This window comes from Streptomyces angustmyceticus, assembly GCF_040701845.1.
GTDB lineage: Bacteria > Actinomycetota > Actinomycetes > Streptomycetales > Streptomycetaceae > Streptomyces > Streptomyces angustmyceticus_A.
Genome location: NZ_JBFBHQ010000004.1, coordinates 283,385 through 340,757 on the forward strand (window position 1 = coordinate 283,385; position 57,373 = coordinate 340,757).

Here is a 57,373-nt window from a genome sequence, read left to right on the forward strand (position 1 = left end):
GGCGGGGTCGGACAGCGCGGGGGCGGCGGCGTGGGGAGGACAGCCGTGGGCACCGGGGTCCGGCGTGTGGGAGCAGCCGGTGGCGAGCGCGGCGTGCAGGAGGGCCAGCAGCACGACGAACATCAGCACGCGCCGGCGGCCCGCGGCCGCGGAGGCACCGGTGCCGACGGTGTCGCGCATGCGCATCTCCCACCCTTCTCCGAAGGAGGGAATCCCCGGGAAGCGGGCAGGACACTCGCGATACGCCGCAAGAGGCTACAAAACCACTCGTTCCGGCTATGTCATCGCACTCCCGGACCTCGCACCTGCGCTCCTCGGCGGCGCGGCCCGCTTCCGGCCGGTGCGGCCCCGGCCGTCACCGCCCCCAGGACGTGCCGCGCCGCGCGGAACCGCCGTCGGCGGCATCGCTCGCATAGCGTCCGTGGAAGTGCGTGAATCGCTCCAGCGGGTCGCCGTCCATGGTCCACGGCCAGATCGTCGCCACCCCGCCGGTGGCGCGCAGCGCGATCCCCGCCTCGGTCGTCCGGCCGGCCTTGACCAGCGCGTAGGCCAGCAGGTTGAGATCGGCCAGGGCCGCCGCGTGCCGGAGGAACCCCGTGCCCGGCCAGTAGTGCGCGGCCTGGTCGAGAGCCCGGGCGGCGTCGGGGCGCCGCCAGATCTCCCCGGCGCCCAGGGCCGTCATCCCGCCGTCGGCGACCGCGCGCTGGTGGCTGCGGACGAGCGAGGTGAGCTCCAGGCCGACGGCGGGGGCATCGGGCGGCATCAGGGAGCGGACGCCGTCGAGCAGGTCCAGCACCAGGGCGCTGGAGCCGCACTCCTCCGGCGAGAGGTAGCCCAGGGCCTGCAGGTGCGCCTCGCGGTTCCAGGGGTCGCGGGCCTTGATCTCGCGCCAGATCGCCGCCAGTTCCGTGGAGGGGCGCCGCTGGACGCGGAGCGTGGCCAGGTGCAGGGTCCAGGGGGTGGGGTCGTCGGGGAGCAGCTCGGCGGCGAGCCGGCAGGTCTCGCGGGTGGCGTCGAGGTCGACGGAGGAGTCCTGCTGCCGGGCCTGGATCAGGTCGGACCAGGCGTGCAGCAGCAGTGCGCCGTGGTCCTTGGGGCTGTGCTGGCGCCAGATGCCGGGCAGCGAACGCCCCGCGGCGGAGGCCAGCACGCCCAGGCGGTGGGCCTTGCGGTCCCAGTCCTGGCCGGCTTCGTTGATCACGTCCGCCATCAGGGCCATGACGGCGGTGTCCAGCGAGCCGCGGGACCAGCAGGTCTCGACGCGTCGCCGCACCCGCCCCAGGGTCACGTCGTCGAGCTCGGGGACGAGGCGGGGAAGGCTGCCTTTGCGGCGTCTGAACGCGGGCATGTGTGTCGGCGGCCTTCCGGTCGTGGGCGCGTGGGCGGAGAGGAAAGGTGCGGGTGGCTAGCAGGCTAGTGGCACCGCTGTGCCGTACGGACAGCGGGTGCGGAGCACACCGCCGGCCGTACGGCACGGCGTTCGGTGACCGGTCGGCCACCCGGTGACTAGCGGGAGGTGACGGCCGACTTCTCGGCGGCGGCGCGGCCGAGCCGGTCGCGGACCAGGGACACCCCGACCACCACCACGGCCAGGAGCACCGACAGCAGCACCTGGATGCGGCCGCCGCCCTCGCTGTCGTCGGTGAGCATGTAGACCAGCACGAACGAGATCATCGCGATCGTCGCCCAGGTCAGGTACGGGAACAGCCACATCCGGACGACCAGCTTCTCCGGGTTCTCGCGCAGGATGATCCCGCGCATCCGCAGCTGCGAGAAGCAGATGACCAGCCAGACGAACAGCGCGACCGCGCCGGAGGAGTTCAGCAGGAACTGGAACACCGTGGTCGGCCACAGGTAGTTGAAGCCGACCGCGATGAAGCCGAAGAGGACGGAGGCGAGGATCGCGGCCTGCGGGACGCCCCGCGTGTTCGTCCGGGCGAAGGCCTTCGGGGCGTCGCCGCGCTGACCGAGCGAGAAGGCCATCCGGGAGGCGGTGTAGAGGCCCGAGTTGAGGCAGGAGAGCACGGCGGTCAGCACGATCACGTTCATGATCTGGCCGGCGTGCGGGATGCCGATCGAGTCGAGGGCCGCGACGTAGGAGCCCTTCTTGGCGATCGAGGGGTCGTTCCACGGCAGCAGGGAGACGACCACGAGGATCGAGCCGAGGTAGAAGATGCCGACCCGCCAGATCACGCTCTTGGTGGCCTTGGTGACCGCGCGCTGCGGGTCCTCGGACTCGCCGGCGGCGAGGGTGACGATCTCGCTGCCCATGAAGGAGAAGACCACCATCAGCACGCCGGTGAGGATCGCGGTGGGCCCGTGCGGCAGGAAGCCGCCGTGTGCGGTGAGGTTGCTGAAGCCCGTCGCCGCGTTGTCGGAGCCGGGCAGCACGCCGAAGATCGCCAGTCCGCCGAGGGCTATGAAGGCCGCGATGGCGACGACCTTGATGCCCGCGAACCAGAACTCGAACTCACCGAACGAGGCGACCGAGGCGAGGTTGGTGGCGGTGAGGACGATCATCACGATCAGCGCCCAGGCCCACTGCGGGACGGCCGGGACCCAGCTGGTGAGGATCGCCGCGCCGGCGGTCGCCTCCACGGCGAGCACCACGACCCAGAAGAACCAGTACAGCCAGCCGATGGAGAAACCGGCCCAGCGGCCGAGCGCCCGGTCCGCGTAGGCGGAGAAGGAGCCGGAGGTCGGGTTGGCGGCGGCCATCTCACCGAGCATCCGCATCACGAACACGACGAGCGCGCCCACCAGGGCGTACGACAGCAGGATGCCGGGGCCGGCCGCGGCGATGCCGGAGGCGGAGCCCACGAACAGGCCGGCGCCGATGACCCCACCCACTGCGATCATGGACAGATGGCGGTTCTTGAGGCCCGACTGCAGCCCTGACTGTCCTGGATCCTGCCCGTTGCCGGGCGGTACGGGGGGTGCTGCCACGGAGCTGGGGGGAGGTGTAGTCATCTGACATCCATTGAGGGTTGGAGGGTCATCCGTGTGGTGACTGCTGGGTTCGCCTCGGTGGCCGGACGCACGAAAGGACCGGGTGCCGGCAGGCGGTCATGGTCCTGGCGACGTGCGGAGACGCGACGAGCGGGTCGCGGCCTCCGGATGCCCTGCGCGGGTGGGGGAGCGCTGATCGCACCTCCGCGCGGTGGCCCGCCTCCTTGTGGGGGGTGAGCCGCATCACGTCCGGATTGGGATTTGCGTAAGCGTATGTGGCGGTGCGCGGCGGCGTATTTGTGAGAGAGGACAAAGTCCCTCTCAAGCGCTGTACATCAGGCCAATGAAGATTGGCGAAAAAGAGGCTCGCGCTCCGGGGGGCGTGTGGTGGACGTGATGCGCCGGCCCCGGTCCTTCCCTGTGCCGGCAGGGCCCTGGGCGGCCGCTGGTGCGGGCGGACAACGCGGCCGGCGAACCCTTGGCCGCAGGGACAGATGCCCCGGACCACGAGCCCCCTAGCGTGAGTCCGGCCCTGTCACCGGCCGACGAGCAAGGGGACTCCATGGCCACGCTTCCCTCCGCCCGACAGACCCGCACCGCCCCGCCGCACGCCGTGCCCGCCACCCCACCAGGGGCGGACGACGGCAGCGGGTCGGCGGGCACAACGCCGGGTGAACGGCGCGCCGACGCCCCGGCGGGAGAACCGCCGGAGCGCCCGGCGGGACCGGAGGACACGGTCACCGGGGCCGAGGAGCCGGGAGCGATTCCGGCCACGGGCCCGGCCGGCCAGGACGCCGGGACGGTGGTGATCGGCGCCACGACGCTCGCCCGCCGGGTCTGCGCCTCCCTGGGGGAGAGCGGACACCCGGTCGACCACCTCGCCGCACCGGACGACCACGACCTCCGCCGGGCGCTCGCCGCACGGCCGGCCGGGGTGGCCGTGCTCGTGGGCGACGACCTGTCCGCACTGCGCTACGCGCTCGCGGTGCGCCACGTCTGCGACTCCGTCCGGATCGTCGTCACCGTCTTCGACCGCACCGTCGCCCAGCAGCTCCGGCTGCTGCTGCGCGACTGTGTGCCGGTCTCGCCCGCCGACCTGCTGGCGCCCACGCTGGCCGGCCTGTGCGTGGACCCCGGCGCCCTCGCCGTCTGGGACGACGGGCACGGTGCGGTGGCGGTCCGGCGGGACGGGGCGCACCTGGTGGAGACGCCCTGGCGGGCGAGCACGGGCGCCCGGCGGCGCGCGCTGCTCGGGCGGCTGCGGGGGCAGTTGCAGCCGCATGACGCCGATGCCCGGCTGCTGCTCATCGGGCTGCTGGGGATCGCCGCCGTCCTCGCCCTGGACTGGCTGTGGCTGGTCGCCGTCTTCCACCGGCCGGCCAGTACCGCCTTCCTGGAGGCCGCCCGGGTCGTCGCCGGGGTGGGACCCGCCGCACCGCACCCCGGCCATCCCGGCTACGAGGTGGTGTCCGCGGTGGCGATGCTGGTGACGGTGGGGTTCACCGCGCTGCTGACCGCGGGCATCGTCGACCGGCTGATCGGCCCCCGGCTGGTCGGCGTCCTGGGGCCGCGGGTGCTGCCCCGCGCCGGTCACGTCATCGTGGTGGGGCTGGGTCAGGTGGGCCTGCGGCTGTGCCAGACCCTGCGTCAGCTGGGGGTGCCCGTCGTCGGGGTCGAACGCGAGCCCGCCGCCCCGAACCTGCGCCTCGCACGGTCGATGGGGATACCGGTGGTGCTGGCGCACGGCGAGGACCGTGCGGTGCTGGCGCGGCTCGGACTGGGGCGGGCGCGGGCGCTCGCCGCCGTCGGCTCCCACGAACTGGACAACATCGCCGTCGCGGTCGCCGCCCATGGTGTGGCACCGGACGTCCGGGTGGTGCTGCGGGCCGGTGAGGACGAGGCGATCGCCGAGACCCGCTCGCTGCTGCCCCTCGGGCTGACCCGCGACATCACCAGGACCAGCGCGGCCTATGTGACCGCCCATCTCACGGCCTGCCCCGCCGGCGCCCCGCCGCGACGGGTCGTGGCCGACACCGACTGCGACCACGTCGACCTGCCGGGACGCGGTCTCGTCGGCCGGCCCGTCGCGGCGCGCGACGACTGCGGCCACGTGTCCGGCGGGCACGAACGCGACGGTGCCCGCAGCGCGCAGGGAGCGCGATGAAGAACGGCGTGCCGAGGGCGCCGCGGCCGGACCTGCGCCACCCCGGGATCAGTCCGTCCCGTTGCCGGACCCGTCCTCGGACGGCATGCTCTGCTCGGTCCAGATGATCTTGCCGGTCGGGGTGTAGCGGGTGCCCCAGCGCCGGGTGAGCTGCGCGACGATGAACAGCCCGCGCCCGCTCTCGTCGGTGGTGCGGGCATGCCGCAGCCGCGGCGAGGTGCTGCTGCCGTCGGAGACCTCGCAGATCAGGGCGTCCTGCCGGATCAGGCGCAGCGTGATCGGGCCGGCGGCGTGGCGGATCGCGTTGGTGACCAGTTCGCTGACGATCAGTTCCGTGGTGAACAGCAGCTCGTCCAGGCCCCACTCGGACAGCTGCCGGCCGGCGAGGGCGCGGGCGTTGCCGACCACGGCCGGGTCGGTGGGCAGGTCCCAGGAGGCGACCTGGTGGGCGTCCAGGGCGTGGGTCCGGGCCAGCAGCAGCGCGGCGTCGTCCGAGGGCGGCCCGGTCAGCAGCGCCTTGACCGCCCTGCCGCCGATGTCCTTGAGGGTCTGTCCGGGCACCGCGAGGGTGTCGCTCAGCCGGGACAGCCCCACACCGATGTCCCGGTCGCAGGTCTCGATCAGGCCGTCGGTGTAGAGCGCGATCAGGCTGCCCTCGGCCAGTTCGCGTTCGACGGACTCGAAGGGCAGCGTCCCGAGGCCGAGCGGCGGTCCGGCGGGCAGGTCGGCGCAGTCCACGGCCCCGTCCGGGCCGACGATCAACGGCGGCAGATGACCGGCGCGCGCCATGCTGCACCGCCTGCCGACCGGGTCGTAGACGGCGTACAGGCAGGTGGCCCCCATGAACGTCGAGGCCACGCTCGGGTCCTGGGGGTCCGCCGCCGGGTCGCTGCCCTGCGTCGTCACCAGGCCGATGACCAGGTCGTCCAGCCGGGCCAGCAGTTCGTCGGGCGGCAGGTCCAGGTTGGCCAGCGTGCGCACGGCGGTCCGCAGCCGCCCCATCGTGGCCGCGGCGTTGATGCCGTGTCCGACGACGTCGCCCACGACCAGCGCGACCCGCGCCCCGGACAGCGGGATCACATCGAACCAGTCGCCGCCCACACCGCTCGGGGCGTCCGCGGGGAAGTACCACGACGCCACCTCCAGGGCCGAGCCGCCGGTGAGTTCGTGCGGCAGCAGGTTCTGCTGCATCACCCGGGCCGCGGTCCGCTCGCGGGTGAAACGGCGCGCATTGTCGACACACACGGCGGCCCTGGCCACCAGCTCCTCGGCCAGCCGCACGTCGTCCGCCACGAAGGGCCCCAGACGGCGGGACCGGAAGAACGTCGCCGCGCCCAGGGTGATCCCCCGGGCCTGCACCGGCGCCACCATCACCGAGCGGTACCCGAATTCACGGATCACCGCCGCCCGGACCGGGTCCTCGGTCACCCAGGAACTGGTGGCGAAGTCCAGGACCGGTTCGACGAGGGACTCGCCCTTGAGCAGACAGCGGGCGATGGGCGACGACGGGGACCGCTGGACGGCCTCCCCCACGGCCAGCCCGGCCTCCGGGCAGCCCTCGTGGACCGACTGCTGGCCGGAGCGGCGCATGACGGGGGTGCTGTCGACCGGCCCGGGAACCGGCTCGTCGCCCCGCAGGACCGAGTCCAGCAGGTCGACGGCGACGAAGTCGGCGAGCGCCGGCACGGCGACATCGGCCAGCTCCTGTGCGGTCCGGGTGACGTCCAGCGTGCTGCCGATCCGCACGCTGGCGTCGTTCAGCAGCGCCAGGCGTTCCTGGGCCCGCCAGCGTTCCGTGACGTCGATGACCATGTACCACAGGCCGATGCGCCGGCCCTGCGGGTCCTCCAGGCCGAAGAAGGACGCCGAGTAGGCGCGCTCCTGGTGGGGGTCGGCGTAGGTGGGGCTGCGGAACTCGTAGTCCATCACCGGCCGCCCGGTCTTCAGGACCCGCCGCATCCGCTCCTCGAACGCCTCGGCCTCCAGCCGCGGCAGCACCTCCGCCACCGGCTTGCCCAGCCGCCGGTCGAGGGGGATCAGGTGCTCCAGCACCTCGTTCACCCAGACGTACCGCAGGTCGGTGTCGAGGACCGCCATGCCGACCGGTGCCTGCGCCAGGAAGGGTTCCAGCATCAGCTGGTTCACCCCGCCACCCGGCATCCGCCACTCCTCCAGCGCCAGGACCGACCAGCGTTCCCGGCCGGTGCTGTCGAGAAGCGGCGTGACCTGCACCGCCAGCTGCAGATCCCGGCCGTCCCGGTGGCGCGCCGCCACCGAGCCGCCCCAGCCGTCCCCCGCCCGGCACCACCGGGCGACGGCGGCCGCCCGCGCCTCGTCCCCGGGGAGGGCCAGCAGCTCCGCCGCGGGACGGTGCAGGACCTCCTCGGCCGGGTATCCGAGCAGACCCTCCGCCGCCCGGGTCCACGCGACGACCAGCCCCTGTCCGTCCAGCTCGGCCGTGGCCGCCTTCGCCATGTCCCATGCGGGGCCCGACCCGCTCGGCACGGCATTCTCCGAGGTCATCATCGCCAGCCCGTCAGCTCATTGGAGCAATATCGCCCAGTTTAGGAGAATTTTGGACCAACGGCGGGTCGCGCGGTCCGGACCCGTGCGAGGACGGACCGGCCAGCGTGCGCGGCCGCCGCGACGGGCGCGGGGGGACGGGAACGGGCCGTCGCGACCCCGGCCCCGCTCCGGCACCGGGCCGTCTCCAGGTCCCGGACCGCGCCCCGCCTCAGAGCGCGGACGGCAGCCGCAGCTGGAGCATCGCCAGCAGTCGCTGATCCGGACGGCCGAGGTCGAGGCCGGTCAGCTCCTCGGCCCGGCGGATCCGGTAGCGCAGCGTGTTGGGGTGCACATGCAGCTCGGTGGCGGCGGCCCGTACGTCGCCGAAGGCGTTCAGATAGGCGAGGACCGACTCGGCCAACTGCCCCTGGCTCCGGCTGTCGTGGGCGACCAGCGCGGTCAGCCGGGGATCGCGCATCTCCGGATGCCTGGAGAGCAGCCGCAGCACCTCGCTGACCAGCACCTCCGCCTGGATGTCCGGCAGCGCGGCGACCGTGGTGGCGACCCCGGCGCTCACCATCGCATCGAGGATCCGGTCCGCCTCCCGCCGCGACTCGGGAACCTCCCCGAGCCCCGGCACGATGCAGCCGACGGAACCGCGCAGCGACATGCCCAGATGCCGGCGGGCGGCCTCGGTGATCGCCTGTCCCCAGCCGCGCAGCGTGCCGACGTCGATGCTGCGCGGCAGCTGCGGCAGCAGCACGTAGATCCGCGCGTCGACCTGGGTGACCAGGGCGCTGCGGTGCCGGGCGGCGGTGTGCACCGAGATCAGGTTGCTCACCTCCGAGCGGGTCAGCTCCGACGGGCTCGCCCCGGCGTTCCCGTACGAGAAGCCCAGGACGGCGGCCGGGCGGGCGGCGTCCAGCGCCAGGTGGCTGGCGAGGGGCTGGGGGCCGGTGCTGCCCTCCAGCAGTCCGGCCGCGAGGGTGCGGGTCAGCGTCAGGTCCGCGGACAGCTCCCGGCGCCGGCGCACCAGGTGGAGCGCCGCGACCCGGGCCGCGCCCAGCAGCGCCTGGTCCGCGTGCTCGGTCAGCGGCGCCGAGCCCTCCTGCACCCAGATCGTGCCCAGTTGCCGTTCCCCGGACCGGATGGCCACCGCCAGTCGCCGCCGGATGCCCAGCTCGGGGTGGCTGTCGATACAGATCACCTCGTCGGAGGCGCGCAGCCGCTGGAACACGCCCCATTTCCGCAGCCGCGTCAGGTACGCCTCCGGCCCCTGCCAGCCCAGGATGGACAGCCGCCGCAGGTCGTCGACCTCGTCGGAGTCGGTGGAGCGGGAGTAGGCCAGCACGCGGTTGGCGGTGTCCTCGATGCTGACGATGCCGCCGGTCAGGACGGCGGTGGTCTGCGCGAGCGAGAAGAGGTCGCCCTCCTCGGGGCCCTCGCCCGGGCGCCCGTGCGGCACGCTCTCCAGGGCCGCGCGGGCCAGTGCGTCCACCTGCTCCCAGCGCGCCTCGCTCCGTACGGACAGCAGCGCGATGCCGGCCTCGACGGCGGTCGCACTGAGCGCCGCGGCCTGTCCGGGGGTGTCCAGCTTGACCGCGACGGCGGCGGCGCCGTCGCGCCCGCCGGCCCGCAGCGCGGGGAAGGCGGCGCGGCCGCGGGCGCCTATGGCGAGCACCAGCTCGCCGGGCTGGGTGATCGGCGGGTCCTCGGGGTCCAGCAGCGCGACGCTGCGGATTTCGACGTCCAGCCCGGCGGGCGCGGCCTGCAGCTCCACCAGGGGCTCGCCCAGCGACATCAGCAGCTGGCGCAGGCTGATGCCGGCCGGGCTTGGCGAGGCCGCCGCAGCGGGTTCCGGGGCCGGCACCTCTGCCGGATCAGGCTGGCCCGGGCTCCTGGGGCTGCTGGCCATCTCGCAGGCACTTCCGATCACGTCATGTCGGGCTTCGGTCGGCCCAGGGGTGGGCCACCGCCGCACGTATGAGCCACGCCCACAGTACTGATGCTATCCGCCGGGGCCGTCGGAGCCGGGGTGGAAGCGGGGCCCCGCGCCGGGCCCCCGCGCCGTGTCCACGGTGGCGTGGACACGGCGCTCCGGCTCCGGCGGCGCTCCGGCGGCGCGCGCCCGCCGCCTCGTCAGGTGGTACGGCCCCGCTGGGAGCCGAGCGGGGGCTCCTGGCGGAAGGCCCACCGCATCTTCGGCTCCATGGCGAAGCGCAGGGCGCGCTGGACCGGTGGGGTGCACAGCAGCGTCACGATCGCCCCGGCGAGCACGGTGACGGCGACGGCGCCCCACGGGGTGTGGACCCAGGCGGCGTCGTACCAGTCGAACCAGCGCGAGGCCTTGGCCAGGAAGCCGTGCAGCAGGTAGCCGTAGAGCGTCCCGGCGCCCAGTACCGTGCACCACGTCCGGCGGCCGGGCACCCAGGCCAGGAAGCAGGCCGTGAGGACCAACGAGCAGCCGAACATGGCCAGTTGCATCATGATGCCGCACCACCACGGCACGCCCAGCTTCTGCGCGCTGTCGGTGTGGTAGAACCACGCGTCGTTCATCCGCGGCACGGCCCAGTACGCGAAGGCCAGCGCGGCCACGAGGACGGGTACCGCGGCAATCCGCGCGGCCCAGCAGCGCACCAGGTTGAAGTGCTCCGCCTCCAGGCACATGCCGAGGACGAAGAACGGCAGGAACTGCATGACGCGTTGCAGGTCCAGGTCGGTGCCGAGGCTCGGGGAGACGGAGGCCGCCAGGGCGATCGCCAGGGCCAGCGGCACCGGCCACCGCACGATCCGCCACAGCGGGGAGGTGAGCCGCCACAGGAAGAGCGCGACCAGGAACCAGGTGAGGAACCACGGGTCCCACAGGTCGACCGAGAAGCTGGTGAGGTCGCCGGCCCAGTACCGGAAGACCGCATAGGCCGTCTGGAAGAGGAGATACGGGACGACGACGCCGGTGACCAGCCGCTGCAGCCGGTCCCGGCGCATGTCGAAACTACGGGAGAAGTACCCGGATATGACGGTGAACGCGGGCATGTGGAACGCGTAGACGAAGATGTACAGTGCGGCCGCGCTCCGGCTGCCGGCGTAGAGCGGCTCCCAGGCGTGGCCCAGCGCCACCAGCACGATCGCCAGGTATTTGGCGTTGTCGAAGAACGCGTCGCGGTGTTTTCGCGGGGGCGGTGACGCCCGCTCGGCCGGGGCGCCGGCCGGGGAGCGGGTGGCGGCGCCGGGCTGCCGCTCGGCGGGCGCGGGCCGGTCGGTGTCCGGCAGGGCGGAGGTGTGGGGGAGCGGGCTCACGAGACGGCCTCCCAGTGGTCGGTCGGCCGTCGGGTCCTTCTCGCCGTGGTGGTGGGGGCGATCACTGCGACGATCGTGGTGAGCGGCATCCTGGCTCCTCGTGTGGCTGGTGCGGACGGGTGAAGGACCCTACCGGCGCCGGGTGGTGCTCCTGGTGCGATCCGGCCGGGGCCGGTGGACCACAATGCTGCGTGGGCCGTCGCCGACCCCGGTGCGCCGACGGACCGGAGGCAGGCCGGCGCCCCCGGCCGTGGCGCAGCTCCCCCTCCGGTCGTCTACAGTGCTGTAGACCATCTGGGGCACTGTAGACGCCGGGACGCGCGGGACGCATCCCGGCCCATCACGGGAGGGACTGACGCCATGGCCCGGTGCCCGGCCCCCGACCCTCCTGTACGTCGCCGGTCCCGGCCGCCGTTCATCCGACCCGCGTCCCGGTGGTCCGCCGGACCCTTCGCTTCGGTCCGGCGGCCCGCCCCCCAGTACAGTCGCCTCACCGACCTGTGCGCCGGGGCGGACGCGTGGGCGGGCGAGGCCGGAGCCGTCCCCGGGGCCCGCCCCGGCCGGCCTGCCGAGGGCGCCGACGCCCCCGCGCCCGTGCCGTACGCCCCGCCCCAGGACCCGACGCCCACCGCACCGCGGCGCACCCGTGCCGCCCGTCCGCACCCACCCGAGAAATGGATCCCATGAGCGCGATCAGCATCGGCCAAGCCGTCGTCCTCGGAGCCGTCGAGGGGGTGACGGAATTCCTCCCGGTCTCCTCCACCGGGCACCTCAAGATCGCCGAGGGGCTGATGGGAATCCCCGTCAACGACAAGACCGTGGTCGGCTTCTCGGCGGTCATCCAGGTCGGCGCGATCGCCGCGGCGCTCCTCTTCTTCTCCAAGGACATCGTGCGCATCGTGGGCGCGTGGTTCCGCGGGCTGCGCAACCGCGAGGAGCGCTACCACCACGACTACAAGTTCGCCTGGTGGGTGATCTACGCCACCATCCCGATCGTCGTCGTCGGCCTGGCCGCCAAGCCCCTGATCGAGGGCCCGCTCGCGTCCCTGTGGGTGGTGGCCGGGTCGCTGATCATCGGCAGCGGCGTGATGTGGGCGGCGGACCAGATGGGCCGCCACAAGCGCGGGGAGGACGACACCTCCCTCAAGGACGCCATGTGGGTCGGCTGCTCGCAGATCCTCGCCCTCCTCTTCCCGGGCTTCTCCCGCTCCGGCGCGACGATGTCCACCGCCCTCATCCTCGACCTGGAGCGCGTCGCGGCCACCCGCCTCTCCTTCTTCCTCGGCATCCCGGCCCTCACCGGAGCGGGCATCTACGAGCTGAAGGACGCCGTCGGCAGCGGCGCCGCCGTCGCCCCCCTGGCCATCGGCACCGTCGTCTCCTTCGCCGTCGCCTACGCCTCGATCTCCTGGCTGCTGAAGTTCGTGGCCAAGCACTCCTTCAACTCCTTCGTGATCTACCGGATCCTCGTCGGCGCGCTGCTCTTCGGCCTGCTGGGCATGGGCGTCCTGTCCTGACGACCGCAGCGGGCCCCGGCGCCGGCCGCCGGGACCCGCGGGCCGCGGCGGGGAAGGGCGCCCGAACGGGACCCGCATCGCGGCCGGACGCCCGCCGGGCCGCGGCCCGGGCCGCACGGAGACCGGCGCCACGCCGGAGCGGGCCCTGCGGCCGCCCGGGGCCGGTCCGGCGGATCATGGCCGGGGCGCGCAGGAGGCGGGCCCCGGTGCCCCGGGAGGTGGCCTTGTCGCACGAGGATGGCCCGACGGCGGACCGGGACGCCGACCCCGCGCGCCCGACCGCCCTGCTGCGCACGGTGGAAGACGCCGCCGAACGCATCGGCACCACCCTGGACGAGCAGACCACCTGCGCCGAGCTCGCCCGGTTCCTGTGCCGGCACCTGTGCGACGCCGCCGCGGTGGACCTGCGCGACGAGGAGGGCACCGGGGCCCGCTCGCGCTCCCCGGCGGAGCTGCGGCGGGTGGCGACGGCGGGCCTGGTCGGGGTGCTCGAAGCCCGGCTCCCCGACGACGGCCCCGAGCGGCCCGGCGGCCGGTCGCTCGCGCTGCGGGCCCTGGCCGAGGGGCAGTCCGTCACCGCGACCGCAACCCTGCCGGGGGGCCGCTCCGCCGGGGCGCTGTCGGTGCCGCTCCTCGCGCAGGGCCACCGCCACGGCGCACTGCTGGCCCTGCGTGCGGGCGGCAGCTTCACCGCGGACGAGACCGCCACCGTGCGCTTCCTGGCCCGCCTCACCGCGGTCCAGCTCGCCCACGCCCGCCGCTACGCCGTGGTCCAGCGCACCGCCATGGACCTGCAGCGCGCGCTCCTCGCCGAGCCGGGCAAACCGCACCCCAACCTGGAGCTCGCCACCCGCTATCTGCCCTCCGGCAGCAGCGCGCTGGTCGGCGGCGACTGGTTCGAGACGGTGCGCCTCCACTACGGCCGGACCCTGCTCGTGATGGGCGACGTCATGGGGCACGGTCTCGACGCGGCCGTCGACATGAACGCCTACCGCTCCCACCTGCGCTATGTCGCCTCCACCGATCTGCCGCCCCATCGCGTGCTCCGCCAGCTCGACGCCGCCGTCGCCGGGGACGAGTCCCGCCGCCCGGCGACCTGCCTGCTGGCCCAGGTCGATCCGGCGCGCGGCATCGCCGCCTTCGCCAGCGCCGGCCACCTCCCTCCGGTGGTCTTCGGCAGCGAGGGCGCGGCCGACCTCGTCCGGGTCCCGGTCGGCCCGCCCCTGGGCACCGGGGCCGGTGGCTACGAACTCGTCACCCGCACCCTGACCTCCGCCGACACCCTGCTGATGTTCACCGACGGCCTCGTCGAGCGGCGCGGCGAGGACATCGACGCCTCGCTGGCCCGGCTGGCCCGGCTGCGGCTGCCCGCCGGCGCGGGGGTGGCGGACGTGCTGGACGAGGTCCTGCTCCGGCTCGACGGCCCGCACGCCGAGGACGACGTCGCCGTCCTTGCCGCGCGTCCCCGCCACCGCCCGGAGGCGGAGCCCGCCGCGCCCGCCCCGGTCCGTGCCGGGCGCACCCCTCCCGGCTGATCCGGAAAGCCAACTGAACGCGCCCGGGGTGCAGTCCGTACAGAAGGGTGTGCCGCGGGATTTTCCCCGATTCCCGGCCCGGCCCGGCCTTCCTGTGGTCCCGGGCCCCGCGGCCGCTCCGCCGGTGTTTCCCCTGGCACCACGGAGCGGCCGCCTTCACCTCCGCGGGCGCGGCCCGCACCGGTCCGACGACCCGCCACCGCCCCCGATGTGACGGCCCATCAGCTGTGGCGCGTCCCGTCCACGGGGCGTGTGTCCAGGTCAACGGCCTACTCGATACGATTCCTGCTGCTGCCGGACCAGCCGGCCGAGGCCGCTTCACGCCGACGTCATACGGGGGTTTCCACATGTTCGGAATCGTCAGGCCCTGCACCCATCGCCTGTCGCACGGGCTCAAGGCGGAGTGGATGGCCCATCTGTGCGGTCTCTGTCTCGCCCTGCGTGGTGATCACGGGCAGTTCGCCCGGGTGGTCACGAACTACGACGGCCTGATCGTCTCCGTGCTGACGGACGCCCAGTCCGGCCCCGAGCGGAGCCGCCGCCGCACCGCGGGGCCCTGCCCGCTGCGGGGCATGCGGACCGCGTCGGTGGCGCAGGGGGAGGGCGCGCGCCTGGCGGCCTCGGTGTCCCTGGTGCTCGCCTCGGCGAAGATACGCGACCATGTCGCCGACGGGAACGGGGCGTTGCGCCGCCGCCCGGTGGCCGCCGCCGCGCGCAAGGTCGCCGCGGGCTGGGACCGGGCCGGGGCACGCACCGGTGCCGCCCTCGGGTTCGACACCGCCGTCCTCGTCGACGCCGTCGACCGGCAGCTGGGCATCGAGGAACTGGCCGGGCCCGGCACACCGCTGACGGTCGTCACCGAACCGACCGAGACGGCGACCGCCGCGGCCTTCGCGCACACCGCGGTCCTTGCGGGCCGGCCGGGCAACGCCGCGCCGCTGGCCGAGGCCGGCCGGCTCTTCGGACGGCTGGCCCACCTCCTCGACGCGGTGGAGGACCGGGCGGCGGACGCCGCCGAGGGCGCCTGGAACCCGCTCGCCGCCACCGGCGCCACCCTCGCGCAGGCCCGCCGGCTGTGCGACGACGCCCTGCACGGCATCCGCCTCGCGCTGCGCGACGTGGAGTTCGCCGACTCCGCCCTGGTGCACGTACTGCTGGTGCACGAGCTGCGCCGCTCGGTGGACCGCGCGTTCGGCACGGTCTCCTGCTCCCACCAGGGCCATGGCGCGCCGGGGCCGTACGACGGCCAGGGCGGGAACCCGTACCGGAACGGCGGGTCGTACGGTCGGCCTCCCCAGTACGGCCAGGCACCGGCCGGCGGCTCGTACGCCCACGGACAGCAGCTGAACGGGCCGCAGCACCCCTACGGCGGCGGCCCGATGGGACCCGGCGGTCATGGCGGTGGTCACGGGGGCGGATCCGGCGGCGGGGGCGGGTTGCCGCACCTCCCGCAGCAGCCGAAGAAGCCGCGCGGCTTCCTCGCGGGCTGTGCGGTCGCCATCGGGCTGTGCTGCACCTGCAAGCTCTGCTGTGCCGAGGAGTACGAGGGTCCCTGGTCGCGCAAGAAGCGCGAGGGGTGCTGCCACAAGTGCGACTGCGACGGTTGTGATTGCTGCGACTGCTGCAGCTGCTGCGATTGCTGAGCGGAACACGACCGCGGTCGTGCTCCGCCCTGTTCGCCTTGCCGGCCCCGGCCTGCAGGGGGAGCGGGCGGCCATGGTCGTGCCATGGCCGCCCGGTGGGTCAGGCGCCCGGCGGAACCCGCGAGGGGCGGCCGGAGCCGCGGGTGAACTGGTAGCCGGCGATACCGGCCAGGGCCGCGAGCAGTCCGCCCGCCGCGGTCCAGAGCCAGCGGTCGGACCACCCGCCGGAGGACCAGCCGCCGTCCGGCGCGATCAGGTCCGCCGGCTTCCCGGGGGCGGCGCTCGCCTCGTCCTCGGGCGCGGTGCTCTCCTCGTCCTGGGGCGCGGCGGTGGAGACGCCGGGCACCAGCGGGGCGCCGAGGGTGCCGTCCACGGCGCGCGCGCCGCCCATGTCGGCGACGGTGGCGCCGACCTCGGCGTGCACCGGCAGACCGAGGTCGTCCTTGGGCAGGTCGGCGACCGTCAGGCGGACGTAGTAGCCGCCCGGCAGCGGATCGTTCGCCCAGGGTTCCGCCCAGGCGCGGACCGTGCGCAGCGTGCAGGACAGCTCGACGGATCCCGCGTCCGGTGCCGCCGTCCGCGTCCGGGCGCCGTACTGGCAGGCCTGACGGCGGCGCAGCCCGTCGTAGACGTCGAGCTGCCAGGTGGCCGCGCCGTGCCGGGCGCTCCGCGGCAGTTTCACCTCGGCCTTGACGGTGGCCCGCTGGCCCGCGTCGACGGGCAGCACCCAGTAGAGGTAGTCGCCGGTGGACGCGTCGGCCGTGGCCCGCTGATCCGGCTTGATGACGGTCGCCGTACGGAAGGAGGTGCCGGCCTCGGTCGGGGCGGCCGCCGCGCCGTCCGAGCCGGTGCTCGGGCTCGCGGACGGGCTCTCGGCGAGGGCCGTCCCCGCCGTGCCGAAGAGGGCGGCGCCCGCCAGCACGGCCGTCGTCACGATTCGTAGGGTGCGCATCAGTTGGTCCTCCAGACGGTCACGCGCCAACGGGAGATCCAGCCCCACAGCAGGCCGGTGAGCAGCCCGGTGAGCGCCAGCGCGGCCAGCAGCCACCAGCCGTGTCCCAGGCCGAAGAAGGCCGCGTCGGAGGCGTCGTCGGGCCCGTCCACCACGTCGACGGCCAGCTCGACGGGCAGGCCGGGATCGGTCTTGACCGAGGCGGGCGCCGAGAACGAGTTGCTGACCTGCAGGCAGACGGTCTCCGCCGCGGGTGCGTCGTCGTCCGCGGAATCGGACGGCGCCTTCGGATAGCGCAGCCCGGAGGAGATCACATCGGTCCGGCCGTCACCGGCCTCGGCACCGCGGACGATCTCCCGGCCGTGCTCGGTCGAGGCCCGCAGCAGGACCCCGTAGTCGTTGTTGACGGCGCGGTCGGCGGCGATGCTCACAGAGGCGCGCAGCTCCTGGCCGGGGCGGACGTCCACCCGGTACCAGCGGTGCTCGGCGAACTTCTCGCGGTCGCTGTAGAGACCGGGCTTGAGCTTAGGGGCGTCGGCGCACTGCTGTGTCCCCGCGGTCGCCACCGGAGTGGCCACCGGACGGGCGGCCCGGTCCACCAACTGGTGCACCCGGTCGCGCAGTTCCTTGGTGTGCTGCACCGAGGTGTAGGTGCCGCCGGTGGCCTCCGCGATGCAGCTCAGCTGGTTGCGGGTCTTGGCGTCCGGCAGCAGCCCGAGGGTGTCGACGGTGAGGTGGATGCCCTTGGCGGCGATGTCCCGCGCCACCTGGCAGGGGTCGAGCGGGGCGCAGGTGTCCTCGCCGTCCGTGATGAGGACGATCCTGCGGGACGCGTCACCGCCCTTGAGGTCGTCGGCCGCGCCCAGCAGCGCCGGTCCGATGGGCGTCCAGCCGGTGGGGCTGAGCGTGGCCACCGCGGTCTTCGCCTCGGTCCGGTCCAGCGGCCCGACCGGGTAGAGCTGCCGGGTGTCCTTGCAGCCGACTTTCCGGTCCTCGCCGTGGTAGTTGGCGCCGAGGGTGCGTATGCCGAGCTGGACCTCGTCCGGCACGGCGTCCAGCACCTCGTTGAACGCCTGCTTCGCGGCGGCCATCCGGCTCTGCCCGTCGATGTCGCGCGCCCGCATCGAGCCGCTGACATCGAGCGTCAACTCGACTTTGGGGGAGGACTTCGCGTCCGGTTCACCGGCGCTGGCAGGTGTGGGGGCAAGGGCGACGGTCATCGCGGCCAGCAGGCCGCACACCCCGGCCGCCAGCCGTTTTCTTGTGATCATCGCCGGATCGTATGGAGAAACTCCCCGCAATCCAAAAACGGGCCCCAAGTGGGGTGCGGACAACGGCCGGTGGCGGTCCGCCCGGCCGCGCGGGACGGCGGCCGGGCGCCGTACGGCGCGGGTGCCGGGCGGGGGAAGCGGTCCGCCGCCGCGCTCAGTCCAGCGCGGCCGCCATCCGCCGTACGGCCTCCGTCAGCAGCTCGGGCGAGGTCGCCAGGTTGAGCCGGACGTGACCGGCGCCGCCGGTGCCGAAGCCGGGGCCGGGGCTGAGCGCGACCCTGCCGCGGTCCAGGAAGACCGCGGCGGGATCGTCGCCCAGACCGAGCGGACGGCAGTCGAGCCAGGCGAGGTAGGTACCTTCCGCCGGGTGGTAGCGGACCGCGGGGAGGTGCTCGGCCAGCAGGGAGGCGAGCAGCCGGCGGTTGTCGTCGAGGCCGCCGCGCACCGCGTCGAGCCAGTCGCCGCCGTCGCGCAGGGCGGCGGTGTGGGCGATGATGCCCAGGTGGCTGGGGCCGTGGCTGACCTCTTCCGGCATGCGGGCCAGGTCGTCGGCCGCTGCGGGTCCGGCGAGGGCGAGCGCCGCCTTGAGGCCGGCCAGGTTCCACGCCTTGGACGCCGACATCAGCGACAGACCGCTCTCCGCCCCGGGCACGCTCAGGTAGGGCACGAAGCGGGCGTCGAGGGCCACCACGGGGGCGTGGATCTCGTCGGCGACGACCCGGACGCCGTACCGGTCCGCCAGCGCCGCGACCGCGGCCAGCTCCTCGGCGCCGTGCACGGTGCCGGTGGGGTTGTGCGGGCTGCACAGCAGGTACGCGGCCCGGCCGCCGTCCGCGGCGGCGTGCCGGAACGCCTCCTCCAGCGCGGCGAAGTCGATCCGCAGGTCCGCGCCCAGCGGTGCCTCCACCACCCGCCGGTCCATATGCGTCACGAACTGGTAGAACGGCGGATACACGGGGCAGTTGACGACCACCGGGTCTCCCGGGCCGGTGACCAGCTTGAGCACCTCGACGATGCCCAGCATCACATCGGGCACGATCGCCGTGCGCTCGACGGCGAGCCCGTCCCAGTCCCAGCGCTCCCGCGCGAAGCCGGCCAGCGCACCGGCGTACGCCGTGCCCGCCGGGTAGCCGGTGTCGCCGCGCGCGACCGCGTCCGTGATCGCCGTGACGACGGGTGCGGGCAGCGGCACATCCATCTCCGCGACCCACAGCGGCAGCACGTCGTCCGGGTAGGTGCGCCACTTCATGCTCGTCCGCCGTCGCAGTTCGCCGAGGGAGAGCCGGCGCAGCGGGTTGGTGTCGTCCGGGGTGGCACGCGGCACGGGGTCCATGGAGCCAAAATAGGCACGTTGCCCGGCGAAGGGCAGAGGGCGAGCGGTCGCCGCCCCGACCGGGGAGCGGTCAGCGGGCCGCGAACCGGGCCGGCCGGGCGGCGCACGGGCCCGGCGCCTTGATCCGAACGACACCCCCTAGGTGGCGGTGATCACCAGAGCGGCCTGGTCATCGGGGGTGGACCGGCCGGCGAAGCCGGTCACGGCGGCATGGACGGCCTCGATGAGACCGGCCGCGCCGCCCGCCGCGCCCGGAAGACCGTGGAGGGCGTCGGCCAGACGGTGTTCGTCGAAGAACTCGCCGTCGGCGGAGCGGGCCTCGGTGATGCCGTCGGTGACCAGCACGAGGCTGTCGCCCGGCGCCAGCTCGAGCCGGCACGCGGTGCCGTCGAACTCCGGCCCGACCCCCAGGAGCAGGCCGGACTGGACGAGCTGTTCGACCGTGCCGTCGGTGCGGCGCACGAACGGCGGCACATGGCCGGCCCGGATCAGCTCCAGTGCGAGGTGCGAGCCGGTGTGCCGCAGTGCGCCGTAGACGAGCGAGACGAAGTAGTCCGCGTCGAGCGCGCCGCCGGCCAGGGCGTCGTTGATGGCGATGACCACGTCCGCCGGGTCGTGCAGCAGACGCGCGGCGGCGCGGGCGGTGTGGCGGACCATGCCGGTGATGGTGGCGGCCGGCGCGCCGCGCCCGCACACATCGCCGATCATGAACGCCCAGCGGTCGTCGGGGAGCGGGAAGACGTCGTAGAAGTCGCCGCCGACCTCCAGCCCCTCTCCGGCGGGGTAGTAGGAAGCCGCCAGTTCGGCGCCCGGGATGCGGGGCAGTTCCGGAGGCAGCAGCCCGGCCTGCAGTTCGCGGGCCAGCTGGGCACGGTTGCTGAACTGGTGGGCGTTGTCGGCACTGGAAGCGGCCCGGCGGGCCAGCTCCTCGGCGAGGGCGATGACATGGCCGTCCAGGGGCTGGCCGGTGGCCAGCAGGGTCAGGACGCCGAAGGTGCGGCCGCGGACGCGCAGCGGGACACAGACGTAACCGGTGACGCCGGGCGGCACGGGGCGGCCGCCGGGCGGGACACCGGCCTGGTCCGTCCACGTGGTGCCGGAGGCCAGAACCCGCGCCACGGCCCCGTCGATGCGGTCGCGGAGGGCGGGGGAGGCGAAGAGGTCCTCCTCGGCAGGGGTGGCGGCGGCCATGGCGATCAGCCGGATCCGGCCGTCGTCCTCCCGCGCATGGACGCTGCACAGCGGCGCCAGGGTCGGCACGGCCAGCCGGGCCAGGCACTGCAGGCAGTCGGCGAAGTGCGGCTCGCGGGTGATGGCCGTGCTGGCCTCCAGGACGAAGGCCAGGTCCTCACGGGCCTCCTGCTCCCGTTCCTGCGCCGCGCGCCCCGCCTCCATGGCGTGGTGGCGTTCGATGGCCAGCGCGGCGATCCGGGCGAACGCGGCACTGAGGGCCAGGTCCTTCTCCTCGGGGGCCTTGGGGTTCCGGTGGTACATGGCGAAGGTGCCCAGCAGCCGGTCGTCCGTCCCGATGATCGGGGTGGACCAGCACGCCGCGACCCCGGCCCGCGCCGCGAGCTCCCGATAGCGCTCCCACCGGTGGTCGGTGGCGATATCGGTGACGATCACCGGCACCCGCAGATGCGCGGCCGTGCCGCACGAACCCTCGTCCGCCCCGATGGGTATCCCGTCGATCGCCTCGTTGTAGAAGTCGGGCAGGTCCGGTCCGGTGCCGTGCCGCAGATGCCCGCCGTCGGCGTCGGCCAGCAGCACCGAGACGATCAGCTCCGGCGACAACTCCTCGATGGCGCGGGCCATTCCGGTCAGGATGTCGTCCAGCGGAGCCTCGCGCGCGATCTGCTCCAGCAGGATGCGCTGTTCGGCCGCGAGGAGCTGGGCGTGGTGGTACACGGTGGTCTCCACCGCGATCACGATCACCCCGTCGACCTCGCCCACCCGGTCCCGCCGCGGCTCGTAGGTGAAGTCGAAGAACTCCTCCCGCTCCGTCCCCGGCCCGCCGAGCACCAGCCGCGCGCCGCGGGCGCGGAGGGCGGTGCCGGTGCGGTACACCGCATCGAGCCGGTCGAGGACGCCCTGCGACGCCAGCTCGGGAATGAGCTCGCCGATCGGCGTGCCGGCATCCGTACGGCCGCCGCCGAACACCTCGAAGAACGCCGGATTCGCCGCCTCCAGCAGGTGGGCGGGGCCGCCCAGCGCAACGAAGATCACCGGAGCCTGGTCGAACAGGTCTTCGTACTCCTCGGTCCGCCGGGACGGGGACCGGGGAGAAGTGGTGACCGCGCCGAGGCGATCCGGCTGTAGGGACATGACAGGCCGCCCTCTCTGGCACGCACCGACCGCGTCGCTGTCCACCTCCACTCTGGCACACCGGCCGGAGGATTCCAGGCCGCGGCGGGAGCGGTCACCGAGCGGATCCGCGCGGCGACACGCTGGGCTCCCCGGCTCCTCCTCCGCTGCCGTGCGCCCGGGCCGTGACGGGGCCGTTCGGCGTACGCGCCCCCCTTCCCGGGAACGACCGCACCCGGCATGCCCCATTCCTCCCCTATGGTCCTGATGGCCGGTGCCGCCTCCGCCGACGCCCCGGCCGCCCGGCGGCCCGCCGAGCACGGCACCACCGTCTCCGCGCACGGCCGCACCGGCGCGGGCCGCGACCACCCGAGGAACCCCGTGATCGAACTCGCCCCGGACCAACTCCCGCCGCTCACCGGCTGGTTCACCGCCGGATCCCCCGGAGCGGCCGCGCTGCCCGAACACGTCCGGGTCGTGGGCACCGGCCGCTGGTGGGCCGACCGGGCCGCCGCTCCCCGCGCCCTGGCCGTGTCCTGCGCGGACCATGTCCTGCTCAGCGGCGACCCGGGCGTCCTGGCCCCGGACGCCCTCGCCGCCTTCGGCGGGCACTATGTGCAGGCCCCGGCCCGCTTCCTGCCGGCACTGGGCAGCGCCTTCGACCGGGTCGTGCCCTGGGAGCGGATGCTGCACCTGCACCGGGTGCCCGTCCCGGTGCCGCGCCTCCCGGCCGGGGTGACGGTGCGTCGGCTGGCCCCCGGGGACGCCACGGCGCTGGCCGCCGTCACCCGGGACGCGGCATGGGTGCACGCCAGCTGGGGCGGCCCGGCCGCGCTCGCCGCCGCCGGCCTCGGCTGGGCCGCCGTCCGCAAGGAGGCCGTCCTCGCCGTCGCGTGTACGTACTTCCGCGGCACCCGGTACGAGGACATCGCCTGTTTCACCGCCCCCGCACACCGCCGCCGGCGCCTGGCCCTGGCCTGCGCGACCGCCCTGTGCCGGGACATCGCCGCCCGCGGCCGCACCCCCAGCTGGACCTGCTCCCGCGACCACCGCCCCAGCCGCCTCCTCGCCTGGACCGCGGGCTTCCGCCTGGAGCGGGAGTACGTGCACCACCTCACCGGACAGCCGGTCCGCCGGGACGCCGCGCTCCCGGCCTGAACCGCCCGCCCGCCGCCGTCCCGGGGACACGAACGCGCCGCGGCGCCGAACACCACGGCGACGCGGTCCGCACTCCGTACGCTGACGTGCGTCTCGTCGATGGCCGGACGCATTCGCGGTACGACAGGAGCACACCATGGCCGCCTCCGCCGGTTCTCCTCCCGGGGCCGCAGCCCGGCATCGCCTGCGCGCATGGATGCTGGAGGGCCTGGCCGACATGGCCAAGCACCACCCCGGGCCGCACGCGGGGCCGCAGAGCGCCCACCGCGGACAGCGGTGGTGGCGGGTGATGTGCCTGACCGGAGTCGACTACTTCTCGACCCTCGGCTACCAACCGGGCATCGCGGCCCTCGCCGCGGGCGCGCTGTCGCCGATCGCCACCCTCGTCCTGGTCCTGGTGACACTGGCCGGCGCGCTGCCCGTGTACCGGCGGGTGGCCAGGGAGAGCCCGCACGGCCAGGGCTCCATCGCCATGCTGGAGCGTCTGCTGTCCTTCTGGCAGGGCAAGTTGTTCGTGCTGACGCTGCTGGGGTTCGCCGCCACCGACTTCCTCATCACCATCACCCTGTCGGCGGCCGACGCCGCCACCCACCTGGTGGAGAACCCGCACCTCACCAGCGCCCTCCACCACAGCCAGCTGGTCATCACGCTGATCATGGTCGCGCTGCTGGGCGCGGTGTTCCTCAAGGGCTTCCTGGAAGCGATCGGGGTGGCGATCGTCCTGGTGGGCCTCTACCTGGGGCTCAATGTGGTCGTGGTCGTGGCCGGACTGTGGCACGTGGCCACCGCCGCGCATGTCGTCGCCGACTGGTCCCATGCGCTGACCACCGAGCACGGCAGCGTGCTGGCGATGATCGGCGTGGCCCTCCTGGTCTTCCCGAAGCTGGCGCTGGGCCTGTCCGGATTCGAGACCGGCGTGGCCGTCATGCCCCATATCGAGGGCGAACCCGGCGACACCGAGGAACGCCCCACCGGCCGGATCCGGGGTGCGAAGAAGCTGCTCACCACCGCCGCCGTGATCATGAGCGTGTTCCTCATCATCACCAGCTTCATCACGACCCTGCTCATCCCCGCGGAAGCGTTCCAGCCCGGCGGACCGGCCAACGGGCGTGCCCTGGCCTACCTGGCCCATGTCTATCTGGGCTCCGCCTTCGGCACGGTCTACGACATCTCCACCATCACCATCCTCTGGTTCGCCGGGGCCTCGGCCATGGCCGGCCTGCTGAACCTGATGCCGCAGTACCTGCCGCGCTACGGGATGGCGCCCCACTGGGCGCGGGCGGTCCGCCCGATGGTGCTGGTCTTCACCCTGGTCGCCTTCCTCGTGACCTGGCTCTTCGACGCCGATGTGGACGCCCAGGGCGGCGCCTATGCCACCGGCGTCCTGGTCCTGATCAGCTCCGCCGCGATCGCCGTGACCATCACCGCACGGCGCGCCCGCGAGCACGGCTGGACGATCGGCTTCGCCGTGATCTCCGTGGTGTTCCTCTACACCACCGTGGCGAACGTGGTCGAGCGTCCCGACGGGGTGAAGATCGGTGCCTGCTTCATCGCCGGGATCATCCTGCTGTCGTTCCTCTCCCGCCTCGCCCGTGCCTTCGAGCTGCGGGTGACCAGCGTCGTACTCGACGAGAAGGCCGAGCGGTTCATCCGCGACGCCGCCCATCGCAAGATCCGCTTCATCGCCAACGAGCCCGACCAGCGCGACGTGGCGGAGTACCGCGACAAACTCCAGCAGATCCGGACCGACAACGACCTCCCGGCCGACGACGACCTCATCTTCGTCGAGGTCACCGTCGGCGACCCGTCCGAGTTCGAGAGCGAACTACGCGTGCGCGGCGAGGTCATGCACGGCCGCTTCCGGGTGCTCGCCCTCGAAAGCTCCACCATCTCCAACGCGCTGGCCGCGCTGCTGCTGTACGTACGGGACGCCACCGGCGAGCGGCCGCACATCTACTTCGAGTGGACCGAGGGCAACCCCTTCGCCCAGTTCCTGCGCTTCTTCCTCTTCGGACAGGGTGAAGTCGCCCCCGTCACCCGTGAGGTACTGCGCGAGGCCGAACCCGACCGGGACCGCCGCCCCCGCGTCCACGTCGGCTGAACGAGCCCGGCCGTGGCGTGCGCAGGGGCGGCGGCGTGGTGGGTCAGACCCGGTCGGCGGCGATCAGCAGGTACTGGAAGCTGCCGTTGCGGTAGGCGTTCAGGAACGTCTCCTCGATGCCCGTGACCAGGTGGTCGGCCTGCCGGCGCAGTTCCCAGTACGGCAGCGCGGCCTCCGTCAGGTCCTGGACGTGCACGGGGACGAGCCGGTTGCGGGCCATGGCGCTGAAGTACGCCGAACGGGGGTGGATGTCGCAGATGTAGTGCGCGTTGATCAGGGACACCTCGCGGGAGGCGCGCCCGTAGGCGTCGTTGTAGCAGCCGGTGATCGTGACGTAGCGGCCGCCTCGCCGCAGCAGCCGCGCGTGCTCCGCGAACAGCAGGTCCAGCTCGACGTACATGGTCGACTCGTTGTTCCAGGACGCCGCGTAGGCACCGGAGGTGAACCCCGTGTCGAGCATGTTGCGGTGGTGGTAGCGCACCTTGTCGTCGATGCCGCGCTTGCGGGCCTGTTCGTTGGCGAAGTCGGCCTGCTTGGCGGAGATCGTGGCCCCGTCGGTGTGACAGCCGTGGCGCAGATGCGCGACCACGCTGCCACCGCCGCGCCCGCAGCCGGCGTCGAAGACCCGGTCGGTGGGGGAGAGGTCGCCGAGGTGCGAGGCGAGCAGCTCGGCCTGGGCGTGTTCGAGGCGGTGCAGTTCGCCGGTGACCCGCTCGCGGCGGCGGTCGGCGTCCGGCTCGTCCAGCACCGACCAGTCGGCGTCCCCGAGGCCGTAGTGGTGGTGGTACAGGTCGTCGATCTTACCGAGTTCGAGGTTGACCGGGTTTTCCTCGGCGTTCCAGTAGTCCGCGACGCGGGACTGGTACGTGGACTGGGTCGGCACCGGCGTGCGGGCGGTGTCGGCGTGAGCGATGGTCAACGGTGACTCCTTGCGATGGTGCGGGGATCGGTCTACCAGTAGTCGGGAAGCTGGTAGCGGTCGGTGTTGGTGGCGTGCCACTCGTGGTTGCCGGAGACCCAGTCGGACAGGCCCCGGACGTACTTCTCCAGCAGCGGCGAGAGGGCGGACAGCGGAGCCGACTCCGTCTCGAACGCCTCCATGATCTGGTTGTGGATCTCGACGCTCTTCAGGTAGGCGGCCTTCAGCCCCCGTTTGTCGTGGGCGGCCACCACCTGCGGCAGGTTCAGGTGGGTCGGGTCGCTCGCCAGCTCCTTGGTGAAGGAGTACAGGTCGTTGACGAGGGTCGTGGCGTTGCAGGCCAGAGCCGTGACCCGCTGGACCTCGGGCCGGGCGTAGAGCGCTTCGGGCAGTTCGTAGCCGTCCACGGCGTCGACGATCGACAGACAGGGACGGAAGTTGTTGAACTGCCGCATGACCAGGTACTCCCAGACCTGCGGGACGTGCCGGGTCTCCGCCCAGGAGGCCTCGGCCAGATAGCCGAGGTGCAGCCGGGCGATGTCCTGGACGAACCGGTCCGTCTGACTGGGGGTGGCGAGGGCCGCGTAGTCCTTCAGGGCCCAGTGGTACGAGCGCAGGGGCCCGTCGGCCTGGACGCCCCGGCGCCACTCCTCCTCCAGTCCGGGGGTGCCGTGGAAGGGGTCGAGGGCCGACTGGGCGATGATCAGCCGGCCGCCCAGGCCGCTCCGTGCGGCGCCGCGGCCTTCGTCCTCCTCGCAGTAGCAGCTGTCGACGATGTTCTCGGCCAGCAGCAACTTGCCCGCGACGGTGAGTCGTTCGAGATCGGCGGCACCGGGATGCTGCAGGACGACGGCCCGGCCGACCTGGAACTGTGCGAAGTCCCCGGACCACTGCGCGGGGAAGAGGTCCAGCCCGCGGGCCCAGGCCTCCAGCCTGCGGTCGATCTCCGCGGCCTTCTCCGGGTCGGCGGGGGCGGCGGGCCGGTACCGCAGCCCGGGAACGGCCCCGCCGCGTCGGGCCCGCAGGGAGCGGACGAGGCTGGGCGGGCCGGGCAGCGCATGCCCGGCGTCGGTGTGGGACGGCGTGCTCATGGTGCGTACTCCACCCGGTCAGTCGGCGCTCCGGCCGATCTGGACGTTCTCCAGGACCCCGACGGCGTCGGGCACGAGGATGGCCATCGAGTAGTAGGCGGTGACCAGGTATTTGATGATGGCGGCCGAGTCGATGCCCATGAAGCGGACGTTCAGCCCGGGCTGGAACTCCTCGGGGATGCCGGTCTGGTAGAGGCCGACGACTCCCTGGTCCGCCTCGCCGGTGCGCAGCGCGAGGATGCTGCTGGTGTGCGCGTCGCTGATCGGGATCTTGCCGCACGGAAAGATCGGGACGCCGCGCCAGGCGGGGACCTCGTGCCCGTCGACGTTCGCCGTGCCCGGCACCAGGCCGCGCTTGTTGCACTGCCGGAAGAAGGCGGCGATCGCCTTCGGATGGGCCAGGAACAGCCGCGTCTTGCGGCGCATGGACAACAGCTCGTCCATGTCGTCGGGGGTGGGCGGGCCGGTGTAGGTGCTGATGCGCTGGCCGTAGTCGGCGTTGTGCAGCAGCCCGAACTCGCGGTTGTTGACCAGCTCCCACTCCTGACGCTCGCGGATCTCCTCGACGGTGAGCCGGAGTTGCTGCTGCGTCTGGTCCATGGGCTCGTTGTAGAGATCGGCGACCCGGCTGTGCACCCGGAGCACGGTCTGGGTCAGGGAGAGCTCGTACTCCCGCGGGGCGAGGTCGTAGTCGACGAAGCCGCCGGACAGCGTCGGCTCGCCGACGTGCCCCGCCTGTACCGGGACCTCCGCCTCGCCCTTGCGGTTCATGGGGCGCTGCTGCTGTTCCGCGTACGCCGCGAAGTGTGCGGCCAGGGACGGCACCCGGTCGGTGAACTCCTGGATCACGTCCCAGGGCAGCACCATCAGTACGCCGGCCGTTTCGGCCCGGACCGAGCTCTGCCACAGCGGGTCCGAGCGGCCGACCGCCTCGTCCCCCATCTGGTCGCCGTCCGTGACGACGCCGATGACCTCCTCGTCGCCGTACTTGCCGACCGTGTAGCGGGCGAACCGGCCGTGGACGACGAGGTACGCCTCGGTGGCGGGCTGCCCCGCCTCGAAGAGGACCTGGCCGGCCCGGACCTCCCGGACGCGGAAGCGGCCGGCGAGCTCGTCGAGCACCTCGATGTCGTCGTAACCGCGCAGCACCGGCAGCTCGGTGAGCGTCTGCGGGATCACCCTGATGTCGTCCGCGCCGTTCTGCTCGAACTGGACCCGTCCCCGGCCGACCCGGAGCTGCAGGCGCCTGTTGACCCGGTATGTGCCGCCCTTGACGTCCACCCACGGCAGCATCTTCACCAGCCATCGCGAGGTGATGGCCTGCATCTGGGGCTCGGACTTGGTGGTGGTCGCCAGCTGGCGCGCGGCCCGGGTGCTGAGACTGGTGAGCGCACCGTCTCCGGGTGGTTCGAGAGCGGGCTCTTCGGCAGCGGAACCGGTGACGCTGTCCGGTACGGACACATTCCCTCCCGGGACGTGAACAGAAGTGAGCAAAGCGGCTGGTGGTGAACAAAGTGGCCTGCGGCACCAAGCCAAACAGAACGGAGATCACGTGGGTACAGCGCGAAAGGGGGCGGCCTCGCATTCAGAAGGCACAAACCCCGGACGGAAGCGCACGGAGCGTGATCGTGCAACCGCGCGCCCGCTGGCCGCTGCATGATCCGGGAATATCCGGGTCGGGATCGCCGGCGGCGTCCCCGGGAGAGTGACGGCAGGCGCCGGCTACGGCCGTACCAGGACGCAGTCGCCGCAGGTGGCCCCCGCGGCATCCGGAGCGGCCCGGTAGATCAAGCAACAACTCCGGCGCCGGAAGCGGCCGTTGTACGAGCCCGGGGCGTCGTCCAGGGTGTGGGCGTCCCGGAGCTGCGGGCGGTGCAGGAACAGCAGGGCCGCGGTGCGGGCGGGCCGCGCCAGGGCCGGTGCCGCGGACGCGATGCCGGCGGCCGCGCCGTTCACGGCAGAGGCCACATTGCCCCACAGAATGCGCCGGGACACCGAGAACGCCGCGACGGCGTCGGCCAGTTCACGGACCGGGCCGTTCAGCAGCTCCTCTGCGGCGCGGGCGTCATCGGCTCCGGAGCCGGCACCGTCACCGGCTGCGGCACGGGCGTCGGCGTCGCTCCCGGCTCCGGAGTTCTGACGGGTGCGGCTCGCGGCGTCCCCGGCCACCGTCTCCCGCGGCAGCGACAGGGCGAAGGCGCCGCCGAGGCCGGAGTGCCACCGCAGCTCGTCCAGGGTGGGCGGCTGCGGCGGCAGGCCGTGCAGAGCGGCCAGGCCGAGCATCGGCGAGAGGACCCGCGCCACCAGGCCCAGATGCGCCACCGACGCCGCCACACGCAGTTCGACGGCCTCGGCCGGTCTGCCGCTGCGGGCGGCAAGAGAGGCACGCACCGCGGCGATCCGCTCCCGCAGGACGCCGCTCTCCTCCCGCGCCACCTCGCCCAACGTCCGCCAGGGAGCGGTGAGGTGTGAGGCGCCGGCGTGCGTGTCGAAGGCGAAGAAGGGGCCGAGAGCCGCCACCCGTTCCTGCCGCGCGGCAAGGGGTTCCGTCATGGCCTGCCCGTCCGGTAGAGGTCGGTCAGCAGGGCGACGGCGGCGTGGGTCGCCGGATGCGGGTCGTGGCGCCGCCAGATGAGGTGCACCGCGACGGGCGCGGCGTCGCGCAGCCGCCGGAAGACGATGCCGTCGCGCCGGTACTGGTTGACGGTGCTCTCGGGGGTGATGCCGACGCGGCGGCCGGTCGCGATCAGGGTGAGCCAGTCGTCGATGTCCTGGGTGTGTTCGACGCTCGGACGGGCCGATTCGGGCCAGAGGTCGGCCGTGGTGGTGCCGGTGCGCCGGTCGATGAGGAGGGTGCGTTCGCGGATGTCGGCCAGGGGGATGGCCCGGCGGGTGGCCCAGGGATCGTCGGCCGCCATGGCGCAGTAGCGGCGTTCCCGGCCGACGACGGCGCTGGCGAAGCGCGCGTCGTCGAAGGAGGTGCGGACCACGGCGAGGTCGCACAGGCCCTCCGCCAGGCCGCCGGTCGCGGAGTTGGTGCGGATCAGATGCAGTTCGACGTCGGGGTGCCGGGCGGCCCAACGCCGCTGGTACTCGGCGGTGTGCCGGCCCATGGCCGACCAGGCATGGCCGATCCGCAGCCGGGTGTGACCGGTGGTGGCCTCGCGGACGAGGTTGTCGGCCTCGGCGAGCACCTTCCGGGCGCGCGCCAGCACCTGGACGCCGGCGGTGGTGGGGATGACGCTCCTGCTCGTACGGTGCAACAGCCTTACGCCCAGGGAGTCTTCGAGGGAACCGAGCGTGCGGGACACCGCGGCCTGCGAGATGCCGAGCTCGATGGCGGCGTCGGTGAAGCCCCCGGCGTCGACGATCGCCACCAGGCAGCGCAGATGTCGTAGTTCCATGTCCCGATCCATAACCGCAGCGCATCGACGAGTACGTGCATGCATTTTACGTATGGATGCGCCGGGGCCGATGCTGCGGTGCATGAGACGGAGCAGTCACGGCATGGGATACCCCGCGGCCCCGCGCGGGGGAAGGCCTGCGGGCCCGGGGCGCGCGGCGGGTGTGGCGATGATGTTCGGCAGCGGGCTCTCCAACCAGGTCGGCGCCGCCACCGGAGCACTGGCGTTCCCGGTGATCGGTCCGGCGGGTGTGGTGGCCGTGCGGCAGTGGGTGGCCGGGCTCGTCCTGCTGGCGGTGGGCCGGCCGCGGCTGCGCTCGTTCACCTGGCGGCAGTGGTGGCCGGTGCTGTGCCTGGCGGCGGTGTTCGCCACGATGAACCTGTCCCTCTACACCGCGATCGACCGCATCGGCCTGGGCCTGGCGGTGACCCTGGAGTTCCTCGGGCCGCTCGCCGTGGCCCTGGCGGCCTCCCGCCGCCTGGCGGACCTGCTGTGCGCCCTGGTCGCCGGGGCGGCGGTCCTCCTGCTGACCCGCCCGCAGCCGAGCACCGACTACCCGGGCATCGCGCTGGGCCTGCTCGCCGCCGTGTGCTGGGCGTCCTACATCCTGCTCAACCGCCTCGTCGGCGCCCGCCTGCCGGGTGCCGAAGGCTCGGCCGCGGCGGCCGGGGTCTCCGCCCTGCTGTACGTCCCCGTCGGGCTCACCGTGCTCGCCCACCGGCCGCCGAGCGCGAGCGCCGTGGGGTACGCGGCGGCCGCGGGCATCCTCTCCTCGGCCGTACCCTTCCTGGCCGATCTGCTCGCCCTGCGCCGGGTACCCGCCCGCTTCTTCGGGATCTTCATGAGCGTCAACCCCGTCCTCGCGGCGCTGGTCGGCCTCGTCGTCCTGCACCAGACCCTGCAGGGGATCGACTGGCTGGCCATCACCGTCATCGTGGCGGCCAACACCGTCAGCATCCTGGCCGCCGGTCCGCGTCCTTCGGCCCCGCCCGTCGCCCGCGGGGGCCCGGCGCTTCCGGGTGCGGTCGTCGCCGGCTCCGGGACGGACCGCCCGGTGGGGGCCGATCCCGCCCTGGTGAGCGATCCCGCGCTGGCGACCGGCTCCGCCTCGGTGAGCGATCCCACCGTCGCGCACGGCCCGCGGAACGGACCGATACCGCCCCGCGAGGCCCGCTGACCGGCCACCCGCGCTCCCCCTGCCCCGTCCCGCCCCTTGTCCCCGTTTGCGCAGCTCAGAGGCGCGGAGGGGCCGGCCGTCGCCCCCTCGTCCTAACCTGGGGGAATGGGCGGTGACTTGCTCACCCTGTTCCTCTGCGGCGATGTCATGCTCGGCCGTGGCATCGACCAGATCCTGCCGCACCCCGGAGATCCGGTGCTGCGGGAGTGCTACGCCACGGACGCCCGGGACTATGTCGAGCTGGCGGAGGCGGCGCACGGCCCCATTCCCCGGCCCGTCGGCTTCTCCTGGCCATGGGGGGAGGCGCTGGGGGTGCTGGACGACGCCGGGCCCGCCGCCCGGGTGCTCAATCTGGAGACCGGTGTCACGGGCGATGGCACGTTCGACGGCACCAAGGACATCCACTACCGGATGCACCCGGCGAACCTTCCGTGCCTGACCGCCGCCCGCCCCGATGTCTGCGTCCTGGCCAACAACCATGTCCTGGACTTCGGCCGCCAGGGCCTGGCGGACACCCTCGACGCGCTGGCCGGGGCCGGGCTGCGGACGGCGGGGGCGGGCGCGGACGCCGACGCGGCGGCCCGGCCGGCGACCGTCCCCCTGGAAGACGGCCGCCGGCTCCTGGTCTTCTCCTGCGCGATGCCGTCCAGCGGCGTTCCCCCGTCCTGGGCGGCGACCCGGGAGCGCTCGGGGGTGGACTTCGTGGCCGGGCCGTCGACCGACGCCGCGAGCGCGCTCGTCGACCGCGTACGGGAACGGAGGCGGCCGGGCGATATCGCGGTGGTTTCCGTCCACTGGGGTGCCAACTGGGGCTACTACGTCTCCCGTGCCGAGGCCGCCTTCGCGCATGCCCTGCTCGACGGTGGCGTGGATGTCGTCCACGGACACTCCTCGCACCATCCGCGGGCCCTGGAGGCGTACCGGGGAAAGCTCGTGATCCACGGGTGCGGCGACTTCATCGATGACTACGAGGGCATCACCGGCTACGAGCAGTACCGGGACGACCTGCGGCTGCTCTTCCTCGTCGTGCTGGACCCGGACACCGGCGCACTCCACGAGGTGCGGATCACCCCGCTGCAGGCCCGGCGCATGCGGCTGTGGCCCGCCTCGCACGAGGACTCCCGGTGGCTGTGCGCGCTCCTGGACAAGATCAGCTCCGGATTCCGCCCCTGCGCCCCCGCCGCCCCGGAGGGCACGCTCACCCTGCGTCCCGCCCGGGCCGCTCAGGGCCGGTGCCAGACCAGCGTGTAGCGCCAGAACAGCCGCCGTCGCAGCCGCGCACCGGGGAGGATCTCTTCGGCTGCCCGGGCGATCTCGTCGAAGGTCATCTCCGCTGAGCGGGTGCGGGCCGTCATGGAGACGGGGCGGGGCGAGGGGCGGCCCCTGTTCTTCAGCCAGCCCGTCGCGGCGTTGGCCGGTACGGCGACCATCCCGAGCAGGCGGTCCACCGGAGTGTGAGCGCGGGACAGGCCGACGACGATCAGGGTTCCCTTTGGTGCCAGGTGACGGCGGATACGGGTGAGCGCCTTTGCGAAGGGCAGGTGGTGGAGCGTGGCGACGCAGGTGATGACGTCGTAGGACTCGGCGGGGAACTCGGCCGGTGCGTCCGCGACGGTGAAGGTCACGGGAAGCGCCGGCGGAGTCAGCCGCCGGGCCTGCGCGGTGATCGCCGGATCGGCATCGATGCCGTCCACGGCGGTGGCCCGCCCGGCCAGGAGTCGTGCCAGGTCGCCGCTGCCGGACCCGATGTCCAGGGCGCGGGCGACGCGTCCGGGCACCTGCCGCAGGATCCAGCGGTGGTAGTGGGCGTTGTGATCCCAGGGGTATGTGGCATTGAACCGTTCGAGGGCCCGCAGGACACGGGGCGAAAGGATCGTCATCAGCCCAGTCCACCAAGCCCCGGCGGTGTGTGCACCCCGATTCGGCGCAAGGAACGACCGCCGGGGCCGAGATCGCCAGGACCGACTGCCGAAGACCGACCGCCCCTTGGACCGCCGGACGCGCGGTTCCGCCGTCCCGCGGCCCCGTGGGCCAAGGGAGCGAGTCGAGCACCGGTCAGGGCAGCAGCGTGTCGAGGAAGGTGTTGGAGAACACCCGTGCCGGGTCGTAGGAGTTGAGGGTGTCGCGGGCCGTGCGCCAGCCCTCGAAGGCGGCCGGGACGGTGCCGCCCACCGTGGCGGGGTCCGTCCACGGCCCGCTGTCCGTATAGGCCCAGCCCTTGGACCACTCGGGACGTACGGCGGCATAGGAACCGGTGTAGTGCTGCCAGATCCACTGCTCCAGCTCGCGGAAGAACGGCCCCGCGCCGGGCGTGCCGGGATAGGTCGCGAAGTCGAGCCACACCACGGTGTCCCACTCGGGATGGTCCGCACGGGCCCGTGCCGGGGACAGCAAGGGGCCGTCCAGGGGGTCCGTACCGGTGACGCGCAGCTCGATCGGGCCGTTGACCGGGAAGGAACCGCGGCTTTGATGGGCCGACAGTACGCTCTGGTAGCGGGTGTGGAAGTCCCCCACCACGCGCTGCACGTTCGCCCGGGAGGTCAGTACCGCCCACCCCGCTTCGACGATCCGCAGCGTCGTCGGCTCGACGTACAGCAGGCTGTTCTTCGACCAGCCCCAGACGTCCCAGGTGCCGGTGACGATCAGCCCGGATCCGACGATGGACATGGCGAGCTTGGTGAAGGCGGGCGTCTTGTCGCCCCCGCCCGAGGCGATCTGCCCCAGCAGCCCCGACATCTCCTCGGTGACACGGTTGGCGAAGCTGTAGGCGTAGGGGGAGTCGAGCTGCTTGGCGAACGGCGGCTTGGTGGGCGCGAGGCTCCACACCTTCAGCCACGGCACATCGGTGAACGGGAACCAGATCGCCTCGATGCGTCCGGTGCGGTCCAGGTAGGAGCCGAGGGTGCGGCCGCCGGTACCGGGCGGGCCGAAGACGGTTCCCACGTTCACATCGAACCAGTTCTGGCAGCGCAGCCGGGTGTTGGCGGCCGCCGTCATCGTCACCTCGGTGACGAAGGCGCGGCCCAGATGGACGAGGAAGGCACGGATGTCGGGGTCGGAGCGGGTGAACGTCCTGAGCACATAGCGGCCCTCCGCCGCGCTCCACACGACGGCGGTGAGGGAGGTGACCAGGGAGCTCAGTGTGCCGAACCCGGAGCCCGCGGGCGGGTTTTCGGTGGCGGTGGGCAGGCCCGTGCCGTGGCCGCCGATGGCGAGCACCCCGCCGATGGTGAGGTCGCCGGGTGCGGTGGTGGTGGCGAGGCCGAGTCCGGCCTCCTCCAGGCGGGCGAGGATGGTGTCGAGCGTCGCGCCGGTCTGGGCGGTGACGCTCCCCGGGCCGCCGCCGCGCACGCTGACCGCGGTGAGGTGGGAGGTGGTGTCGACGATGACCGTACGGTTGGTGTCGGCCCCGGCGGGTAACACCAGCGGCGACCAGGTGTGGCCCTTGCCCCGGGCCCGTAGCCGGTAGCCGTGTTCATGGGCCCAGTTGGCGAGGGCGACCACGTCGTCGGGGGTGCGCGCCGAGGCCGTCCATACGCCCTCGATGACGATCTCCAACGACCAGTTGCGGAAGGCCTGTTGGGAGAGCGGGATGCCGGCCGGAAAGCCGGGCGGCGGGGTGAGGGTGGCCGCGGCACTGCCCGCGGGGATGCGATGAGCGGGCTGCAGTCCGGCCGCTGCGGCGAGTCCCGCGGCGGCTCCGGTCAGCAGCGTGCGGCGGGTGAAGGAAGCTCTTCGAGCGCTGTCGTCGGACATGGTTGTCCCTCCGGCACGCGGCGCGCCGGCCCCGCTGCACCGCGCACAGGTCGTAGGGGTGGACCGTACGAGCGCCCCGGTGCGGTGGGGGTGTGCCGGAAGGGTAGGGTGACGGACCGTCAGTTGCAATGCCCGGTGGGCAATACCGTTCCCCGGCGGGCCGCAGGGGAACGGCCCGCCGGGGCGGTCGGGGGATCGGGGTCCGGTCTACCAGCGGTACCAGCGGCCGCGGTGGCCGCCGGCGCCGGTCGACCGCATCAGGAAGCCGAGCAGCCAGAACGCCAGCACGACCACGGCGACGATCCACAGCGCCTTCAACGCGAATCCTGCGCCGAAGAGCAGCAGCGCGAGAAGCAGAACCAGAAGCAGCGGAACCATGTCCCTGCACCTCCGAATCGGTAGGACGGGAGGGCGCGCACGGAAGGAACCATGGCGCCGTTGACGAGATGACGAATGGGGACCGGCGGTCCGGCCTGTCCGGCTCCGGCCGGGCATCGACTGGGCGAGGGATGCTCGGTGGCGGTCCGGACGGTGACCGGCCTTCCGCAGCGGCCTGGGCTCGCGCGCTACGGAGTGCCGCGGGGGAGCGGCAGAGGACCCGGTGTGCTCTGCGGCTCTGTTATGCCGTGTTGCCGCTCAACCGGCCTTGAAACATGCGCCGGGAGGTGACGAGGGAGGCGCTCACGCGGCCTCGTTCGGCGGCAGCAGGGAGCCCAGGGGGCCGAGATCGAGATTCAGGTCGGCCATGGTGAGCCCGTACCGCTCGCAGAGTTCCGCCATCCGGTCCTGCAGCACCATGAGCGTCATGCCCACGCGCTCCTCCTGCTCCTCGCTCAGGTCGCCCTGGTCGACGCGGTGCAACGCGGTGCGCTCCATGAGCTGTCGCAGCAGCTCCACGATCGTCAGCACCAAGCGGATGAGATCGCGCTCGACGGTCTCCGGGTCCGTTTGCAGCCGCTGCGCCATACCGCTGCCCTGCGCCCGGCCCTGCCCCTGGCCGTTTTCGTCGGGTCCCGCCGGCACCAGGTCGAATGCGCGGGCCGCCGCCTGCGCCACCTCCGCGAAGTCGGGGTTCGCGCGGCCGTCCGGACCGGCTTCGTCAGCCGTCACGGCGTGTTCCTCGTTCCTGCGGGACATCTCGGACATCTCCTGGGGGCAAGGGGGCGGGGGCGGAACGTGCGGACCGGGGGCGGGGGGCGGGATTCGGTGGTTCGGCCCTCACCACGGCGCCGGGCTGTCGGGTGTGATCGAGCGGATCACCGCACGCAGATTGATGTGGACCAGGTCCACATCGGCGACGGAGAGCACCACATCCCCGGTGAGCACCGCCCCACCGTTCAGCAGCCGGTCCAAGAGATCGATCAGCGCTATCTGCCGCCCGGCGAGCGAGTCCTCCTCGGACAGGTCCGTCGGGTACGTGGCCTCCGCGAAAGCGGCCGGCCGGGCCCCACCACCGTTCACGCACTCCTGCCTTCCACGGGGGGCGGTGTCGCGAAGGAGTACGGGGGCCACGGGCCGGTGATCTCGACACGTACGCCGGGGACGTCCTCGGCCGCCGCCGACACCGCCCGCTGGAAGTCCCGGATGCGGTCCGCGGGGACCAGATAGGCCTCGTTGGCGATGTTCTCGCCCGGGCCGGAGGCCAGTTCACCCTGCTGCGGGCGGTGGACGACCCGGTCCCGCGCCAGGGCGGCCGCCCGGGCCCGCACCTCTTCGGCGACCGCCCCCGCCGCGCGGTAGGCGTCGCGGTGCGTACGCCGCTGGGCACGGCGCCGCTGCAAGTAGGCCCGGCCGGGGCTGGCCGGTGGCGCTGCGGGGTCCGGGGCATCGGGCGGGGGAGGCCCGGCCGCGGCGCGCGCGTCCGCGTACACCTTCACCCCCACTTCGGCGTGGCCTTCGAGCAGGGAGAGCAGTTCGTCGAACTCGGCGCCGCGCTCGTCCAGCATCGACCGCACCCGGGCGTCGTCCAGATACACCGTGGCCAGGCGCATGGGCAACACCGTGGCGCCGCCACCGGCGGCCTCGACGACCGCGTGGTGCGCCCGCGCGATCTCCTCCAGCTCCGCCAGGTTCCCCAGTTGCGCCTTCATCCCCTCCTCGCTGAAGGCGTCGGCCGGGACGGAGGAGACGAGTGCGGCCAGGGACCCGGCGGTGACCGTCCGCAGGGGGCCGCCCCGCACTCCGGTGAGCTGCGCGGCCGCGGCTTCGAGGGCGGCGCCGGCCCGCCCGAGGGCGTAGACGTACGCGACCCCGGGGCCGCCGGACGGCTCCTGCGGTGCCGGGGGCCGCGGGACGGGCCGCAGCGGCGCTCCGGCCTTGTCCCCGGCCTCTGCCGGCGATCCGGACCCCTTCCCGGCCTCTGCCGGCGCTCCGGGCCTCTCCCCGGCTTCCGTGGTGGGGCGGTTCACTGCTGCTCCTCCTCGTGGTCTGCCCGATGTCCCTCCGAGTCCTGGGAGGGGCCGATGGCCGCGCGCAACTCGGCGAGTTCGGCGCGCAGTCGACGGTTCTCCTCGGCCAGCGGATCACTGTCGACGGCCGGCCGGTGCCCGGCGGGGACCTGCTGCGGCGTGCGGGCCCGGGACGACAGCGAGGGGTCGTGTTCCCACCAGTCGATGCCCATCTCCTTGGCCTTGTCGACGGAGGCGACGAGCAGCCGCAGCTTGATGGTCAGCAGCTCGATGTCGAGCAGGTTGATCTGGATGTCGCCCGCGATGACGACGCCCTTGTCGAGCACGCGTTCCAGGATGTCGGCCAGGTTGGCGGAAGAAGCCCCCTGCCGGCCGTACGGGGACGGACCGGAGGAAGGCCCCATACGGCCGGCCAGTGAATCGGACATGAGCAGCCTCGTCTGTGCGGTCGGGACGGGTCAGCGGGCGGCGACGGCACGGCGGCGTCGGCGGGGTGCCTCCTGCTCGTCCTCGTCCTCGTCCTCGTCGTGCGGCTCCGGCTCGTCCGGCAGGTCGTCGTCCTCGTCGAGCGGTTCCCCGTGGTCGTCGTCCTCGTCGACGGGCTCCAGGCGGTCGTCGTCCTCGTCGGCCGGCGCCGCGTGGTCGTCGTCCTCGGCTTCCGTCTCCGCCGCGAGGTCGTCGTCCGGGTCTTCCAGGTCCTCGTCCTCGAAGTCCTCGTCCCCGAAGTCCTCGTCCTCGGCGTCCGCACCCTCGTCGGCCTCGTCCTCGGGGTGCCCGGTGTCGTCGGGACCCGGCTCGGTGTCCTCCTCGTCGCGCTCCTCCTCCGCGACGGCGTCCTCGTGCGCGACCACGACCTCGCCGTCCTGGATCTCGCCGCGCCAGCCGTCGGTGGCCTCGCCGCGCAGCATGATGAATTTGCGGTAGAGCTTGAGGTCCAGCCGGGCCCGCCGTCCCTGGGCGCGCCAGATGTTGCCGGTCTTCTCGAAGAGGCCCTTGGGGAAGTACTCCAGAACCAGCAGCACCCGGGTGAGGTTGTCGGTGAGGCGGTGGAAGGTCACCACGCCCTTGACCGTGCCCTTCGCCCCTTCGGTGGTCCAGCTGATCCGCTCGTCGGGCACCTGCTCGGTGACGTTCGCCCGCCAACTGCGGGTGGACTTGGCGACCTTCACCTTCCAGTTGCTGCTGGTGTCGTCGGACTTGTCGACACTGACGACGCCCTTGGCGAAGGTGCTGAACTCCTGGAACTGCGTCCACTGGTCGTACGCCTCGCGTACGGGCACGCCCACGTCGATGTCCTCGACGATCGTCACGCTCTTGGACTTGCCGCCGCCGCCCTTGCGGCCCTTGCCGAACAGGCTCTTCACCTTGTCCTTGACGGTGTCCTTGAGATGGGAGGCGCCCGCCGTCAGCGCTGCCTGCTGCGGCGACTTGCCCTCGCCGAGGGCCTTGCCGCCCTTCGCCAGGCTGCTCACCAGCCCGCCGGGGCCCTGGCCGGGTTCGGCGAGCTTGCCGACGCTCTCGCCCAGCTTGTGCCCGAGGCTGGTGACCGCGTGTTCCGCGCGGGCCTGGAGGTAGCGCTGCAGCTCCTCCTTGAGCTGGTCGGCCGCCGGGCTGCTGGTCACCTCGTCCTTGATCTTGCTGAAGGTGGACTCAGGCATGGCGGCCTCCCCGGTCGGTGGCCGTGCGCGCCGCGCCGGACGCCTTGCCGGCGGCCTTGTTACGGGCACCGGAGGCGGCCTTGCGCCCCGGGGCGGTGGAGGTGCGTCCGCGGGAGGAAGCGGCCTTGCCGGATGCCTTGGTCGCGCTCGACGCCGTACGCCGTGCCTTGGCGGACCGGTCGGTCGCGGTCGACTTCGTTGCCGACGCCGACTTCGTGGCCGACTTCGTGGCCGAGTCCGCCGACGACTTGGCGGATGTCCTGCGCCGCGGGGCGGGCTTCTCGCTCTCCGCGTCCGGGGAGTCCGCCGCGTCGCCGTCCGCCGCTTCGTCCCGCGGCTCGTCCTCGCTCTCCGCGTCCCGGTCGTCCGCCGCGCGCCCGGTGCCGCCCGTCCCGCCCTCGTCGAGCGCCAGGGTCCGCTCGTGCAGGGAGTCGGCGAGGCCGTTCATCCGCTGGGTGAGCGCGGCGCCGGCGGCCGACTTCGTGGCGTCGACCAGTTCCTTGCGCACCTGGTCGTTGAGGGGCCCGAGGACCGGCGAGTTGGCCACCAGCGTGCCCAGTTGCCGCGGATCCAGGTTCAGCTTCTTGCCGGCCAGGAACAGTCCCAGGCCGATGGCCATCTTGGCTTTCTTGGTGCGCCCCAGGAGGTAGCCCCCTACGAGGGCCACTCCGATCTTGGCGTTGGTCATCATCTTGCGTACACCTCGTTCTCCCGTCAGGAGTCGGTACGTAGTCGTTGCTGGTGGGCCTCCAGCCACTCCAGCCGGTCCAAGAGCTCGTCCTCGCGGGAGTCGAACTCCTCGGGCCCGATGGTTCCGTCCAGCAACTGCTGTTCCAGCGCGGCCAGTTCCTCGCGGACCGGTGCCGGGTCGTAGTACTCGCGCTCCGCGGTGAGCAGCACCTGGTCCAGGACCCAGACCGTGCCCCGCACCGGCGCGACCGGCAGCGTCAGGAGCTGTGTGATGAGGCCCATGGTGGATCTCCGCTCGTGCGTCAGACGAAGCTGTACGGCGGCAACGGGCCGTGCAGCCCGAACGTGTAGGTGTCACCGCGGCGTTCGGCTTCCGCGTGCACCGCCTCGGAGAACGCCGCGGCCTTCTCCCGTTCGACGAGGAACGACACGCTGAGGAAGTGCTGCTTCGTCGGTTCGACGTCCGCGATGCGCACCGCCAACGGGGCGAGCCGGTCCACGATGTCCGTACGGGCGCGGTCCTGCCGGGCCTGGACCTCCTGCGAGATCAGCTCGCCGAGGGCCACCTTGTCGTCGTACGCCTCCGGGTGCTGCCGGGTCCGGTCGTTGAGGCGTCGCACCTCCGCGGACTCCCGCACGACCTCCCGCAGCATGTCGTCCTCGTCGCGTGCGACCTTGAGGTGGTACTCACGGCAGCCGTCGACCTCCTCGAGGCGCTGGGTGTAGGTGTCGCGGTGCTCCTCCAGGGCGGAGACCACCTGTGCGTCGTCGGGCCCGACCAGCCCGAAGCGCATCGGGAGGGCGGCGCCGTCGGCGAGCAGCCGTTCCTGGACGCTCTGGTGGGCCGCCACATCGCGGCGCTTGGCCCGCAGCCCGTCCGGCGCGTCGCTGACCACCGCGCAGAGCTCCTTGGTCCGGACGGTGCGCAGCTGCGCCGCGGGGTCGCCGACGCCGGTGACGCCGGACAGCTGCAGGGGGTGGTCGGCGCCGGTGATGGCGTAGAGGTAGGTCGCCATGGTCAGTCCTCCCGGCGGCGGGCCGTGCGGCGGCTGCTGGAGCTGGTGGATTTACGCGCGGGACGCTCCTCCGCCTCCTCCTCGGAGCCCTCCTGGCCCTTGTGGAGTGACTCGGTGAACGCCTCGACGGCGCCGGTCAGCGCGCCCTTCGACTTTCCTTTGGCGCCGCTCTCGGTTGCCTCACCGACCAGGTCGGTGAGCTGGCTCGGTGCCTTGCGGCCCGATTCCAGGTCCAGACGGTTGCACGCCTCGGCGAAGCGCAGATAGGTGTCCACGCTGGCGACGACGACGCGTACGTCAATCTTGAGAATTTCGATGCCGACCAGGGAGACGCGTACAAAGGCGTCAATGACAAGTCCCCGGTCGAGAATCAGTTCCAGGACATCGTAGAGATTTCCCGAACCACTACCACTGGATGATGCGTTGGATTGCTGAATGGCCGTCACGGTCGATCGTCCCTTCCAGTTTTCTGGAGCGGGTCATGGGGCCGCGTCCTCTCATGACCGGGCCGCGCGGAGAATCGATCATCTGTCGATCTGGCCGCGTCCATAGCGGCGCGTGCGCTCATAGCCCGTGAGCTGACCCTTTTCGTCGAGGTGGACGCGGTAGGAAGCCATCACACTCGCGGTGTCCGGAACTCTTTCGATCTCCACCACTTCCACATCCGCCAGCCAGCCGTCATCGGTGGCCTTGAGCGCCGACACCGAGCCGGGCTCGCATTGGAGCATCTGGGCAAGTTGCCCCGAGGCGTGGCGCATTGCGGTGGGGGCGGCTATCCGCTCCGGTCCGCCGTCGTGTGCTTCCTTGTGATCCGTGTTCTCCTCGGTCGCCATGATCCCGCCTGTCGTGCGTCGTAGGGTTTTGGTCGAAGTACGGTGACTGTCTGCTGGCGATAGAGGAGCGGGTGCCCCCGGCACTCGAACGTATGCGTAGTCCCCCACACGGGGCGCAATTCCGCCCTACGGAAGGCACTCTCCGACGATCAACTCGGTGCCAACTCGGTGTGCGCACAAGGGATCCCGGCCATGACGACGCGGGAATTCCACGGCGCCCGTGCGGTTTCCGTGCGGCGCCTGTGTCCAGGAAAGGCCGTGCGGCGCGCCGAAAAGCCGTGCGGCGGGCCGAAAGATCGGGCCCGCCGCACGGGACGAGGAAATCCGGACGCTCTGCGGGAAGAGCCGGACGCTATGACGGAAGAACGGTGGGCCGCTCCCCGATGGTTTCCACACCCGGGGCCGGCGGTCTGCCGGCCACGCTCACCTGCGCGGGACGCAGCAGGCGGTCGCCCACCCGGTAGCCCTGGCGGAGGACCGCGGTGCAGACGGTGTCCTCCAGCCGGTCGTCGGGGGTGTAGGTGACGGCCTCATGGACCAGCGGGTCGAAGGGCGCGCCCGCCGTACCGAAGGACTGGAGGCCCAGCGCCCCCAGCTCGGTCTGCAGGGACTGGGCGACGCGCCGGAACCCACCGGTCACCTCGCCCTGCTCCCCGGCCTCGGCGAGGGAGTCGAGCACGGGCAGGAGCCGGCTGAGCACATTGGCCACGGCGATCTCGCCCACGGCCAGCCGGTCGCGGTGGACCCGCTTGCGGTAGTTGTCGTACTCGGCCTTCAGCCGCTGCAGATCGGCCGTGCGCTCCCGTAGCTCGGCGCGCAGCGCCACCGCGTCCTGTGACGGCGTCCGGCCGGGACCGTGGCCGGAATCCGGTGCACGGCCGGGCTGCCGGGCTTCCTCCGGGCCCTCACCGGACGGCCTGCCCTGCTCGTCCTGTGCGCTCCGCCCCTCCGTCCGGCCGGTGCGGGGCGGGACCGGTCCGGGGTCGTTCCCCTGGCCGTGGCCGGCCAGGGCCAGCGGCGGCCGGGGGAGGCCACGGACCCGAGTCGGACGGTTCATCGCGCGCCTCCCTCCTGTTTGTCGTCGTCGACGATCTCCGCGTCGACGACATCGTCCTGGTCGCCGGCGGTGCCCGAGCCGCCCTCGCCGGAGCCGCCGGCCTCACCGGCTCCCGGGGCCTGGGCCTGCGACTGGGCGTCGGCGTACATGGCCTGGCCCAGCTTCTGGGAGACGGTCGCGAGCTTCTCGGTGGCGGTACGGAGCTCCGCGGTGTTGCCGCCGTCGGCGGACTCGGCGGCCTTCAGCTTCTCCTTGACCTCGCCGATCGCGGTCTCGACCTCGCTCTTGACCTCGCCGGGGATCTTCGCCTCGTTGTCCTGGACGAACTTCTCGGTCTGGTAGACGAGCTGCTCGGCCTGGTTGCGGGTCTCCGCGGTCTCCCGCTTGCGGCGGTCCTCCTCGGCGTGGTGCTCGGCGTCGCGGACCATCCGGTCGATGTCGTCCTTCGGCAGCGAGGAGCCGCCGGTGACGGTCATCTTCTGCTCCTTGCCCGTGCCCAGGTCCTTGGCCGTGACGTGCATGATGCCGTTGGCGTCGATGTCGAAGGAGACCTCGATCTGCGGGACCCCGCGGGGGGCCGGCGGCAGGCCCGTGAGCTGGAACATCCCGAGCTTCTTGTTGTACGCCGCGATCTCGCGCTCGCCCTGGTAGACCTGGATCTGCACGGACGGCTGGTTGTCCTCGGCCGTCGTGAAGATCTCGGAGCGCTTGGTCGGGATCGTGGTGTTGCGTTCGAGCAGCTTGGTCATGATGCCGCCCTTGGTCTCGATGCCCAGGGACAGCGGGGTGACGTCCAGCAGGAGGACGTCCTTGACCTCGCCCTTGAGGACACCGGCCTGGAGGGCGGCGCCGACCGCGACGACCTCGTCCGGGTTGACGCCCTTGTGCGGATCCTTGCCGGTCAGCTCCTTGACCAGCTCGGTCACCGCGGGCATCCGGGTCGAGCCGCCGACCAGGATCACATGGTTGATGTCGGAGACCTTGATCCCGGCGTCCTTCACCGCGTTGTGGAACGGCGTCTTGCACCGTTCCAGAAGATCGGCGGTGAGCTGTTCGAACTGCGAGCGGGTGAGCTTCTCGTCCAGGTGCAGGGGCCCGTCGGCGGACGCGCTCAGATACGGCAGATTGATCGTGGTCTCGGTCGCCGCGGACAGTTCGATCTTGGCCTTCTCGGCGGCCTCCCGCAGCCGCTGGGTGGCCATCTTGTCCTTGGACAGGTCGATGCCGTAGGCGTTCTTGAACTGCTTGGTGAGGTAGTCGACGATCCGCTGGTCCCAGTCGTCGCCGCCCAGGTGGGTGTCGCCGTTGGTGGCCTTCACCTCGACGACGCCGTCACCGATCTCCAGCAGCGAGACGTCGAAGGTGCCGCCGCCGAGGTCGAAGACCAGGATGGTCTGGTCGTTCTCCTTGTCCAGGCCGTAGGCCAGCGCCGCCGCGGTCGGCTCGTTGACGATCCGGAGCACCTTCAGGCCCGCGATCTCGCCGGCCTCCTTGGTGGCGGTGCGCTGGGCGTCGTTGAAGTACGCCGGCACGGTGACGACCGCATCCGTCACGTCCTCGCCGAGGTACTCCTCGGCGTCGCGCTTGAGCTTCTGCAGCACCCGCGCGGAGATCTCCTGCGCCGTGTACCGCTTGCCGTCGATGTCGCCGCTGTCCGGGAAGCGCCACTCCGCCTCGCCCATGTGGCGCTTGACCGACCGCGCGGTGCGGTCGACGTTGGTCACGGCCTGCCGCTTGGCGACCTCGCCCACCAGCACGTCGCCGCCCTTGGAGAACCCCACCACCGACGGGGTGGTCCGGGCCCCCTCGGCGTTGGTGATCACCGTGGGCTCGCCGCCCTCCAGCACACTGACCACCGAGTTCGTCGTACCAAGGTCAATACCCACTGCACGTGCCATGGTCTTCTCCTCGTCTTGCGGCCGGCACCCCGGGCGGTATCGCCCGGCACCGGGCCCCGGGACCCGCGGGGGCGGACTCCGGGCGGGCCCCGGGCCGGAACGTCCGGGCCGGCCCCGAGGCTCGCCCGGCAGGCCCTCTCACCTGCTGTGATGGAGGGGCGGCCGGCTGCCTCGTCCGTATAAAACGTGCATAAAACGCATCGATGCATCTATCAAGATATTCCCATTCAAGGCATTTACACCGTATGTGCCACACGCGGTCGGGCTCCCGTTGACCGCCGCAGTCGGGTGGCCCCGGTGGGCGGCGGTCGGGCGGGTGGCCCGCCCGGTTGTCCGAGGTCGCCGGTGGTCATGCGCATGTCCGTCCGGCGTGCGGACGCGCCCCTGCCGCCCGATGCGCCCGGCGGGTCTCCGCCGGGCGCATCGGGCGGGTGCTCATGCCGCCGGCACGGGGCCGGAGGTCCAGGTGCCGAGGGCCATTTCGGCGGTGATGCCGGGGCCGAAGCCGGCCAGCAGGCCGCGGTGGCCGTCGAGGGCCGAGGCCTCGTCGAACATGCGGGCCAGGGCGTCGAGCACCACGCCACTGGCGATGTTGCCGTACTCGGTCAGCGTCGCGCGGCTGAAGCGGAACGCCTCGGGCGGCACCTCGAGGAAGCGGCACAGGTCGTCGAGGATGCGCGGGCCGCCCGCGTGGACGATGTAGAAGTCCAGTTCGCCCGCGTCCCATTGGTGCTGCTCGGCGACGGCGCGCAGGGCGGGGGCGAGCGGCTCCATGGTTCCCGGCACGCGCTTGTCCAGCTGGAAGTGGAAGCCGGTGGCCCGTATCGCGTACGAGATCCAGTCCTCGGTGTTCGGTATCAGGTACGAGCTGTTGCGCTCCAGCCGGACACCGGTGCCGCCCCTGCCGCGGACCACGGCGGCGGCGACCGCGTCGCCGAAGAGGCCGTTCGACAGCAGCGACCCCACTCCCAGGTCCGTGGGCTGGTAGCACAGCGAGCAGAACTCGCAGGCGACGATGAGCACGTTGCGGTCGGGGTACGCCGTGCAGAAGTCATGCGCCCGGTTGATCGCGGCGCCCCCCGCGGCGCAGCCGAGTTGGGCGATGGGCATCTGCCGTGTCTCCGACCGGAAGCCCAGGGTGTTGATGAGCCAGGCGGTCAGCGCCGGCATCATGAAGCCGGTGCAGGAGACGTAGACGATGAGGTCGATCTCCTGCGGTTCCACCTCGGCCTGGTCGAGCGCCTGGCGGACCACGGCGGGCACACGGGCCTTGGACTCTTCTTCGTAGACCGCGCTGCGGGCGTCGAGCCCCGGGTGCTTGAGCACCTTGTCGATCGGCTGGATCAGGTGCCGCTTGACCACGCCGGTGTTCTCGATCAGCCGCAGGATCAGCCGCAGTTGCGAATGATCCTTGTGCAGTCGTTGTGCGAGTTCGAGGGTGTCGTCTCGGGTGATGATGTACTCGGGGACCGCAATTGCTGGTTTGCACAGAACCGCCATGGGATGCACTCCTTGCAGACTGTGGCCCCCCTCAGGGAATTCCCTGACGCTGAATTCGAGCCGTTTTCCGGCCGACGGTGTCCACCGGGGAAACTCGCCCGTTCACCTGGGGCAAGAAATCCGAGGGCGGAACCGGCGGCCCGGAATGGGCGCCTCTGGCAGGGAATTGAGCGGGCCAGCCGTCGAAGAATGAACTCTCCCCGTGCTGGTGGATTGATCTTTCCGAGTAGTAACCGTACGCCAGGCGGGTGGAATCTGCATTTCGCTCCCGTGGCCCACAGTCACCAAGTGACGGGCAGCTCCAGCGGATAGCGCCAGATCGACGTCTTGTTCCAGCGGACCTCCTCGGCCGGCTGTGCCAGCCGCAGCTCCGGGAAGCGGTCCAGGAGGGTCCGGAGGGCGACCTCCAGCTCCACGGTGGCGAGCGGGGCGCCCAGGCAGTGATGACCGCCCCAGCCGAAGGTCATGTGCGAGGTCCGGTCCTCGCGTTCCAGGTCGAGTTCGTCGGGCCGGTCGAATTTCTCGCTGTCCCGGTTGGCCGTCAGATAGGAGACGTGCACGATGTCCCCGGCCCGGATCGTCACCCCGCTCAACTCCACGTCCTCGGTGGCGACGCGGGGGATGCCGACGCCCTTGCGGAACGGGATGAACCGCAGCATCTCCTCGATCGCCTGCGGGAGCATCTCCGGACGGGAGCGCAGCATCGCCAGCTCCTCGGGCCGGGTCAGCAGCGTGTAGGCGAGGTTGCCGATCTCATAGGTGGTGGTGTCCTGGCCGGTGATGAGCAGCACCATGGCCATGACGGTGAGTTCCTGGTCGCCGAGGATCTCGTCCCCGTCCCGCGCGGTGGCCAGGGCACTGATCAGGTCGTCCCCCGGGTGCTGGCGCCGCTTGGCCGTCAGGGTTTCGAAGTAGGCCCGCATATCGGCCTTGGAGCGGATGGCGCTCTCCCGGTTCTCGACGGTGACGTTCATCATCGTCCGGGCGTGCGCGCGCAGCTGCGCCTGGTCGCGTTCGGGGATGTCGAGGACCTCGCAGATGGTCGTCAGGGGCAGGGGGGACGCCAGGCTCTCCATCAGGTCGGCGGGAGAACCCTGCCCGGCCATCCGGTCCAGGAGTTCGTCCACGACGAGCTGGGTGCGGACCCGCATGCGTTCCACCTGACGCGGCGCGAACGCCTTGGAGACCAGGCTCCGCAAGCGGCTGCTGGCGGGCGGGTCCATGACGTTGATCGCCTCGTCCTGGACGATCGGCTCCGGCGTCATACGGGGGAAGTCCCGGCCGATGACGGCGCTGCGGCTGAAACGCCGGTCGGTGGTCACCGTGCGCACGTCGTCGTACCGGGTGACGAGCCACGCCTCTCCTTCCCCGTGGGGCAGCCGGATGCGGGCGACCGGTTCCTCGGTCAGCAGGCGTTTGAGCGTCGGGTCGAATTCCAGGCCCTCCGCATAGTCGAAGGGGCAGTTCCAGACATGAGATCCGGGTTCCATGGTGAGCTCCCGACGTGAGAAGTGGCGTGCGAATTCACCGCCTGCGGAGAAAACCGGGCACACGCATGCGGTCGTACCGGGCCGTCGGCCAGAAAGGCGCCCCTTCGTCCCGGCCGGGCAAGGGCGGGGACAAGTGGCGGCGACCTTTATCACTGCCGGTTCAGGCAGCCGTTTGGCGGAGGGCATCGCCCTGCCGTTCCACAGTGGCTTAAGGGGAGTGCGGGTGGTCGGTGTGGTGCGCCGTTCGGGTGATCTCCGGGGTCGTTCCCCGGTGCGGGACGGGGTCCGTCGGCGCGGAGAACCGGCCGGGGCCGCGGCGCGGCCGGTGTCCCGCGGCCCGCCCGCATCCACTTGACAAAGGGTGTTGCCAGGACGGCAAATGACGTCATGGCGGACGACGACATTCCCCGTGTGCTGAACGCGGTCGGCCCCCGGCTACGGGCCCTGCGGCGCGAGCGCGGAGCCACTCTGGCGCAGCTGAGCGAGGTCACCGGCATCTCGCTCAGCACCCTGTCGCGCCTGGAGTCCGGGCAGCGCAAACCGACCCTCGAACTCCTGCTTCCGCTGGCCAAGGCCCATGGTGTCCAGCTGGACGAGCTGGTCGGGGCACCGGCCACCGGCGACCCCCGGATCCATCCGCGCCCCTTCACCCGCAACGGGCAGACCTTTGTGCCGCTGACCCGGCACCTCGGCGGCCTGCACGCCTACAAACACATCCTGCCCGCGAAGAAGGCGACCGGTACCCGGCCCGAGCTGCGCACCCACGAGGGCTACGAATGGCTCTATGTGCTCTCCGGCCGGCTGTGGCTGGCGCTCGGGGAGCACGACCTCGTTCTCACCTCCGGGGAGGCCGCCGAATTCGACACCCACGTCCCGCACGGCTTCGCCAACGCCGGTCCGCATCCCGTCGAGTTCCTCAGCCTCTTCGGCGCCCAGGGCGAGCGGATGCACGTCCGGGCCGGCCCGCCGGCGGCGGGCCCCGACCACGCCTGACGCCTCAACGCCGTTGACTCTGACGGGTGTTGGCCGGTCGCACACCCGCGAGGCCGACGCGGGTCGGAAGCGCTCCGGTCGGCCCGGATGACCAGGCACGGGCGGCCGGACGCGCCGGGTGCCCCGCGTTCCTGGGTGTGCGGCACCCGGGCACGAGCCGTCCTGGAGGCCGCGGCCCGCGCCGTGGAGGCTTGCCGGAAAGCGAACAACCGGCAAGAGGAGCAGTCATGCAGGAGCACGGCAAGGTCGTCCTGATCACCGGTGCGAGCAGCGGTATCGGTGCGGCAACCGCCCGCCGGCTGGCCGCCGACGGACACCGTGTCTTCCTCGGCGCACGCCGCGGCGAGCACTTGGCGAAGCTGTGCGGCGAGATCGCGAACGAAGGCGGCACCGCGGCGTTCCAGCGGCTCGACGTCACCTCCGCGGCGGACATGCGGTCCTTCGTCGAGGCCGCGCGCACCGCATACGGGAAGGTGGACGTCGTCGTCAACAACGCGGGGGTGATGCCCCTTTCGCCCCTGGAGGCCCTGAAGACCGACGAATGGGACCGGATGATCGATGTGAATGTGCGCGGCGTGCTCCATGGGATCGCCGCCGCGCTGCCGGTGATGCGGGCCCAGGGCGGCGGGCACTTCATCACCGTCGCCTCGGTCGGGGCGTACGAGGTGTCGCCCACCGCCGCCGTCTACTGCGCCACCAAGTTCGCGGTACGCGCGATCTCCGAGGGGCTGCGCCAGGAGTCCGACGGCGACATCCGGGTCAGCCTCGTCTCGCCCGGCGTCACCGAATCCGAACTCGCCGACCACATCACCGACCCGGCGGCCCGGGACGCCATGATCCGCTACCGCGCCGTGGCCCTGCCGGCCTCCGCGATCGCGGACGCCATCGCCTTCGCCGTCGCCCAGCCCCCGGAGGTCGAGGTGAACGAGATCGTCGTACGCCCCGCCCGCAGCGCGCAGTAGCTCCGCGGGGCACCGGGCGGCGGCCTGTGAACCACGGGCAAACTCTTGGCATCTCTTGCGGGGAAAGCCTGTTCGGGCACGCCGCGGTGTCTAGCATGTGCAGCGTGCCGCAGGTCCCGGTGGGTGCGCCGGGCCGCGGCTGCCCGATCCGGCACCACGGCACCACGTACCCGACCGCGTGGCGCGCACGACCCCAGGAGGCGCGGAGTGCCACCACCCGGCCTCGCGAAGCTGCGCTCCCCCCGCGTCCTGGGCATCGGGAGCGTCCTCCTCGCCGGCGGCCTGCTGGCGGCGTCCACACTGGCCGGCGGCCGCCCGGAGGGTGGCGCACGGCAGCGGCCGGCCGCTGCCGACGGGCTGCGGCACACCACGGTCGAGGTGTCGCCGGGCCACTGCGGCCGGGGCTGGGCCGACGGCCGCCCCGGCACCCAGGTCTTCGATCTGCACAACACCTCCGACGCCGCGGCCGAGGTGTACCTCACGTCCCCGCGCGGCGGCGCGGTGTACGGCGAGGTGGAGGGCCTCGGGCCCGGCACCACCCGGCACCTGCGCGTCCGGCTGGGCCGGGGCGCGTACGCCTTCCGCTGCCTGCCCGACGACGCCGACGCGGTCACCGGGCCCACGGTCCGCATCGACGGCGGCGGCCGTCCCGGCCCGGCGGCGGCCCCGGTCACCGAGCACGACCTGATCCCCCCGGCGCTGGACTACCAACGGTGGGTCGCGGGCGGCCTGGACGCACTCGCCGGCCGGACCGGGACCCTGCGGGCCGCCGTCGCGCGGGGGGACCTGGCGGGGGCCCGGGACGCCTGGCTGCCCGCGCACCTCGCCTACGAGCGGCTGGGCGCGGCGTACGGGGCCTTCGGCGACGCGGACCAGCAGATCAACGGCACGACCGCGGGCCTGCCGGGCGGCGACCGGGATCCGGCGTTCAGCGGCTTCCACCGCCTCGAGTACGGCCTGTGGCACGGGCAGTCCGCCGCCACCCTGCGCGCACCGGCCGCCGCCCTCGACGGCGCCGTGCACAAACTGCGGGACGACTGGGCGCAGACCCGGATGGAACCGGCCGACCTCGGCCTGCGGGCGCACGAGATCCTGGAGAACACCCTGCAGTCCGAGCTGACCGGGCGGACCGACTACGGCAGCGGCACCAGCCTCGCCACCGCCCGCGCCAACCTCGACGGAACCCGGGCCGTCCTCACCCGGCTGCGCCCCCTGCTGGTCACCCGGTACCCCGGACTGCCGCATGTGGAAGCCGAGTTGGGCCGGGCGCAGCGACTGCTCGACGGCTTCCGCGAGGACGGCCGGTGGACGCCGCTCGACGACCTGGACCGCGGCCGGCGGGAGCGGACCGACGCGGTGCTCGGGGACCTGGTGGAACGGCTGGCGTCGGTGGCGACGCTGTGCGACGCACGGAGAACGGTGTGAGGGACATGAACGGTGTCGGAAGGCGGGGGTTCCTGCGGGGCGCGGCGCTCGCCGGGGCCGGATTCGCGACCGGTGGCGCCGCGCCTGCCGGCACCCCGCCTCCGGCCGGTGAACCGGCCCTCCTGACCGGCCAGGGGCCGGTCACCGGAGCCGTCCCGCCCGTCCCCTTCCACGGCCGACACCAGGCGTCGGTCCTCGCCCCGCCCCGCCGGGTCACGGCGTACACCGCGTTCGACGTGACCGCGCAGAACCGCCGGGAACTGGCCGACCTGATGCGCACCCTCACCGCCCGCGCCCGGTTCCTGACCGGCGGAGGAGTCCCGGAGCCGGTCGGCATCACCGGCCCGCCCACCGACTCGGGCCTGCTGGGACCCCGGGTTCCCGCGGGCGGGCTGTCGGTGACGCTCGCCGTGGGAGCGGCGCTGTTCGACGACCGGTTCGGGCTGCACGGCCGCGCGCCGCGCCGGCTGACCCCCATGCCCGCCTTCCCCGACGACGACCTGCGGGCCGACTGGTGCCACGGCGACCTGAGCCTCCAGCTGTGCGCCGACGACACGGACACCGTGCTGCACGCCCTGCGCGACATCGCCCGCCACACCCGGGGCGGCATGCAGGTGCGCTGGCGCCTCGACGGCTTCACCAGCCCGCCCCGGCCGTCCGGGACCCCGCGCAACCTCTTGGGATTCAAGGACGGCACGGCCAACCCCGACGCCCGGGCGGCCGGGGAGATGGACCGGCTGGTGTGGGTCGGGGCAGGGGCCGGTGAGCCGGACTGGGCGGTCGGCGGCAGCTACCAGGTGGTCCGGCTGATCCGGATGCTGGTGGAGTTCTGGGACCGGGTGTCGCTGACCGAACAGGAGCGGATGTTCGGCCGCGCCAGGGAGTCCGGCGCACCGCTGGACGGCGACCGCGAACAGGACACCCCCGACTATCCCGCCGACCCCAAGGGCGAGGTCATCCCCCTGGACAGCCACATCCGGCTGGCCAACCCCCGCACCCCGTCCACCGCGGGCCAGCGCCTCCTGCGCCGGGCCTACAACTACGACAGGGGCGTGGACAGCAACGGCAACCTCGACATGGGCCTGCTGTTCTGCTGCTACCAACGCGACCTGGCCCGCCAGTTCGAGACCGTCCAACGACGGCTGGCCGGCGAGCCGTTGACGGACTACATCACGCCGTTCGGGGGCGGCTACTTCTTCGCGCTGCCGGGCGTACGCGACACGACGGACTGGTACGGCCGGGCCCTGCTGGCCTGACGGCGAGCCGCGGGGCGCCGAAGAGTCAATACCCGGTCAAAGTTTGTCCTGGCATACCTGACTCACTGTTCACTCCAGCGTCATGATGGCTCTGCCGGACAGCCGTTCGCCCGGCAGAGCATCCCGCCGTACCGCACCGACACATCCCTGCCCGGAGGGTGAACAGCATGGCCAGTAGGGGAAGACGAGCAGCGACACGGAGCCTGGCCCTCACGGGTGCCGCGGCCCTCGCGGTCCTGGGCGCGGGCGCGCCCTCATGGGCCGCCGGACCGCACCACCCCGAGTCCTCCCGTACAGCCACGCCCATCAAGCACGTGGTCGTGCTCTTCGACGAGAACATCTCGTTCGACCACTACTTCGCGACCTACCCGAAGGCCGCCAACACCGACGGCACCAAGTTCACCCCCTCCCCGCGCACCCCCCGGGACATCGACAACCTGCGCACCGCGGGGCTGCTGGAGCACAACCCCAACCAGTACGCGCCCAAGCGGCTCACCCCGCAACAGGCCATGACCTGCGACCAGACCCACGACTACGGGCCCGAGCAGTACGCGTACAACGGCGGCAAGGCCGACCGGTTCGTCCAGAACACCGACTCCGGCAAGTGCTCCGGCGGCCTCTTCGGCGAACCCGGCCTGGTGATGGACTACTACGACGGCAACACCGTCACCGGCCTGTGGAACTACGCCCAGCACTACTCCCTCAACGACCGCTCCTTCAGCTCGGTCTACGGCCCCTCCACACCGGGCGCCCTCGACCTGGTCTCCGGACAGACCCACGGCGTCATCTCCATGGACCCCGCCTCCGGCACCGAGCACCCCCGGCAGACCACCACCCCCGACCCGCACGCCGTGCAGTCCCCCGACGCGCGCGGCGTCGGCACCATCGTCAACGACCCGGACCCGGCGTACGACGACTGCTCCAACAAGGACCACACCAGCACGAACGCGGTCGCCGCCATGACCGGGCGCAACATCGGCGACGTCCTCAACTCCCGCCATGTCAGCTGGGGCTGGTTCCAGGGCGGCTTCCGGCCCAGCACCGGATGGGACGGCACGCCGGACCACTACGCCAAGTGCGGCGGGACCACGCACACCAACGTCGGGGGAGCGGCGGTCGTCGACTACAGCCCGCACCACGCGCCGTTCGAGTACTACAAGTCGACCGCCAACCCGCACCACCTGCCGCCGAAGAGCATCGACGAGGTCGGTCACGCCGGACGGGCCAACCACAACTACGACCTGACCGACTTCGACGCCGTGCTCAAGGCGGGCAAGCTGCCGGCCGTCAGCTTCCTCAAGGCACCCCAGTACCAGGACGCGCACGCCGCCTACTCCGACCCGGTCGACGAACAGCACTTCCTCGTCGACCGGATCAACCGCATCCAGCAGTCGCCGCAGTGGAAGGACACCGCCGTCGTCGTCGCGTACGACGACTCCGACGGCTGGTACGACCACGCCTACGCCAAACCGCGCAACGGCTCCAAGGACACCTCGACGGGCTCCAACGGCAAGGCCACCGACAGCCCGGCCTGCCAGGCAGGTCCCGCGGCCGCCGGCGGCTACGCCGACCGCTGCGGTCCCGGCACCCGGCAGCCGCTGCTGGTGATCTCCCCGTACAGCAAGGTCAACAAGATCGACCACACCCGGACCGAGCAGACCTCGATCATCAAGTTCATCGAGCGCAACTGGCACACCGGGCAGATCGGCGACGCGTCCTTCGACACCCGGGCCGGCTCGCTGAGCGGCATGTTCGACTTCCGGCACCCCAACAACAAGCAGGTGCTGCTGAACGCGGACGGCTCGGTCAAGTCCGTCGGCCCGATCCGTCCTGTCGCACCGGTCGCCACCACCATCGACCCGGGCCCCGCACTGGAGAACCTGGCCTCGGCACAGGACCCGTCCGGCTTCCCCGTCCTCCCGGTGGGCATCGGCGCCGCCGTGGTGGCGGCGGGCGTCACCGGCACCTTCCTGGTGCTGCGCCGCCGCAAGGAGCACCACACCGTCTGACCCGTCAGGGCAGAGGGGAGATCTACGGCCGCAGGGCCGGGCCGGCAGGACGGCGGGGCGGGGAGCCCCGCCGTCCCCGCGCGCTCAGCCGGTGGCAGCGCCGAACCACCGTGGCAGCCGGCTCACCAGCTCCCGCTGATCCTCACCGGCCCACGCCACATGACCGTCCGGCCGCAGCAGTACCGCGGGCACGTCCACGTCCTCGCTGGCGTCGACGACATGGTCGACCCGGTCCGCCCAGCCCGCCACCGAGAGCCGGCCGGTCCGATCGAGCAGCAGCCCGCGGCCGCCGTGCATCAGCCCGTACAGTCGTCCCCGCTTCAGCTCCACATCCGGCATCCGCCGGCCGAGCAGTCGGTGGCCGCCCTCTCCGACGTCGTAGCGGACACCGGTCGCAATGATCTTCTCGATCAGGTGCCGGTGCACCTCCTCGAAGTCCATCAGCTCCGAGACCAGTCGGCGCACCGCCCGGGGGCCCGGCTCGGTCGACATCAGCTCCATCTGCGCACGGGTGTTGACCAGTACGTCGGCGGCCACCGGATGCCGTTCGGTCTGGTAGCTGTCCAGCAGCCCCCCGGGCGCCCAGCCGTTGACTTCGGCGGCCAGCTTCCAGCCGAGGTTGAACGCGTCCTGGATGCCGAGGTTGAGCCCCTGCCCGCCGGCCGGCGGGTGGATGTGCGCCGCGTCGCCGGCCAGCAGCACCCGGCCGGCCCGGTAGCGCTCGGCCTGCCGGGTGGCGTCACCGAAGCGGGAGAGCCAGCGCGGCGCGTGCACGCCGAAGTCGGTGCCGGCGGTGGCCCGCAGCTGCTCCCGGAACTCCTCCAGGGTCGGCGGGGCCGTACGGTCCGCGGCCACCCCCGCGGCGGGCACGACCACGCGGTACACCCCGTCCCCGAGCGGCATGGCGCCGAACCGCAGCTGGGTCCTGCGGACTTCCGCCATCACCGCGTCCAGCGTTTCCTGCGGCACGGCCACCCGCATCTCGCCCAGCATCGTCTCGACCCTGCTGGGTTCGCCGGGGAAGCCGATACCGAGCAGCTTGCGCACCGTGCTGCGGCCGCCGTCACAGCCGACGAGGTAGCGCGAGCGCAGCCGGGTGCGTCCCCCGCCGGCGGGTGTCTCCCCATCGGCCAGTTCGACGGTCACCCCGTGGTCGTCCTGGCTCAGCCCGACCAGCTCGCAGCCGCGCCGGATCTCGACGCCGAGCGCGGTGGCGTGCTCGGTCAGCAGGCGGTCGGTGACGGGCTGCGGAATGCCGAGGACGTACTCGTGCGCGGTGTCCAGCCGCCCGTGCCACGGCTTGCTGATGCCGGCGAAGAAGCCGCTGACCGGGTGCTGCCGGCCGTGCGCGAGGAACCGCTCCAGCAGACCCCGCTGGTCCATCACCTCGATGCTGCGTACGTGCAGTCCCAGCGCGCGGACCACCGGCGTCGGCTCCGCCTCCTTCTCCAGCACGACCACGCGGACGCCCTGTAGCCGCAATTCGCCGGCCAGCATCAATCCGGTCGGTCCGCCCCCGGCCACGATCACATCGATCAACGCAATCCCCATTTCCGCTTCTTTGTGCTTCGGCCGGTGATTGTGCGGCACCACCGGGGCCTTGCCGCAAGGCCCCCCATGCGCTATACATTAAGAGTGGCAAGGAGTGGAAAAGCTCCTTGCCTTTCTTTATGCGGCCCGGTTCCGCGCCGCATCGACGGCGCTTTCGCCGTCCATCGAAGTCACCCGTGGCGGCAGCCGGGTCTGCCATCGCGTGGCGCACCGCTCCACCGAAGTCCCACGCCCCACCATTCCGCGGCCCTGGCGCCGCACACCCCGTGCGGCGTGCGCATCCGGCGATCGCCGTCTCCGCTGTTTCCGAGCGGTATGTGACCGGGTTCGGGCACCCCGCTCCACGGTTGGCGGTTCGCTTTCCCCATACGTCGGAGGTCGCCCGTTCATGCCTGGGTTCCACCGCCGGAATTTCTTCACAGAGACGGGGCCGGCGTCGATGTCGCGGCCCTGTCCGGCAGCATCAGGAAAGCCGCCGGAATTCCTCCGCCGGGCGGTTCGGGGCCGGCCGATCGGGAGGGGGGAAACGGCCCGCGGCAGCGTTCCACGCGTCGGACGGCGCGACAAGAGCCGGGACGCGAGCGCGTACGGCAACCGCACCGGCACCGAGGGTCGCGGACGGGCCCTCGCCGCGTCCGGCCTGAGATGCGGATGATCCGGGCGGCCCGCAGGCTGGACGTGGGGGAGTCTTCGCCGCATGGGTCGCAGCGGCATGGGCCCGGAGGCTTGCAGGACGCCGACCAAGGGAGCAGACATGACAAAGGAACGGAAGTCGCACCCGAGGATGGGTGAGGGCCCCAGCAGGCACCAGGACACCGAGCAACACGGCTGGTCGCCCGATGTCGACCAGACCGAGCAGCAGCGCAACGAGAGCGCGCACAAGTCGTTCCACCCAGAGCGCCACGCACCCGGGAAGGACACCGGCAAGGAGTCGTCCGGGCGGCGGGAGAAGGTGCCGCCGGCGAGCGAAGTGAAGAGCGAGACGCGCAGCGGCGAGAAGCGCGCTGCCGAGACCGATGAGAAGGGCATGCGGGACATGGGCCCGAAGGGCCCTTCGCGCCGGCCCAGCGGGGGCAAGGACGCCGAGGCGCACACCGGGGTCGATCCGCAGGACCCTTGAGGGCCACGGGCTTGCGCGGACGAGTCGCGGGCTCCTGCACCGGGCCTGCGCGCCGTCCTCGATGCGCGTTCTCCGTGAGCCGTCCGTGCTCATCGTGCGGGCCGGGACCCTGGGCGAGGGTCCCGGCCCGCGGCTCGTTCGGCGGTGCGCTTCAGTTCGCCTGCCCCAGCGCGTGTCCCTCGCTCGCGGCGAGAACGAAGGGATGGCCCGCGGGGTCGGAGTAGCGGCGGGCGTCGTACGGCCCGCCGTTGTCCCGGGTCTGCAACGGCCGTGCTCCCAGGCTGATCGCCTCGCGCTCCGCCTCGTCCATGTTGTCCTGCGGGACGAGGAAGTGCAGATGTGCCTGCTGTGAGTCGTCGGGGCGGGGCCAACTCGGCGGCGCCCCACCGCGGTCCCGCCGTATCGCGAGGTGGATGGTGCCGCCTTCGATG

General features: G+C 72.5%; 47 protein-coding genes and 1 pseudogene (2 of these 48 cut by a window edge). 14 read left to right on the forward strand and 34 right to left on the reverse strand.

Going from position 1 to position 57,373, the window contains the following annotated elements:
• The 3 genes from AB0411_RS12145 to AB0411_RS12155 all read right to left on the reverse strand — a co-directional run.
• A protein-coding gene (locus AB0411_RS12145) for a hypothetical protein (protein ID WP_366417169.1) crosses the window boundary here: on the reverse strand, positions 1-180 show its 5' portion. 258 nt of this gene lie to the left of the window's left edge; 180 of the gene's 438 nt are visible here — the first part of the coding sequence; the start codon lies at positions 178-180; its stop codon lies off the left edge, out of view.
• 175 nt (positions 181-355) lie between these two features.
• On the reverse strand, positions 356-1,348 hold the full coding sequence (locus tag AB0411_RS12150; RefSeq protein WP_366417170.1) for a hypothetical protein: 993 nt from the start codon (positions 1,346-1,348) through the stop codon (positions 356-358).
• 158 nt (positions 1,349-1,506) lie between these two features.
• The gene (locus AB0411_RS12155; RefSeq protein ID WP_366417171.1) at positions 1,507-2,970 is read right to left on the reverse strand and encodes an amino acid permease; all 1,464 of its coding nucleotides are present in this window, start codon (positions 2,968-2,970) and stop codon (positions 1,507-1,509) included.
• Positions 2,971-3,511: 541 nt separating this feature from the next.
• Between AB0411_RS12155 and AB0411_RS12160 the strand changes: the two genes are divergently transcribed.
• A complete protein-coding gene (locus AB0411_RS12160; protein WP_366417172.1) occupies positions 3,512-5,113 on the forward strand; it encodes an NAD-binding protein in 1,602 nt (533 codons plus the stop codon).
• A 48-nt stretch (positions 5,114-5,161) separates the two neighbouring features.
• Here the strand turns inward: AB0411_RS12160 and AB0411_RS12165 are convergent, their stop codons facing one another.
• The 3 genes from AB0411_RS12165 to AB0411_RS12175 all read right to left on the reverse strand — a co-directional run bounded on the left by AB0411_RS12165 (position 5,162) and on the right by AB0411_RS12175 (position 10,915).
• Positions 5,162-7,639, reverse strand: a complete 2,478-nt coding sequence (locus AB0411_RS12165; RefSeq protein ID WP_366417173.1) for a SpoIIE family protein phosphatase — start codon at positions 7,637-7,639, stop codon at positions 5,162-5,164.
• 208 nt (positions 7,640-7,847) lie between these two features.
• A complete protein-coding gene (locus AB0411_RS12170) occupies positions 7,848-9,533 on the reverse strand; it encodes a helix-turn-helix domain-containing protein (RefSeq protein ID WP_366417174.1) in 1,686 nt (561 codons plus the stop codon).
• A gap of 224 nt (positions 9,534-9,757) precedes the next feature.
• Positions 9,758-10,915, reverse strand: coding sequence for an acyltransferase family protein (locus tag AB0411_RS12175; RefSeq protein ID WP_366417175.1), 1,158 nt, complete (start codon positions 10,913-10,915; stop codon positions 9,758-9,760).
• Positions 10,916-11,598: 683 nt separating this feature from the next.
• Between AB0411_RS12175 and AB0411_RS12180 the strand changes: the two genes are divergently transcribed.
• The 3 genes from AB0411_RS12180 to AB0411_RS12190 all read left to right on the forward strand — a co-directional run bounded on the left by AB0411_RS12180 (position 11,599) and on the right by AB0411_RS12190 (position 15,610).
• The gene (locus AB0411_RS12180) at positions 11,599-12,432 is read left to right on the forward strand and encodes an undecaprenyl-diphosphate phosphatase (RefSeq protein ID WP_366417176.1); all 834 of its coding nucleotides are present in this window, start codon (positions 11,599-11,601) and stop codon (positions 12,430-12,432) included.
• Positions 12,433-12,608: 176 nt separating this feature from the next.
• Positions 12,609-13,967, forward strand: a complete 1,359-nt coding sequence (locus AB0411_RS12185) for a PP2C family protein-serine/threonine phosphatase (RefSeq protein ID WP_437041778.1) — start codon at positions 12,609-12,611, stop codon at positions 13,965-13,967.
• A gap of 347 nt (positions 13,968-14,314) precedes the next feature.
• Positions 14,315-15,610, forward strand: a complete 1,296-nt coding sequence (locus AB0411_RS12190) for a DUF5685 family protein (protein ID WP_366417177.1) — start codon at positions 14,315-14,317, stop codon at positions 15,608-15,610.
• 100 nt (positions 15,611-15,710) lie between these two features.
• Here AB0411_RS12190 and AB0411_RS12195 read toward each other — a convergent pair whose 3' ends face one another.
• The 4 genes from AB0411_RS12195 to AB0411_RS12210 all read right to left on the reverse strand — a co-directional run bounded on the left by AB0411_RS12195 (position 15,711) and on the right by AB0411_RS12210 (position 21,491).
• On the reverse strand, positions 15,711-16,562 hold the full coding sequence (locus tag AB0411_RS12195; RefSeq protein WP_366417178.1) for a hypothetical protein: 852 nt from the start codon (positions 16,560-16,562) through the stop codon (positions 15,711-15,713).
• Complete coding sequence (locus AB0411_RS12200) at positions 16,562-17,833, reverse strand: VWA domain-containing protein (RefSeq protein WP_366417179.1); 1,272 nt, start codon at positions 17,831-17,833, stop codon at positions 16,562-16,564. The genes AB0411_RS12195 and AB0411_RS12200 overlap by 1 nt, the downstream gene beginning before the upstream one ends.
• A gap of 154 nt (positions 17,834-17,987) precedes the next feature.
• Complete coding sequence (locus AB0411_RS12205; protein ID WP_366417180.1) at positions 17,988-19,166, reverse strand: MalY/PatB family protein; 1,179 nt, start codon at positions 19,164-19,166, stop codon at positions 17,988-17,990.
• A gap of 138 nt (positions 19,167-19,304) precedes the next feature.
• Positions 19,305-21,491, reverse strand: coding sequence for a SpoIIE family protein phosphatase (locus AB0411_RS12210; RefSeq protein WP_366417182.1), 2,187 nt, complete (start codon positions 21,489-21,491; stop codon positions 19,305-19,307).
• 246 nt (positions 21,492-21,737) lie between these two features.
• On the opposite strand from AB0411_RS12210, the gene AB0411_RS12215 reads away from it, so the two are divergent.
• Both AB0411_RS12215 and AB0411_RS12220 read left to right on the forward strand, forming a co-directional pair.
• Complete coding sequence (locus AB0411_RS12215) at positions 21,738-22,628, forward strand: GNAT family N-acetyltransferase (protein WP_437041783.1); 891 nt, start codon at positions 21,738-21,740, stop codon at positions 22,626-22,628.
• A 136-nt stretch (positions 22,629-22,764) separates the two neighbouring features.
• Complete coding sequence (locus AB0411_RS12220) at positions 22,765-24,729, forward strand: amino acid transporter (RefSeq protein WP_366417183.1); 1,965 nt, start codon at positions 22,765-22,767, stop codon at positions 24,727-24,729.
• A 43-nt stretch (positions 24,730-24,772) separates the two neighbouring features.
• Here AB0411_RS12220 and AB0411_RS12225 read toward each other — a convergent pair whose 3' ends face one another.
• The 5 genes from AB0411_RS12225 to AB0411_RS12245 form a co-directional block, all read right to left on the reverse strand.
• Positions 24,773-25,648, reverse strand: coding sequence for a geranyl diphosphate 2-C-methyltransferase (locus AB0411_RS12225; RefSeq protein WP_366417184.1), 876 nt, complete (start codon positions 25,646-25,648; stop codon positions 24,773-24,775).
• 32 nt (positions 25,649-25,680) lie between these two features.
• On the reverse strand, positions 25,681-26,739 hold the full coding sequence (locus AB0411_RS12230; protein ID WP_366417185.1) for a family 2 encapsulin nanocompartment cargo protein terpene cyclase: 1,059 nt from the start codon (positions 26,737-26,739) through the stop codon (positions 25,681-25,683).
• 18 nt (positions 26,740-26,757) lie between these two features.
• Positions 26,758-28,200: a family 2B encapsulin nanocompartment shell protein gene (locus AB0411_RS12235; RefSeq protein WP_366417186.1), complete on the reverse strand. Its 1,443-nt coding sequence runs from the start codon at positions 28,198-28,200 to the stop codon at positions 26,758-26,760.
• A 261-nt stretch (positions 28,201-28,461) separates the two neighbouring features.
• Positions 28,462-29,292: a (2Fe-2S)-binding protein gene (locus AB0411_RS12240; protein WP_366417187.1), complete on the reverse strand. Its 831-nt coding sequence runs from the start codon at positions 29,290-29,292 to the stop codon at positions 28,462-28,464.
• Positions 29,289-30,143, reverse strand: a complete 855-nt coding sequence (locus tag AB0411_RS12245) for a LysR family transcriptional regulator (protein ID WP_366417188.1) — start codon at positions 30,141-30,143, stop codon at positions 29,289-29,291. The genes AB0411_RS12240 and AB0411_RS12245 overlap by 4 nt, the downstream gene beginning before the upstream one ends.
• Positions 30,144-30,246: 103 nt before the next feature.
• Here AB0411_RS12245 and AB0411_RS12250 point away from each other — a divergent pair.
• Positions 30,247-31,101 (forward strand): annotated as a pseudogene (locus AB0411_RS12250) (EamA family transporter); the annotation flags it as partial.
• A 324-nt stretch (positions 31,102-31,425) separates the two neighbouring features.
• The gene (locus tag AB0411_RS12255) at positions 31,426-32,571 is read left to right on the forward strand and encodes a CapA family protein (protein ID WP_366417189.1); all 1,146 of its coding nucleotides are present in this window, start codon (positions 31,426-31,428) and stop codon (positions 32,569-32,571) included.
• Here AB0411_RS12255 and AB0411_RS12260 read toward each other — a convergent pair.
• From AB0411_RS12260 to AB0411_RS12340, 17 genes are all read right to left on the reverse strand, one after another.
• Complete coding sequence (locus AB0411_RS12260; RefSeq protein ID WP_366417190.1) at positions 32,544-33,200, reverse strand: class I SAM-dependent methyltransferase; 657 nt, start codon at positions 33,198-33,200, stop codon at positions 32,544-32,546. The two genes, AB0411_RS12255 and AB0411_RS12260, sit on opposite strands and share 28 nt — an antisense overlap.
• A gap of 175 nt (positions 33,201-33,375) precedes the next feature.
• Positions 33,376-35,076 carry a cholesterol oxidase substrate-binding domain-containing protein gene (locus tag AB0411_RS12265; protein WP_366417191.1) on the reverse strand — a complete coding sequence of 567 codons (1,701 nt, stop codon included), beginning with the start codon at positions 35,074-35,076 and terminating at the stop codon, positions 33,376-33,378.
• A gap of 207 nt (positions 35,077-35,283) precedes the next feature.
• Positions 35,284-35,454 (reverse strand): hydrophobic protein, encoded by a 171-nt coding sequence (locus tag AB0411_RS12270; protein ID WP_366417192.1) that lies wholly within the window; start codon positions 35,452-35,454, stop codon positions 35,284-35,286.
• A gap of 303 nt (positions 35,455-35,757) precedes the next feature.
• On the reverse strand, positions 35,758-36,186 hold the full coding sequence (locus AB0411_RS12275; protein ID WP_366417193.1) for a gas vesicle protein K: 429 nt from the start codon (positions 36,184-36,186) through the stop codon (positions 35,758-35,760).
• Between the two features lie 108 nt (positions 36,187-36,294).
• Positions 36,295-36,480: a gas vesicle protein gene (locus AB0411_RS12280; RefSeq protein WP_366417403.1), complete on the reverse strand. Its 186-nt coding sequence runs from the start codon at positions 36,478-36,480 to the stop codon at positions 36,295-36,297.
• Between the two features lie 53 nt (positions 36,481-36,533).
• On the reverse strand, positions 36,534-37,484 hold the full coding sequence (locus tag AB0411_RS12285) for a GvpL/GvpF family gas vesicle protein (protein WP_366417194.1): 951 nt from the start codon (positions 37,482-37,484) through the stop codon (positions 36,534-36,536).
• Positions 37,481-37,912 (reverse strand): gas vesicle protein, encoded by a 432-nt coding sequence (gene gvpJ, locus AB0411_RS12290; protein ID WP_366417195.1) that lies wholly within the window; start codon positions 37,910-37,912, stop codon positions 37,481-37,483. Before gvpJ ends, AB0411_RS12285 begins: the two co-directional genes overlap by 4 nt.
• 30 nt (positions 37,913-37,942) lie before the next feature.
• Positions 37,943-39,142, reverse strand: coding sequence for an SRPBCC family protein (locus tag AB0411_RS12295; RefSeq protein WP_366417196.1), 1,200 nt, complete (start codon positions 39,140-39,142; stop codon positions 37,943-37,945).
• A complete protein-coding gene (locus AB0411_RS12300; RefSeq protein ID WP_366417197.1) occupies positions 39,135-39,833 on the reverse strand; it encodes a hypothetical protein in 699 nt (232 codons plus the stop codon). The genes AB0411_RS12295 and AB0411_RS12300 overlap by 8 nt, the downstream gene beginning before the upstream one ends.
• A gap of 23 nt (positions 39,834-39,856) precedes the next feature.
• The gene (locus AB0411_RS12305) at positions 39,857-40,114 is read right to left on the reverse strand and encodes a gas vesicle protein GvpG (RefSeq protein WP_366417198.1); all 258 of its coding nucleotides are present in this window, start codon (positions 40,112-40,114) and stop codon (positions 39,857-39,859) included.
• 20 nt (positions 40,115-40,134) lie between these two features.
• Entirely contained in the window at positions 40,135-40,848 is a 714-nt protein-coding gene (locus tag AB0411_RS12310) for a GvpL/GvpF family gas vesicle protein (RefSeq protein WP_366417199.1), read from the reverse strand.
• Between the two features lie 2 nt (positions 40,849-40,850).
• A complete protein-coding gene (locus AB0411_RS12315; RefSeq protein ID WP_366417200.1) occupies positions 40,851-41,294 on the reverse strand; it encodes a gas vesicle structural protein GvpA in 444 nt (147 codons plus the stop codon).
• A gap of 78 nt (positions 41,295-41,372) precedes the next feature.
• Positions 41,373-41,681 (reverse strand): gas vesicle protein, encoded by a 309-nt coding sequence (locus AB0411_RS12320; RefSeq protein WP_366417201.1) that lies wholly within the window; start codon positions 41,679-41,681, stop codon positions 41,373-41,375.
• A gap of 352 nt (positions 41,682-42,033) precedes the next feature.
• The gene (gene grpE / locus AB0411_RS12325; RefSeq protein ID WP_366417202.1) at positions 42,034-42,738 is read right to left on the reverse strand and encodes a nucleotide exchange factor GrpE; all 705 of its coding nucleotides are present in this window, start codon (positions 42,736-42,738) and stop codon (positions 42,034-42,036) included.
• Entirely contained in the window at positions 42,735-44,636 is a 1,902-nt protein-coding gene (dnaK, locus tag AB0411_RS12330) for a molecular chaperone DnaK (protein ID WP_366417203.1), read from the reverse strand. Before dnaK ends, grpE begins: the two co-directional genes overlap by 4 nt.
• A 435-nt stretch (positions 44,637-45,071) precedes the next feature.
• Positions 45,072-46,136, reverse strand: coding sequence for a type III polyketide synthase (locus AB0411_RS12335; RefSeq protein ID WP_366417204.1), 1,065 nt, complete (start codon positions 46,134-46,136; stop codon positions 45,072-45,074).
• A 281-nt stretch (positions 46,137-46,417) separates the two neighbouring features.
• A complete protein-coding gene (locus AB0411_RS12340; protein WP_366417205.1) occupies positions 46,418-47,626 on the reverse strand; it encodes a cytochrome P450 in 1,209 nt (402 codons plus the stop codon).
• Positions 47,627-48,013: 387 nt separating this feature from the next.
• Between AB0411_RS12340 and AB0411_RS12345 the strand changes: the two genes are divergently transcribed.
• The 5 genes from AB0411_RS12345 (at position 48,014) to AB0411_RS12365 (ending at position 54,271) form a co-directional block, all read left to right on the forward strand.
• Positions 48,014-48,619 carry a helix-turn-helix domain-containing protein gene (locus AB0411_RS12345; protein WP_366417206.1) on the forward strand — a complete coding sequence of 202 codons (606 nt, stop codon included), beginning with the start codon at positions 48,014-48,016 and terminating at the stop codon, positions 48,617-48,619.
• 227 nt (positions 48,620-48,846) lie between these two features.
• The gene (locus AB0411_RS12350; RefSeq protein ID WP_366417207.1) at positions 48,847-49,581 is read left to right on the forward strand and encodes an SDR family oxidoreductase; all 735 of its coding nucleotides are present in this window, start codon (positions 48,847-48,849) and stop codon (positions 49,579-49,581) included.
• A gap of 207 nt (positions 49,582-49,788) precedes the next feature.
• Positions 49,789-51,006 (forward strand): EfeM/EfeO family lipoprotein, encoded by a 1,218-nt coding sequence (locus tag AB0411_RS12355; RefSeq protein ID WP_366417208.1) that lies wholly within the window; start codon positions 49,789-49,791, stop codon positions 51,004-51,006.
• A gap of 5 nt (positions 51,007-51,011) precedes the next feature.
• Entirely contained in the window at positions 51,012-52,262 is a 1,251-nt protein-coding gene (gene efeB, locus AB0411_RS12360) for an iron uptake transporter deferrochelatase/peroxidase subunit (protein WP_366417209.1), read from the forward strand.
• A gap of 167 nt (positions 52,263-52,429) precedes the next feature.
• Entirely contained in the window at positions 52,430-54,271 is a 1,842-nt protein-coding gene (locus AB0411_RS12365; RefSeq protein WP_366417210.1) for a phospholipase C, read from the forward strand.
• An 84-nt stretch (positions 54,272-54,355) separates the two neighbouring features.
• Here AB0411_RS12365 and rox read toward each other — a convergent pair whose 3' ends face one another.
• Entirely contained in the window at positions 54,356-55,810 is a 1,455-nt protein-coding gene (gene rox, locus AB0411_RS12370) for a rifampin monooxygenase (protein WP_366417404.1), read from the reverse strand.
• Positions 55,811-56,576: 766 nt separating this feature from the next.
• Between rox and AB0411_RS12375 the strand changes: the two genes are divergently transcribed.
• Positions 56,577-56,942, forward strand: a complete 366-nt coding sequence (locus AB0411_RS12375; RefSeq protein ID WP_366417211.1) for a hypothetical protein — start codon at positions 56,577-56,579, stop codon at positions 56,940-56,942.
• Between the two features lie 151 nt (positions 56,943-57,093).
• Here AB0411_RS12375 and AB0411_RS12380 read toward each other — a convergent pair whose 3' ends face one another.
• On the reverse strand, positions 57,094-57,373 hold the 3' portion of the coding sequence (locus tag AB0411_RS12380) for a VOC family protein (protein ID WP_366417212.1). Its footprint extends 125 nt past the window's final position; 280 of the gene's 405 nt are visible here — the last part of the coding sequence; its start codon lies off the right edge, out of view; it ends in the stop codon at positions 57,094-57,096.

Excerpts from the sequence above, each read along its gene's own strand:
- AB0411_RS12150 (WP_366417170.1), bottom strand. The coding sequence starts at position 1,348 with ATGCCCGCGTTCAGACGCCGCAAAGGCAGCCTTCCCCGCCTCGTCCCC.
- AB0411_RS12155 (WP_366417171.1), bottom strand. The coding sequence starts at position 2,970 with ATGACTACACCTCCCCCCAGCTCCGTGGCAGCACCCCCCGTACCGCCC.
- AB0411_RS12160 (WP_366417172.1), top strand. The coding sequence starts at position 3,512 with ATGGCCACGCTTCCCTCCGCCCGACAGACCCGCACCGCCCCGCCGCAC.
- AB0411_RS12165 (WP_366417173.1), bottom strand. The coding sequence starts at position 7,639 with ATGATGACCTCGGAGAATGCCGTGCCGAGCGGGTCGGGCCCCGCATGG.
- AB0411_RS12170 (WP_366417174.1), bottom strand. The coding sequence starts at position 9,533 with ATGGCCAGCAGCCCCAGGAGCCCGGGCCAGCCTGATCCGGCAGAGGTG.
- AB0411_RS12180 (WP_366417176.1), top strand. The coding sequence starts at position 11,599 with ATGAGCGCGATCAGCATCGGCCAAGCCGTCGTCCTCGGAGCCGTCGAG.
- AB0411_RS12185 (WP_437041778.1), top strand. The coding sequence starts at position 12,609 with ATGGCCGGGGCGCGCAGGAGGCGGGCCCCGGTGCCCCGGGAGGTGGCC.
- AB0411_RS12190 (WP_366417177.1), top strand. The coding sequence starts at position 14,315 with ATGTTCGGAATCGTCAGGCCCTGCACCCATCGCCTGTCGCACGGGCTC.
- AB0411_RS12195 (WP_366417178.1), bottom strand. The coding sequence starts at position 16,562 with ATGCGCACCCTACGAATCGTGACGACGGCCGTGCTGGCGGGCGCCGCC.
- AB0411_RS12200 (WP_366417179.1), bottom strand. The coding sequence starts at position 17,833 with ATGATCACAAGAAAACGGCTGGCGGCCGGGGTGTGCGGCCTGCTGGCC.
- AB0411_RS12205 (WP_366417180.1), bottom strand. The coding sequence starts at position 19,166 with ATGGACCCCGTGCCGCGTGCCACCCCGGACGACACCAACCCGCTGCGC.
- AB0411_RS12210 (WP_366417182.1), bottom strand. The coding sequence starts at position 21,491 with ATGTCCCTACAGCCGGATCGCCTCGGCGCGGTCACCACTTCTCCCCGG.
- AB0411_RS12215 (WP_437041783.1), top strand. The coding sequence starts at position 21,738 with ATGGCCGGTGCCGCCTCCGCCGACGCCCCGGCCGCCCGGCGGCCCGCC.
- AB0411_RS12220 (WP_366417183.1), top strand. The coding sequence starts at position 22,765 with ATGGCCGCCTCCGCCGGTTCTCCTCCCGGGGCCGCAGCCCGGCATCGC.
- AB0411_RS12230 (WP_366417185.1), bottom strand. The coding sequence starts at position 26,739 with ATGAGCACGCCGTCCCACACCGACGCCGGGCATGCGCTGCCCGGCCCG.
- AB0411_RS12240 (WP_366417187.1), bottom strand. The coding sequence starts at position 29,292 with ATGACGGAACCCCTTGCCGCGCGGCAGGAACGGGTGGCGGCTCTCGGC.
- AB0411_RS12245 (WP_366417188.1), bottom strand. The coding sequence starts at position 30,143 with ATGGAACTACGACATCTGCGCTGCCTGGTGGCGATCGTCGACGCCGGG.
- AB0411_RS12255 (WP_366417189.1), top strand. The coding sequence starts at position 31,426 with ATGGGCGGTGACTTGCTCACCCTGTTCCTCTGCGGCGATGTCATGCTC.
- AB0411_RS12260 (WP_366417190.1), bottom strand. The coding sequence starts at position 33,200 with ATGACGATCCTTTCGCCCCGTGTCCTGCGGGCCCTCGAACGGTTCAAT.
- AB0411_RS12265 (WP_366417191.1), bottom strand. The coding sequence starts at position 35,076 with ATGTCCGACGACAGCGCTCGAAGAGCTTCCTTCACCCGCCGCACGCTG.
- AB0411_RS12270 (WP_366417192.1), bottom strand. The coding sequence starts at position 35,454 with ATGGTTCCGCTGCTTCTGGTTCTGCTTCTCGCGCTGCTGCTCTTCGGC.
- gvpJ (WP_366417195.1), bottom strand. The coding sequence starts at position 37,912 with ATGTCCGATTCACTGGCCGGCCGTATGGGGCCTTCCTCCGGTCCGTCC.
- AB0411_RS12295 (WP_366417196.1), bottom strand. The coding sequence starts at position 39,142 with ATGCCTGAGTCCACCTTCAGCAAGATCAAGGACGAGGTGACCAGCAGC.
- AB0411_RS12300 (WP_366417197.1), bottom strand. The coding sequence starts at position 39,833 with ATGATGACCAACGCCAAGATCGGAGTGGCCCTCGTAGGGGGCTACCTC.
- AB0411_RS12305 (WP_366417198.1), bottom strand. The coding sequence starts at position 40,114 with ATGGGCCTCATCACACAGCTCCTGACGCTGCCGGTCGCGCCGGTGCGG.
- AB0411_RS12310 (WP_366417199.1), bottom strand. The coding sequence starts at position 40,848 with ATGGCGACCTACCTCTACGCCATCACCGGCGCCGACCACCCCCTGCAG.
- AB0411_RS12320 (WP_366417201.1), bottom strand. The coding sequence starts at position 41,681 with ATGGCGACCGAGGAGAACACGGATCACAAGGAAGCACACGACGGCGGA.
- grpE (WP_366417202.1), bottom strand. The coding sequence starts at position 42,738 with ATGAACCGTCCGACTCGGGTCCGTGGCCTCCCCCGGCCGCCGCTGGCC.
- dnaK (WP_366417203.1), bottom strand. The coding sequence starts at position 44,636 with ATGGCACGTGCAGTGGGTATTGACCTTGGTACGACGAACTCGGTGGTC.
- AB0411_RS12335 (WP_366417204.1), bottom strand. The coding sequence starts at position 46,136 with ATGGCGGTTCTGTGCAAACCAGCAATTGCGGTCCCCGAGTACATCATC.
- AB0411_RS12340 (WP_366417205.1), bottom strand. The coding sequence starts at position 47,626 with ATGGAACCCGGATCTCATGTCTGGAACTGCCCCTTCGACTATGCGGAG.
- AB0411_RS12345 (WP_366417206.1), top strand. The coding sequence starts at position 48,014 with ATGGCGGACGACGACATTCCCCGTGTGCTGAACGCGGTCGGCCCCCGG.
- AB0411_RS12350 (WP_366417207.1), top strand. The coding sequence starts at position 48,847 with ATGCAGGAGCACGGCAAGGTCGTCCTGATCACCGGTGCGAGCAGCGGT.
- efeB (WP_366417209.1), top strand. The coding sequence starts at position 51,012 with ATGAACGGTGTCGGAAGGCGGGGGTTCCTGCGGGGCGCGGCGCTCGCC.
- AB0411_RS12365 (WP_366417210.1), top strand. The coding sequence starts at position 52,430 with ATGGCCAGTAGGGGAAGACGAGCAGCGACACGGAGCCTGGCCCTCACG.
- AB0411_RS12375 (WP_366417211.1), top strand. The coding sequence starts at position 56,577 with ATGACAAAGGAACGGAAGTCGCACCCGAGGATGGGTGAGGGCCCCAGC.